General features: G+C 30.2%; 36 protein-coding genes (1 of these 36 running past the window's edge). 23 read left to right on the plus strand and 13 right to left on the minus strand.

Going from position 1 to position 42,090, the window contains the following annotated elements:
* On the plus strand, positions 1-6,055 hold the 3' portion of the coding sequence (locus O6B72_RS02580; protein WP_269492118.1) for a coiled-coil domain-containing protein. 950 nt of this gene lie to the left of the window's left edge; only the last 6,055 of its 7,005 coding nucleotides appear in the window; its start codon lies off the left edge, out of view; the stop codon is at positions 6,053-6,055.
* A 260-nt stretch (positions 6,056-6,315) separates the two neighbouring features.
* Complete coding sequence (locus O6B72_RS02585; RefSeq protein WP_269492119.1) at positions 6,316-7,287, plus strand: agmatine deiminase family protein; 972 nt, start codon at positions 6,316-6,318, stop codon at positions 7,285-7,287.
* A 15-nt stretch (positions 7,288-7,302) separates the two neighbouring features.
* Here the strand turns inward: O6B72_RS02585 and O6B72_RS02590 are convergent, their stop codons facing one another.
* The gene (locus O6B72_RS02590) at positions 7,303-7,746 is read right to left on the minus strand and encodes a hypothetical protein (protein ID WP_269492120.1); all 444 of its coding nucleotides are present in this window, start codon (positions 7,744-7,746) and stop codon (positions 7,303-7,305) included.
* Between the two features lie 49 nt (positions 7,747-7,795).
* Here O6B72_RS02590 and O6B72_RS02595 point away from each other — a divergent pair, with 49 nt between their 5' ends.
* On the plus strand, positions 7,796-8,389 hold the full coding sequence (locus O6B72_RS02595; protein ID WP_050335358.1) for a hypothetical protein: 594 nt from the start codon (positions 7,796-7,798) through the stop codon (positions 8,387-8,389).
* Between the two features lie 33 nt (positions 8,390-8,422).
* On the opposite strand, the gene ychF is transcribed toward O6B72_RS02595, so the two are convergent.
* From ychF to folD, 7 genes are read right to left on the minus strand one after another with little or no spacing between them, the layout of a single operon-like run.
* The gene (gene ychF, locus O6B72_RS02600) at positions 8,423-9,526 is read right to left on the minus strand and encodes a redox-regulated ATPase YchF (protein ID WP_269492121.1); all 1,104 of its coding nucleotides are present in this window, start codon (positions 9,524-9,526) and stop codon (positions 8,423-8,425) included.
* The gene (locus tag O6B72_RS02605) at positions 9,523-10,980 is read right to left on the minus strand and encodes a leucyl aminopeptidase (RefSeq protein WP_269492122.1); all 1,458 of its coding nucleotides are present in this window, start codon (positions 10,978-10,980) and stop codon (positions 9,523-9,525) included. The genes ychF and O6B72_RS02605 overlap by 4 nt, the downstream gene beginning before the upstream one ends.
* A gap of 33 nt (positions 10,981-11,013) precedes the next feature.
* Positions 11,014-11,601, minus strand: coding sequence for a DedA family protein (locus tag O6B72_RS02610; RefSeq protein WP_269488105.1), 588 nt, complete (start codon positions 11,599-11,601; stop codon positions 11,014-11,016).
* Entirely contained in the window at positions 11,602-12,156 is a 555-nt protein-coding gene (locus tag O6B72_RS02615) for an adenine phosphoribosyltransferase (RefSeq protein ID WP_269492123.1), read from the minus strand.
* A gap of 9 nt (positions 12,157-12,165) precedes the next feature.
* Positions 12,166-12,600 (minus strand): ribose 5-phosphate isomerase B, encoded by a 435-nt coding sequence (gene rpiB / locus O6B72_RS02620; protein WP_114675368.1) that lies wholly within the window; start codon positions 12,598-12,600, stop codon positions 12,166-12,168.
* Positions 12,601-12,612: 12 nt separating this feature from the next.
* Positions 12,613-13,449: a signal peptidase I gene (gene lepB, locus O6B72_RS02625; RefSeq protein WP_269492124.1), complete on the minus strand. Its 837-nt coding sequence runs from the start codon at positions 13,447-13,449 to the stop codon at positions 12,613-12,615.
* Between the two features lie 10 nt (positions 13,450-13,459).
* Positions 13,460-14,314 carry a bifunctional methylenetetrahydrofolate dehydrogenase/methenyltetrahydrofolate cyclohydrolase FolD gene (folD, locus tag O6B72_RS02630; RefSeq protein WP_269492125.1) on the minus strand — a complete coding sequence of 285 codons (855 nt, stop codon included), beginning with the start codon at positions 14,312-14,314 and terminating at the stop codon, positions 13,460-13,462.
* A gap of 120 nt (positions 14,315-14,434) precedes the next feature.
* Between folD and O6B72_RS02635 the strand changes: the two genes are divergently transcribed.
* The 8 genes from O6B72_RS02635 to O6B72_RS02670 all read left to right on the plus strand — a co-directional run bounded on the left by O6B72_RS02635 (position 14,435) and on the right by O6B72_RS02670 (position 19,323).
* Positions 14,435-14,785, plus strand: coding sequence for a c-type cytochrome (locus O6B72_RS02635; RefSeq protein ID WP_101636550.1), 351 nt, complete (start codon positions 14,435-14,437; stop codon positions 14,783-14,785).
* A gap of 39 nt (positions 14,786-14,824) precedes the next feature.
* Positions 14,825-16,105, plus strand: coding sequence for a glutamate-1-semialdehyde 2,1-aminomutase (gene hemL / locus O6B72_RS02640; protein WP_269492126.1), 1,281 nt, complete (start codon positions 14,825-14,827; stop codon positions 16,103-16,105).
* 11 nt (positions 16,106-16,116) lie between these two features.
* The gene (locus O6B72_RS02645) at positions 16,117-16,461 is read left to right on the plus strand and encodes an AtpZ/AtpI family protein (protein WP_016646731.1); all 345 of its coding nucleotides are present in this window, start codon (positions 16,117-16,119) and stop codon (positions 16,459-16,461) included.
* 46 nt (positions 16,462-16,507) lie between these two features.
* Positions 16,508-16,921: a hypothetical protein gene (locus O6B72_RS02650; protein WP_269492127.1), complete on the plus strand. Its 414-nt coding sequence runs from the start codon at positions 16,508-16,510 to the stop codon at positions 16,919-16,921.
* A complete protein-coding gene (locus O6B72_RS02655; protein WP_269492128.1) occupies positions 16,908-18,119 on the plus strand; it encodes an MFS transporter in 1,212 nt (403 codons plus the stop codon). The genes O6B72_RS02650 and O6B72_RS02655 overlap by 14 nt, the downstream gene beginning before the upstream one ends.
* Positions 18,120-18,271: 152 nt before the next feature.
* On the plus strand, positions 18,272-18,424 hold the full coding sequence (locus tag O6B72_RS02660; protein ID WP_269492129.1) for a hypothetical protein: 153 nt from the start codon (positions 18,272-18,274) through the stop codon (positions 18,422-18,424).
* 337 nt (positions 18,425-18,761) lie between these two features.
* Entirely contained in the window at positions 18,762-19,043 is a 282-nt protein-coding gene (locus O6B72_RS02665; protein ID WP_269479747.1) for a hypothetical protein, read from the plus strand.
* A 1-nt stretch (position 19,044) separates the two neighbouring features.
* Positions 19,045-19,323 carry a type II toxin-antitoxin system RelE family toxin gene (locus O6B72_RS02670; RefSeq protein ID WP_269492130.1) on the plus strand — a complete coding sequence of 93 codons (279 nt, stop codon included), beginning with the start codon at positions 19,045-19,047 and terminating at the stop codon, positions 19,321-19,323.
* 26 nt (positions 19,324-19,349) lie between these two features.
* Here O6B72_RS02670 and O6B72_RS02675 read toward each other — a convergent pair whose 3' ends face one another.
* Positions 19,350-20,537 carry an MFS transporter gene (locus tag O6B72_RS02675; RefSeq protein ID WP_258298737.1) on the minus strand — a complete coding sequence of 396 codons (1,188 nt, stop codon included), beginning with the start codon at positions 20,535-20,537 and terminating at the stop codon, positions 19,350-19,352.
* 241 nt (positions 20,538-20,778) lie between these two features.
* On the opposite strand from O6B72_RS02675, the gene O6B72_RS02680 reads away from it, so the two are divergent.
* The 8 genes from O6B72_RS02680 to O6B72_RS02715 all read left to right on the plus strand — a co-directional run bounded on the left by O6B72_RS02680 (position 20,779) and on the right by O6B72_RS02715 (position 34,000).
* Positions 20,779-25,164, plus strand: coding sequence for a hypothetical protein (locus tag O6B72_RS02680; RefSeq protein ID WP_269492132.1), 4,386 nt, complete (start codon positions 20,779-20,781; stop codon positions 25,162-25,164).
* Positions 25,165-25,551: 387 nt separating this feature from the next.
* The gene (locus tag O6B72_RS02685) at positions 25,552-26,433 is read left to right on the plus strand and encodes a YadA family autotransporter adhesin (RefSeq protein ID WP_269492133.1); all 882 of its coding nucleotides are present in this window, start codon (positions 25,552-25,554) and stop codon (positions 26,431-26,433) included.
* Positions 26,434-26,575: 142 nt separating this feature from the next.
* Positions 26,576-27,112, plus strand: coding sequence for an LOG family protein (locus O6B72_RS02690; RefSeq protein ID WP_269492134.1), 537 nt, complete (start codon positions 26,576-26,578; stop codon positions 27,110-27,112).
* Between the two features lie 68 nt (positions 27,113-27,180).
* Entirely contained in the window at positions 27,181-28,242 is a 1,062-nt protein-coding gene (locus tag O6B72_RS02695) for a dehypoxanthine futalosine cyclase (RefSeq protein WP_269492136.1), read from the plus strand.
* The gene (locus O6B72_RS02700; RefSeq protein ID WP_269492138.1) at positions 28,239-29,456 is read left to right on the plus strand and encodes a M16 family metallopeptidase; all 1,218 of its coding nucleotides are present in this window, start codon (positions 28,239-28,241) and stop codon (positions 29,454-29,456) included. The genes O6B72_RS02695 and O6B72_RS02700 overlap by 4 nt, the downstream gene beginning before the upstream one ends.
* A gap of 20 nt (positions 29,457-29,476) precedes the next feature.
* Complete coding sequence (gene recG / locus O6B72_RS02705; RefSeq protein WP_269492139.1) at positions 29,477-31,276, plus strand: ATP-dependent DNA helicase RecG; 1,800 nt, start codon at positions 29,477-29,479, stop codon at positions 31,274-31,276.
* Between the two features lie 52 nt (positions 31,277-31,328).
* Positions 31,329-31,772, plus strand: coding sequence for a glycine zipper 2TM domain-containing protein (locus O6B72_RS02710; RefSeq protein WP_269492140.1), 444 nt, complete (start codon positions 31,329-31,331; stop codon positions 31,770-31,772).
* A 143-nt stretch (positions 31,773-31,915) separates the two neighbouring features.
* Entirely contained in the window at positions 31,916-34,000 is a 2,085-nt protein-coding gene (locus tag O6B72_RS02715; RefSeq protein WP_269492141.1) for an RNA degradosome polyphosphate kinase, read from the plus strand.
* Positions 34,001-34,902: 902 nt separating this feature from the next.
* Here O6B72_RS02715 and O6B72_RS02720 read toward each other — a convergent pair.
* The 4 genes from O6B72_RS02720 to O6B72_RS02735 are packed head-to-tail and all read right to left on the minus strand — an operon-like array spanning position 34,903 to position 38,269.
* Complete coding sequence (locus O6B72_RS02720; RefSeq protein WP_269492142.1) at positions 34,903-35,718, minus strand: YihY family inner membrane protein; 816 nt, start codon at positions 35,716-35,718, stop codon at positions 34,903-34,905.
* Positions 35,690-36,142 carry a VanZ family protein gene (locus tag O6B72_RS02725; protein WP_269492143.1) on the minus strand — a complete coding sequence of 151 codons (453 nt, stop codon included), beginning with the start codon at positions 36,140-36,142 and terminating at the stop codon, positions 35,690-35,692. The genes O6B72_RS02720 and O6B72_RS02725 overlap by 29 nt, the downstream gene beginning before the upstream one ends.
* 21 nt (positions 36,143-36,163) lie before the next feature.
* On the minus strand, positions 36,164-37,543 hold the full coding sequence (locus tag O6B72_RS02730) for an FAD-linked oxidase C-terminal domain-containing protein (protein WP_269492144.1): 1,380 nt from the start codon (positions 37,541-37,543) through the stop codon (positions 36,164-36,166).
* Positions 37,544-37,546: 3 nt separating this feature from the next.
* Positions 37,547-38,269 carry a plasminogen-binding N-terminal domain-containing protein gene (locus O6B72_RS02735; protein WP_269492145.1) on the minus strand — a complete coding sequence of 241 codons (723 nt, stop codon included), beginning with the start codon at positions 38,267-38,269 and terminating at the stop codon, positions 37,547-37,549.
* 141 nt (positions 38,270-38,410) lie between these two features.
* Here O6B72_RS02735 and O6B72_RS02740 point away from each other — a divergent pair, with 141 nt between their 5' ends.
* Genes O6B72_RS02740 through O6B72_RS02755 form a run of 4 tightly spaced genes read left to right on the plus strand, consistent with a single transcriptional unit; the run spans position 38,411 to position 41,863 of the window.
* Positions 38,411-39,583 carry a peptidoglycan DD-metalloendopeptidase family protein gene (locus tag O6B72_RS02740; RefSeq protein WP_269492146.1) on the plus strand — a complete coding sequence of 391 codons (1,173 nt, stop codon included), beginning with the start codon at positions 38,411-38,413 and terminating at the stop codon, positions 39,581-39,583.
* 29 nt (positions 39,584-39,612) lie between these two features.
* On the plus strand, positions 39,613-40,992 hold the full coding sequence (gene mgtE / locus O6B72_RS02745; protein ID WP_016646752.1) for a magnesium transporter: 1,380 nt from the start codon (positions 39,613-39,615) through the stop codon (positions 40,990-40,992).
* Positions 40,993-41,010: 18 nt separating this feature from the next.
* Complete coding sequence (locus O6B72_RS02750; RefSeq protein WP_269492147.1) at positions 41,011-41,592, plus strand: NUDIX domain-containing protein; 582 nt, start codon at positions 41,011-41,013, stop codon at positions 41,590-41,592.
* A gap of 4 nt (positions 41,593-41,596) precedes the next feature.
* Positions 41,597-41,863: a hypothetical protein gene (locus O6B72_RS02755; protein WP_269492148.1), complete on the plus strand. Its 267-nt coding sequence runs from the start codon at positions 41,597-41,599 to the stop codon at positions 41,861-41,863.
* The last annotated feature ends 227 nt before the right edge of the window (positions 41,864-42,090 follow it).

Consider the following 42,090-nt stretch of genomic DNA (forward strand, 5'->3'; position numbering starts at 1 on the left):
ATATGATTGCGATAATGTTTTAGGAGCTGATCAAGAGTACTATACGCATGTGTATTATGAACAAAATAGCAATAGCGATATAACTATGGATGCTATAAATAAAGAAACTATAAAGTTAAAACCAGAAGATGTAAAAAGTAGAAAAATAGATCTTGTGGCTGAATGTAAAAAAACATTCCCTAATGATGCAAGATGTGATAAATTTAAAGATATAAATTACTATAAGCCTTACTCAAAAGATGAGCTTGATAGAGTAACCGATCAGGTTTTAAAAATAGATATTAAAGTGAAAAATTCAAATGATGTTGATCCTGATGTACCAACATTTTGGGAGGTTGGTAAAGAGAAATACACGCTTGATCTAGTAAAAGAAGACTGTAGAAAAACTAAAAAAAACCAAAACGAAAATTATAAAGCAAGTGAGTGTGATGATATAACAGAAGAGCACGCAAAAGATCTTATAGGTAAAGTAAGACTTGCAGGAGCTACAAATCAAGACAAATTTGATGCTTTTAATAAGCTTTATGGGTTAGAATGTAAAACTAGTAGAAGAATTAAAGGATGGTGTGAATTTGCAGGTCAAAAAGCTTTTAGATTTGCTGGTATGGAATATTCTAAAAGTACTAAAACTGGTGATTACTGTTCTGTTTATCCAGAAAAATGTGTGGATGTTGAAACTGCCGATATTAGCTTTAGAGGGACAACTAATGTAGACGATTTTTGTAAGGCAAATCCTGGCGAATGTAAATACAATGTAAAAACTTGTAGGGAATTAAAATTTGGAACAGATAATTCATCATATTGTGCAAAAAACCCAGATAAATGTACAAAAGCAAAAATGTGTACGAACTATAGTTGGGTAACTGGAGAAAAGAAAAATCCAGATAGGATTATTGGAAATGAAAATAACATTGCCGAAATGACTAGAAAACACTTAAAGGGTTATGATGAGATGACTCTTAAATTTGGAGATAGTTATCAGAACGTAAAAGCGCTTGATGATGATATTTACTATACTTTTTCTACAAACACCGTTTCAGGTGATGGAGCAGGTGCTGTTTGGTTTATATATTCTGCAAATGCCGATGTTACTGAATTTGTTAAAAATGCTTTAAGTAGGTATAGTGGTGGAAGTAAAACAGGTGATATTTGGGAAATACCAATAACCGGTGGCGATGTAAAAACATCAGATGGTTATGTTGTAAACTATTGGGGTGATGGATGGAGACCATACAAAGCAACTTTTTGGGATCTAGGAGGCACATTTGGTACTGGTGTTGTTAGGACAAGTTTTGGTTCTTGGATACTAACAATTGTATATAGTGATGAAAATAGTTATAAAGCGCTAAGTACAAACAAAGAAAGAATGAAGAGTCCTTTTAAACCTAAGAATGTTACTATATATAATGGTTTTGCAGGATTGGTTGATGATTTGCACAAGCCTAGTCCAGATGGTGTTAGACTAAACTTTGACCTAACTGGCTTCTTTACTCCATTGCAAGATAAATATGATGCTAAAGCTACAGTTTATGCATCTGCAAATGCTAACTATTATAATCCTGGAGATAGTTTTAAAATATCAAATATGGGTGATAACAATAATTTAGTTAGCATAAGAAATGAAATTACTGAAAACGATCGTTTCTCAGGTGGTATATCTATAGTAAAGCCTAATGCTACGAAAGTAAGTGTTATTGACTATGAGAAGAGAAGAGCTATTTCTATTAACACATATATTTTAAACACTAGAGAAAAACAACTTCACATGAAAGCTGGACAAGATAGCATTCACTTACAATATGGTGTTAAAGCTTACGGTAATTCGAGTGAGCAAACTTTTCCAAGTATGTTTGCTTTTTCAACAGACCTTTATGTGCCAGATGTTTGTTACTATAATACAGTTTATAACAATGCTGGAAAAAGCTCAAGAGCTGGTGGTTTTGTCGTAAGAGAGGGTGAGACAGTAAAAAATCAAGTCTATTTTGCCATAGCTAAAAACTCAGAGTCTGATGAGGCACATGGCTTGAAGGTGAAGGCTGCATTATCAGAAAATATACAATACATAGATGATACTATGAGAATAGATAACTCTCTTACTGAAAAAGGTTCTAATGACTTTATCGACTCAAAATTAAAATATATGAAAGACAATGAAAAAGGACTTTATGAGGATGAAAAACATACAAATTTAATCCCAGAATTTAAAGATAGGCAATTTAATAAATACGATGGAAAGTATTTATCATTTTTCATAGGTAAAGATGCTGGATATATAAACGGCAATACAATATCCGGAGGATCTTTATATAAAAATAACGATGATAAGGTATATATAGAGTATAAGACAAGAGTTGGTGGTTACTACGAAGAGCCTACTTTCAGATATGACTTTTCATTAAAAGGTGTCGATATGCGCTATAATCTTCCTATGTTAAAGTGTCCAGCTCCTAATGGTACAACTGAGTGGGAAAATATAGTTGAAGTAGTTCCACTTGATGGGGTAAAGGTAGTAAATGAAGACTTTAATAAAAAAGGTGATTATGATGGACTTTACACACAAGTTGCAAACGAGCCATTTAATGTAAAGATTAACTATGATGTAAATATTACAGGCAAGTCCGATGATTATCTTGCTAAGCTTTTAAGTGATAAAAAGATTTGTATTCTTCTAGGCTATACTGAGCAAGAGTGTGATGATGAGGGTTTTGTGAAAGGAAAAGTTGGTGAATTTAACGAAAAGAGAAAAGAATTAAGTGAAAAAATTCAAAAATTGACTTTAGAAATAGAAAAATTTACTAGAGAAATCACTAAAAAGCAAGGTGAGTTAAAAGTAGTTGAAAATGAGCTTAAAAAAGTAGAAGCAGAAATCACCAATGCAAACAATACTATAAGTAAATTAGAGTCCGAACTAGCAGCCGCTAAAGCAGAAGATCCACAAATTGGCATTAAGATAAAAAAAATAGAAAATGATCTTAAAGCTGCTAAGTCTATCAAGGCAACAGCTGAAAATAAGAAAAAAGATTTAGATGAAAAAAAGAAAAAGTTAGTAAAAGAGATTGGAGACCTAGAGAGCAAGCTTGCAACAGCTCAAGGTGATAAAAGTAAAACTCAAGATGACTTAGGAAAGGTCGAGGGCGGCTTAAATGATGAAATGACCAGAAGGGTAGGGAGACTTGATGGCAAATTTGAAACTACCTTAATTACATTAAAAGATCTTGTAAATATGAAGGGAAATTGTAAGGCAGCAAAAAATAATAAAAATATTCATTTTAATCATTATCAGGATTTTACCATAAAAGAAAAAACTTTCCGTGATGAGATAACCAATATGGATACTATAATGTATATAAATAAAAATAAAGGAAATTGTGCAAATTTAAAAACAGGTTGTTTTTATAAATCATCGGACACAAACGCATTCTCATCATTCGAGTATTTTACAAATGATAGTGATAAAAATAAAATTATTGATATGAAAAATGTTGTAGTTGGTTATGCAAGACCTGATTATACATTTATAGTAAGCTATCTACCATCAGGAGCTGAAATTTTAACATCTTGTAAGCAAGAGTGTATTAGTAGGTATCATGATGAGCCAGATGCTACAAAAGATGGAAAAATAGAAGCATGCCAAAAAGTTTGTGTAGATAAACATAAAAAACGCTTAGATGAGGGTGGTGGCGAAATAGATGAAAAGTATCTAAACGAATACAGACTTGATATTTGCGCAAGTGATGTGTTTGCCGTAAGACCTGCATACTTTAAACAAAAAAATGCTATAAATCAAGATAAAATTTATAGACTTGGTGGAAATGAACTTCATAAAGACTTTGAAAAAAATATTTATCCATCAGATAAAGATGGAAACTATGTTTTAGGGTATGATTCCGTACTTACTTCTGATGATTCAAACAAAACAGCCAATAATGATTTAAACTTTGCTAAATCAGCTATTTTATCTGCCATTGTTCCTGCTAGTTGCAACCTAGATGAAGTAAAAGATATATATAGAGCTAGTGATAGAAAAACTATAAAATATGGCAATAATAGATCTTCTGGAAGTAGCGTTTTATGGGACAATGGAATTAATGTCTCAAATAACTTAAAAGTTGATTTTAGATTTGCTGATAAAGATGGCAAAGATAAAAATGCAACTGAAAGAGCATTTTACAATGAGACAACAAAGGAAAATATTTTAAGTCAATTTAAAACATTAAGCAATGATAAGAAAAAATATGCCGATATTAATTTAGGAAACTTAGGAAAACTTAACTATTATAATATTGGTTATGCTAAGATGAGACTTACTGATTTATCGTGGATGAAATACGATAAACCTTATCTAGACAAACAATCAAAAAGCTATAACTATATAAAAGATAAGGATAACAATAAATTTGGTGAATATATTGGATTTAAAGAACAAGATTTAAATAAAATAAAATCTATTGGTGAATATGTTAAAAATAAATATTTAATTCCTGAGGATTTAGTGCTTAAATTTAGACATGACAATGTAATGGCAGCAATTTTAGGCATCAGAGATAGCATAATAAAACAAGATCCATTTGTGCCGGATGAATTTTATACTTATACATTTTTTAACTCGGAGCCTGAAAAAATGGGAGCAAATCTTGACATAAATGTAACTGCTGCATCTTCAAGAGCAAGCATTTGCGTAGATGAAGATTGTTTAAATAATACAGGCAAATACGAAATCTTAGAGATATACCCAACACTTTATCATAGGGGTTGTTACGCTAGGGATATTGAATTTGGATTAGATTTCACATTTGATTGCCCTGAAAATGAAAATGATGAAAGATGTAAGTCATTGGTAAAAGGTTTAGAAAATAACGCTTCTAAGTGTGATACTCAAAATATTTTAAATTCCGAATGTTATAAGCCTAAAGAGGGTTCTAGAGAGAACGGAAAATTGAAATATGGACTAATATATTCTGTTGGAACCAAAGAAGGTATTAAAGATGGAAATATATCAATTAGCAATGAAGTAAAAGTTGAAGAGGAAGACAGTAATGGTAAGAAAACTGTTACAAAACTTGGTGAAATTGCTTTAAAAGCAGGCAAGGAAGGTTTTGATAATGCTAAATTTGAAATACCTTTAAATTTTAACTTCAAAAGATTTTCTGGTAAAAATAATCAGCTTGATCCAAAACTAATTTATGCTGATGATTTTACAAAAAGTAATAATGTTGCCTTTGAAGAAAAAGAACTTTCTACAGATAAAACAATAGGCATAGGTGAAGTTTTAACTAAAGGCATAATAGGTGATAATAGAATATTTAAAAGATTTAATAATGAGATTTTAGATTTTGATGGCTCTACAACTAAGAGATATAAAAAAGATAAGAATGGAGATCTTGTACCTCTTAAAGATAATGATTTTGTAGATATAAATTCAACATCTAAAGCTACTTTTTATTATGGTTATATAAATGCCGAGCAAAAAGAATATGATCTTGAAGAAAACGAACAGAAAAATGTTGATGTTTATTCTATGATTTATTATAGTGGCTATGTAGATCCTACAAAGGTTACTGATTTTGCTAAAAATAATCTCCCTATTGTGGATGGAGTTACCGCAGCTAAAAAAGTAAATAAAAAAGCTACAGAAAAACAAGGCTTTTATGTAAATAGGTTTGAATACTATAGCAACTCAAGTGATATAACTTCTAATAAATTTGTTACAGGCTATGAAAACGACAAAGTAAGCGGTTTAACCAGCAGAAAAGCTATGCAAGGTATAAATGATATGTATGAAAGGCTTTCTTTAAGTGTTAATTCCGATGGCGTTTATGAAGTAGTTAAAGTTAAGGTTAGTCCATGGTTTTTATTTAACGAAGATGATATAAACTACAATAAAAGTTTTAATATATTTAAAATTAGAAGCCAAAGTAGAGATATAGCAAACTGGGGAGGAACAGGAAGAGTAAAAGATGGTGATATAGTTGGTAGATATCTAGATAATGATGGTAATGCATCAAAAGGAAGACTTAAGAATTTAGATGTTCTTGATAGTGCAATTAGTTGGTAGGTTTATAAGCGAAAGATAGATGGCAAAAAGTCATCTATCTTTTTATTTTTAAGAGTTGTTTAGATTTTTTATTTTTTATTTATAGAATTTATTAAGATACATATCTTCTTTAATTTTTGTTTATTTTTGTAACATTTTTTATTTATTTAAGCTTAAATAAATAAAAATAATCTTACTTTAAGTCTATTTTAAAATTATAAGTGATAAGTTAACATTAATTAAATAGTAATTTAGTTTAATTCTATGAATGGAGAGCTGTCATGAGAGCTATTGCTGAATGGGAAGCCCAAGAGGCTATATTTTTATCACTTCCACATTATAATACTGATTGGAATGAATATTTACTTGATATAATGCAAAGCTATGTTGAGCTTGTAAAAGTTTTAAGTAAATTCCAAAAAGTATGTCTTATATCTCCAAGCAAAGAGGATTTTGAATATTTTTTTAAAGATATTTCAAATTTAAGTTTTTATGAAATAGACACAAATGATACTTGGATAAGGGATTATGGCGCAATAGATGTTGAAAGTGCTGGAAGGATAATAAGTTATAATTTTGAGTTTAATGCTTGGGGTGGAAAATTTCAAAGTAGTAAAGACAATAGTGTTAATTTAGAGCTTTATAAATACTTTAAAGGTGAGCTTAAAAATATAGATCTTATTTTAGAAGGTGGAAGTATTGATTTTAACGGCTATGGAACAATGCTAACAACCACAACCTGTCTTTTAAATGATAATAGAAATAACCTTTCTAAAACTGAACTTGAAGATAAATTTAGATCTCTTTTTGGCATTCATAGAATTATCTGGCTTGAAAATGGCTTTATAAAAGGTGATGATACAGATAGCCATGTTGATACTTTAGCTAGATTTATTACTCGCGATACGATAGCATATTCTATTTGTCAGGATAAAAATGATGAGCAGTATGAGTCATTAAAGCTTATGGAGGATGAGTTAAAAAAAACAGGTTTTAAGCTTTTGCCGTTACCACTTCCAAAACCTATTTTTTATGATGGAATTAGGCTTCCTGCAACTTATGCAAATTTTATCTTTTTAAATGATGCTTTAATAGTGCCAACTTACGCAGATAAAAATGATGAGATAGTTTTAAACTCACTTAAAAAAGCTTTGCCAAATTTAGAGGTTATAGGCGTTGATGCAAGAGTTTTTATAAGACAAAATGGCTCACTTCACTGTGCTAGTCAAAATAGATTTTTAGGAAATAGATAAAAATATAAAACATAGTTATTTAAAAAGTAGTTCTAATTCTGCGATTTGAAACATTAACTCCACGCTATTTTTTAAATATGATAAATTATCTTTATGCGTAAAACCTAAATAATCTTGATTTATAATAAGCCAAATAGGTGAGTTTTCTACATATAATGCATCGCAAATTTCGCTTTTAAAAGTCCTAACTTCAAACATAACAGTAGTTCGTGGTTTAAGCTTAACGCAAATTTTATCTTTTATTTTAAAAATATATTCTTTTTTTTGCTCTTTTGGGTCTGCAGAGTCGCTATTTTCATTCATAGTATTAACTAAAAAATATATAAAATCACTTATAACTCTTTTTTTAGTATAAGAAACTATATAATCATCTCTTTTTTGGATAATGCTTTTTGAAATTGAAATATTTGCTATTAAAAAAGTTATAATTAATATAAAAACTATAAAACCATTTTTCATAAATATCCTTAAAACTTGATATAATTATAACAAATTTAAAGGTTTTTTTATGTATTATATCTTACTACTTTTAGGTGTGGTTTTATTTTTAATTTCAGTTTTTATTTTAACTAAAAGTGGCTCAAATAGAAAGTTTAAAGGATATTGGGAATTTTGGCCTTGTGTTATTTCAAAAGTAAGTCTTTTTATGCTTTTAGCAAGTTGGGGACTTTGTGTGATTTTTGATGATGATAATATTTTTAGGTCAACCAAACATCAAAGTAGAATTTACTGTTTTGATGAGAGTAATCCACTTTGTGTTGGAAATGTAATGCTTGTAAGTGATAATGCAGTTTATTTAATGGTCTTTTTTTCTTTGGTGTTCATTTATTTAGGATTTTTTGTTTTAAGTGATAGTTTGGTAGAGATTAGAAAAGATAAGGTTATAAAAAAGTGGAGTTTGCTTGGATTTTCATATAAAAAAGAGATAAATTTTGAAAATCTTGAGATGAGTTATAGAGGTAATAATATAAAATATGGCTTAAAAATTAAAGATAATAGCAAAAGTTTTAGCTTTTTTTATGTCTGTTTTCCTTATAAGATTAAAGATATTATTATGGTTGAAAGGCTTATTTTAAAAGCTTTAAAGCCAAATCCAAGCTAATAAATTTGGCTTTAAATTTAATTAAAATTTTTTTTAAACATTAAACCTAAAGTGCATTACATCGCCATCTTGAACGATATAATCTTTGCCTTCAAGTCGCATTTTACCGGCTTCTTTAGCTCCATTTTCACCACCACACTCTATAAAATCATCATAACTTATAACTTCAGCTCTTATAAAGCCTTTTTCAAAGTCATTGTGTATTACACTTGCAGCTTTTGGAGCTTTCCAACCATTTGTGATTGTCCAAGCCCTAACTTCTACAACTCCTGCTGTGAAATAGCTTATTAAGTTAAGTTTTGCAAAAGAACGTCTTATTATTGCATCAAGTCCGCTTTCTTCTGCTCCAAGACTTTCTAGCATCTCTTTTGCTTCTAAATCATCAAGTCCAATTAATTCTTCTTCGATTTTTGAGCATAGTTTCATAACTTCTGAGTTATTTTTTTGTGCATGTTCTTTTAATGTTTGAACATACTCATTATCATTTTGAATTGCATCTTCATCTACATTTGCTGCATATATTACATCTTTTGCTGATAAAAGCCTAAGCTCTTTATTAAGCTCCATAAAGGTCTCGCTTTCAAACTCATCAAAACTTCTTGCAGTTTTTCCCTCATTCAGATGTTCAAGTAGCAAATTTGTCATATCAAAAAGCTCTTTTGCTCCTTTTTTTCCAGCTTTTACCTCTTTACCTAATCTTTCGATTTTTTTATTTAATTGTTCTATATCGGCCAAGATAAGCTCCATTTCTATAATTTGTATATCACGAACTGGATCAATGCTACCTTCAACATGTGTAATATTTTCATCATCAAAGCATCTTACAATATGCAAAATAAGCTCAGTTTCTCTAATGTTGGCTAGAAATTTATTTCCAAGTCCTTCGCCTTTGCTAGCTCCTTTTACAAGTCCTGCGATATCTACAAACTCTATTGTTGAGTGTTGAATTTTATTAGGTTTTACTATCTTAGCAAGTGCATCAAGCCTTACATCTGGCACTGGAACAATTGCTTTATTTGGCTCTATTGTGCAAAATGGATAGTTTTGAGCTGCTGCATTTTGTGCTTTTGTTAGGGCGTTAAAAGTTGTTGATTTGCCAACATTTGGAAGTCCTACGATACCAACTGATAAACTCATTTAGCTTCCTTTGCAAGTTCTAATAAATAGTATAAATTTGCTCTTACACCTGCTCCTGTTGCACCAAAAGAGTTATATCCCCAAGCTTTTTCCAAATAAGCTGGTCCTGCAATATCAAGATGAATCCATTTATCTTTATATTCTTCTTTTATAAATGTATCAAGGAAAAGTCCTGCTGTTGTAGTTCCACCGTATCTACTGCTTGAGGTATTACTAACATCAGCAATATTGCTTTTAATGAGCTCTCTTAAATAATCATTAAATTCTAAAATTGTCATTAGCTCACCGCTATCTTTTGTAATTTCCTTATACTCTTTTTTAAACTCTTCATTATTTCCTAAAAGTCCTGTTGTAAACTCCCCAAGTCCTACAACGCAAGCCCCTGTTAAAGTTGCCATATCAATTAAAATATCTGGTTTAAAATCTTGTGCGTAGCTAAGACAATCAGCCAAAACTAGTCTTCCCTCAGCATCAGTATTTCTTACTTCAATAGTTTTTTTACTTCTTGAGATAAGTACATCATCGGGTTTATATGAGTTTCCTCCTATCATATTCTCAGTTGCACCAATTATTGCGTGAATTTCAAAAGGAAGTTCAAGTTCAGCAGCTCCTTTTATAATACCCATAGCAGCTAACGCTCCACTTTTATCGCTTTTCATTGTAAGCATATAATCACTTGGTTTTAAACTAAGTCCACCACTATCATAAGTTAAGCCTTTTCCTACAAAAATAACTCTTTTTAGAGATTTAACTTTTGGAGTATACGTTAGATGAATTAGCCTAGGTTCGTTTGCGCTTGATCTATTAACCGCTAAAAATGCGTTCATATTTTGCTCTTTTAAAAATGATTTATCATAAACCTTGCAATCAACTCTATCATATCTTGCTGAAAGAATTTGTGCTTCATCAGCCATTTTTACAGGTGTGTAAATTTCAGGTATTTCATTTACACCATTTTTTGCGTAATTTGTAGCTCTTGCTATGATATCACCATTTTTAAGTCCTAAATTTGCTTTTGTTTCATCTACTTCTTTATCTGCAAATTCCTCTGATGAGATATAAATTTGATTTAATTTATACTCTGTTTTTTCACTTTTATATTTTGTAAACTCATAACTTCCTAAGATAAAGCCCTCAGCCATAGCTTGAAAAGTTTTTTTAGTGCATTTACAAAGATATGAGTTAAGTTTTACACTTTTTATATTATAAGTTTTTAAAGAGTTATAAATTTGACTCATGCAAACGCGAATTTTGTCATAATCAAGCTCTTTAATGCCAACATAAATTCTTTTTTTCTCAGGCAAAACTAAAACTTTATCCCCTTTATAGTTAAAAAATTCAAATTCATCTTTGTCTTTTACAAATTTGTGATTTAAATCTTTATTAACAATTAAAATTGCCTCAAAATCAGCTGAAATTTCAGCTAAAGGTTTGTTTAAAAACTCTATCTTCATTTTCATCCTTTCATTTGTTTTTTTTATTTTTATTTATTTTTTCTTTTTTAAAAAGCCTTTTTCCATTTGCTTAAATCCATAAAATAGTAAGCCAAAAAACAACACTATCACAGGTAGTGCTATATACCAATGCTTTTCTATGAAATTTACAAAATGCCAAATTTCATCACCAAAATACCATGCTAAAATTATAGTTAAAAAAGCCCATGAAAAACTGCTTATTAAATTTATAAATGCAAATTTTTTTTGGTCATATCTAGTTATGCCAATACTCATTGGTATGATTGCACGAAATCCATAAATATAACGCTGAAAAAATATAATCCACCAATCATACTTTTGTAAAAGTAAATGTGCAATTGCAAATTTACGCTTTTGAGAGCTTAGTTTGTTGGTTATAAATTTTTTATTATATCTACCTATAAAAAAGTAGAATTGATCTCCACAAAACGCCCCAATTCCTGCAACTACTATGGAAATAGGAAGGTTTATATACCCTGAGTGAGCCATAACTCCTGCTAGAATAAGACCAATCTCACCTTCTATCAAGCACCACACAAATAAAACAATATATGCGTATTCTTGATATTCAAGCATTAAACCTTTTAAAAATTCTTCCATTTAAATCTCTAAAATAGAATAAACTTTCGTCATATTTTTTAAAATTTCACTTCCTTTAAATTCGCTTTTTAAATTTATTAAAAAACAGGCTTCAACGCACTTTGCTTTTGTTTGATTAATTAGCTCAACCGAAGCTTTTGCAGTTCCTCCAGTTGCTATTAAATCATCTATTAAAAGAACTTTTGCATCATTTTTATTTAAAAAAGCATCAATGTGAATTTCTACTTCATCAACACCATATTCAAGACTGTATTTTTGCGAAAGTGTAATATATGGAAGTTTATGTGGCTTTCTAATTGGAACAAAAGGAACTCTTAATCTTGCTGAAAGTGCTGCTCCAAAGATAAATCCACGACTTTCAATACCAGATATAAAATCTAAATCATAAATTTTATACCTGTTTTCTAAATGATCCATTAAAAAATTAAACGCTTCTTTGTTGTTTAAAAGAGTTGTAATATCTCTAAAAATAACACCTGGTTTTGGAAAGTCTTTTATAGCTCTAATTGAGTTTAAAAGATATTTTTTTTCATCATTAGTTAAAACATTTTGCATTTTAGTCCTTTAAGAAAGTTTCTTAACTCTTCGCTCATGTCTACCACCTGCAAATTCTGTGCTAAAAAATATTTCGCATAATTTTTTAGCCATTTTACAGTCTAAAATCCTTGCTCCAAAAGCAAGCACATTTGCATCGTTGTGTTCTCTTGCCATTTTAGCGGTAAATTCATCATGGCACAATGCACAGCGAATAAATTTATCTCTATTTGCAGCTATACTTATGCCTATTCCAGTTCCGCAAATAAGCACTCCATAACTATTTTTAACGCTTTTTAATTTCTGTGTTAGAATATATGCAAAGTCTGGATAATCCACACTTTCATCTGAATTTGTCCCAAGATCTGTAACTTTGTATCCTAAGCTTTCTAAAAACTCCTTGCAGCTACTTTTTAGCTCCAAGCTTGAGTGATCTCCTGCTATAAAAATTTCACTTATATTCATAAAATTTTCCTCTTATGGTTGATCGTAGATAAACTCTTCTTTGTTTTCAAGAGTATTTACTGATCTTCCTATCCTTTCCCAACGAATTTTTTTATCTTTATCCCAGCTAAAATATACAAACCAAGGCTTTCCAACTATAAATTTATATGGCACTGTTCCCCAAAAACGACTATCATCTGAATGATCCCTGTTATCTCCTATCATAAAAAATTCATTTTCAGGCACCTTTATATAATATGCATTAAAGTTAAGCCCATTATCAAGTTTTCCAAGCTCATTAACTATTGCTGGCTGCATAGCAAAACTACCATTTGCAAGGTGTTTTAAAGTAAGGCTTAGCAAATTTACTTTTTTATCGTAGTGAATACCTTTGTTTTTATAAGGCTCTTTTACAAATTTTTTACCATTTAAAATGACAATATCATTTTTATCGTAATTTTTATCTATAAAATTATCGCCCTCATGTGGTCTTAGATATAAATTTTTTATAGTAAAAATAACTTCATCCCCACCAACTGCAAAATTCCTTTTTACAAAATGTATTTTTTTATTTAACGGATAGCGAAATACAACAATATCACCTCTTTGTGGTTTTTTACCTTTTATAAAGTGCCCATCTTTGTTTAAGTCTGGTAAAACAGGTACTTCAATCCATGGAATGTGAGGAGTTGGTATACCGTAGCTAAATTTTTTAACAAATAAAAAATCACCAATTAAAAGTGAATTTTTCATAGAGCCACTAGGGATTACGAAAGCTTGAGCAAAGAAAAATATCACAAATAAAACTATTACAATAGTTCCAGTCCAGCTTCCTGAAAAATTATAAATTCTACTTAAAGTTTTTTTCATTTTAATCTTTCTAGTTTTTTTTACTTTTTCTTTTTTTAGCTGAAATTAAAGTGTTATTTAAAAGCATTGCTATTGTCATAGGTCCTACTCCACCTGGTACTGGTGTTATAAACGAGCATTTTTCTTTTACTTCTTCAAAATCAACATCTCCTACCAAAGAGCCATCATCAAGTCTATTTATACCTACATCAATTATTATAGCACCATCTTTTATCATATCAGCTTTTAAAAATCTTGGCTTTCCAATCGCTGCAACGATAATATCAGCATTTTTTGTAAAATGCTCTAAATTTTTAGTTTTGCTATGAGTTATAGTAACAGTAGCATTGGCGTTTAAAAGTAAATTTGCCATAGGTTTTCCAACGATATTACTTCTTCCAATAACTACTGCATTTTTACCATTTAGATCAATATCATATTCTTTAAAAAGTCTCATAACTCCAAGTGGAGTACAAGGTACAAAACCATCCAACCCACTTACTAATTTGCCAACATTTATCGCGTGAAATCCATCGACATCTTTATCTGGATCAATTTCTTTTAATATATCATTTGTATTTATGTGTTTTGGAAGTGGAAGTTGAACTAAGATACCATCAACTTCTTTATCTAGGTTTAGTTTTTTTATAAGCTTTAAAAGCTCATCTTGAGTTGTGTTTTGGCTAAGTTTAAAAGCAAGAGATTTTATACCACAAAGTTCACATGCTTTTTCTTTTGATCTTACATATGTTTGACTAGCTTTATCCTCACCTACTAAAACAACAGCAAGAGTTGGGATAATGCCTTTTTCCTTTAAATTTGAAGTTTCGTTTTTAACCTCTTCTTTAACTTTTTTACTTATATTTTTTCCATCTATTAAAGTCATTTTAAACCTTTTATAATTAAATTTAAAATAACATAATACCCAAATTTAGTTATAAAAAAGCTAAATTTAAAGCTATAAATTGTATCATATTAGAAATTTTAAATTTGCCAAAGGCGGATATTGAAAAAACTTATTATTTTGCTTTTTATTATAAATTTTATACATGCAGAAAGCTTTATAACTGATATGGAATATGGAAAGATGCTTTATAAAAATCCACGTGGAATTGGATGCCACAAATGTCATGGATTACAAGGCGAAGGGATGGTTATAGCAAGCTATAAAGAATTTAATAAAACAAGTGAAGAAAAGATTGATAAAAAGCTAATCGCACCAAGGATTAACAATTTAAACCCTCAACAATTAGCAGATGGGATAACAAGTAAAAAAAGAAGTGTGATGCCATCTTATTTTTTAACAAAAGATGAGATAATTGTGATTTATAAGTATTTAAAACAATCTAAAAAATAATAAAATAAAGATATAATAAACCAAAAATAAGGAGAGATGATGACAAATTTACAAGCTTTTAAAGAGGCAAAAAAAGTAATTCCAGGGGGTGTTGATTCGCCTGTTAGAGCGTTTGGCAATGTTGGAAGCAACCCATTTTTTGTAAAAAGTGGAAAAGGTGCTTATATTGAAGATATTGAGGGGAAAAAATACCTTGATTTTGTGCAAAGTTGGGGACCTTTGATTTTTGGACATTGTGATGAGATAATAGAAAAAGCAGTTATACAAACTGCTAAAAATGGACTTAGCTTTGGAGCATCAAGTCCTTTGGAGACAAAACTTGCAAATTTAATTCTTAAAGATTTTCCTCATCTTGATATGATAAGATTTGTAAGTAGTGGAACAGAAGCAACTATGAGTGCGATTCGTCTTGCAAGAGGATATAGTAAAAAAGATGGAATTATCAAATTTGAAGGAAATTATCACGGACATAGCGATAGCTTATTAGTAAAAGCTGGAAGTGGTGCAGCTACTTTTGGGGCAACAAGTAGTGTAGGAGTTCCTAAAAGCGTGGCAGAAAATACCTTCGTAGCAATTTATAACAACATAGAAAGCGTAAAAGAGATACTAAATAAAAATGATAATATCGGAACAATTATAATTGAACCAATTGCTGGAAATATGGGACTTGTTCCAAGTAAGCCTGATTTTTTAAAAGCTCTTCGTAAAATTTGTGATGAAAAAAATATAGTTTTAATCTTAGATGAGGTAATGAGTGGATACCGCGCAAGTAAAACTGGTAGTTTTGGAATTTATGGAGTAAAGGCTGATATTGTTACTTTTGGTAAAGTAATTGGCGGTGGTATGAACGCAGCTGCATTTGCTGCAAAAAAAGAAATTATGAGTTTAATAAGTCCTTTGGGTGATGTTTATCAAGCAGGAACTTTAAGTGGAAATCCTGTTGCTATGGCAGCTGGAATTGCAAGCTTAACTAAAATTTCAAATACTTCAAATTTATATGAAAAGCTTGAAAAATTAGCCATTAAATTTACAGATGGACTTAAAAAAATAGCTAAAGAAAACGGCATTAGTATCCAAACATGTGTTAGAGGAAGTATGTTTGGTTACTTTTTTACAGATAAAAAGGTTGAAAATTATGCTGATGCCCTAACATCTGATTTAAATCTATTTGCTAAATTTCATACTGGCATGATAAACGAGGGTGTGTTTTTAGCGCCATCTCAGTTTGAAACTGGATTTATATGTGATGCAATGGGTGAGGAAGATATTGACTTTGCTTTAAATGCAGCTAAAAAAGTAATGTCAAATTTAAAAAAATAAATGGTGATTTTATGAAAATAACTGAAAATTTAAATGATGCAGTAAAAGATGCAAATGGTTTAAGTCTGGCTATTTCTATAGTCGTAGCTGTACTTATAGGGTTTTTTATAGGAAAAGGACTTTATCATTTAACTGGCATAAAAGCTCTGTTTTGGATATTTTTAGTTGTTGGGATATTGGCTGCTTTTTTAAATATTTATAAAGCCGTAAAAGCTCAACAAAAAGATATTAATGATCTTGTAAATGATCCAAAATATAAGCAGTATAAAGAAGCTCTTGATAAGGAAAATCCTCATAAAGACTATGATGAGTTTGACGCAATTGATAAAGAAGATAAAAAGTGGAATGAGGCATAAATTTTGCTTAAATAATATATTTTAAAAGCAAATTTAAAGGTGTATTTTGACAAAAGAATTTATTAATTTATTAAAAATTTATCTTATTTTAGACTTTATTTTAGCTATTTTAAGCTTTGTTTTTGGCTTAAAATGGCTTATTAGTTCTCAAATTTCATTTATAATAACTATGTTTATAGCAAATTTTTCATTTAAAAGCTACAAAAATATGATAGACAAAGAGCTAAGAAGTGGAAAATTTGATTATTTAGAAGAAAATGATGAGGATATAAAAATAAGTAAAAAATCTTCTGCCTTGACTTTTTTATCGCCTTTTAAAATTATTGGCTATTTTGCTTTAGGTCTTAGTTTTTATGTTTTAGTAAAAACCGAACTTTTAAATGTTTATGGATTTATGGCAGGTGTTTTTCCATATCCAATTGGCGCTATAATTTATGGAATTTTATATGCAAATAAGTAAGAAAATGCCAAGTCCAAAAAGAACTATTAAGGTCTTATCTGCTCTTTTTATAGGAGTTTGGCTTATATTTATAGGAAATGGCTTAGTTTTAACATCAGCTGGTGTTATGCTAAAAGAAATGGGCATAAGTGATGTTTTTATCGGCATTATCACATCGTGCTTTTTTCTTGGTGGCATTATGAGTGCGATATTTGCTTATAGTTTTATAAGTAGTTATGGATATGTTAGAAGTTATGCTATATTTACAGCTTTATTTGCCATTTCAGCCACGCTTCATGGACTTGGAAATAGCATAATTTATTGGGCATTTTTACGATTTTTACTTGGATTTTCTTATTATAGTATCGTTATGGTTGTAGAAAGCTGGATAAATACAAAGTCTAAAAATGAGATAAGATCACGCGTTTTAGCATTTTATGAGATGCTTTATTATGGTGGATTTGGTGTTGGGGTTATAATACTTGCTCTAAATTTAAACAACGCTAAAATTTTTGCAATTTCTATATTTTTCATATTACTTGGTGCAATTCCAATGAATACTGTAAAAATCAAAGAGCCACCACTTCCTGAAAAAAGAAAACTATCAATTCCAAATGTTTTTGAACTCGTTCCATTAGCACTTAGTGGAAGCTTTACAGCTGGAATTTGTCTAAGTTCTTTTTTTGCAATGTCAAGCGTGTTTGTTTTAAAAATAGGAGGAAGTGTTTTAGATATTTCTACTTTTATTTTTATAGCGATGATAGGGGGATTGTTATCAGAGCTATTTTTTGGAAATTTTAGTGATAAATTTGGTAGAAAATACTCAATTATGCTTGGTGTTTTTATTGCTTTAGTTGCTTCTTTTTTTATGTGGATTAATTTAGAAAATTTAACTATTTTAAAAATTTGCGTATTTTTTCTAACTTTTGGAACATTTTCACTTTATGCATTATCGCTTGCAAGAGCAAATGATATGTTAAATAATAAAAACGAAAGTGCAAAAGTTGGAGCCGAGCTTTTGCTAAGCTATTCTATTGGCTCACTTCTAGGGCCATTAATCACAGGAGTTTTTATAGAAATTTTTGGCTCTTTAGGTTTTGTTTTAGTATATGTTTTAATACTAGCGTTTTTATTTGTATTTGCTGCATTTCAAGAAGTTGTACCTAAGGAAAAAAGAGGGGAATTTGTAGCAAAAAGACCAAGTAAAATTTTAAGATAAATTTAACACTTTTTAGCTAAACTTTTAGAAATTTAATAAGGAGTTTTACAATACAAACTATAACTTTACAGGCTGAAAAAAGCGTCATTGATGAAATTTTAGAATTTATTAAAGATAAAAATGCAAAATTTATTATTGAAAAAGATGATGATTTGTCAAATTTAACATTTGATGAGATAAAAGCCGAAGTTAAGTACACCATAGAACAAATTGAAAATGGCACGATGGAACTTTACAATCAAAACGAGTATAAACTTTTAATGGATAATTTATTTAAGAGGCTAGAGCGTGATTATAAGAACTAAGCGCTACATAAAATAACTAAAAAATATCTTAACTTTTATAGCAAAAGATAGTTTAAATAGTTCTCGTAAATTTAAAAACGAACTTGATGATAAAATAAATAAAATCCCAAACTATCCACAAATTTATAGAAAGTAATTAACCACGGATGAGTAAAAGACTTGATATTTAAAGGCTTTGTTGTTGTTTTTAGGATAAAAAATGATGATATTTATATGTTATGGATTTACAAACACAATCTTTGGAAAAACTGACAATTTTAAAAAATATAAATTTTTATAAAAATTTGGTAAAATACAAAGTAAAAATATAAATTAAAATTATCAAAAAGGATGAGTAATGCAATATGAAATTTATAAAAATTATGACTATAATAAATTAGTCAATGCTTTAAATAATGCAGAAGAAAAAAGGGATAAATTTTTAAAAGAGGCAAGGGAGCAATCAAATTTAATCTCTTTTTTGATAAAAGAGTTAAAAGCTAGGTTGCAAGAGCCGGAATTCTACAGTGTTGATAATGCTCCAAGTTTAAAATCAATAAGAGCTCAAATTCTAAAAATGCCACAAGATGAAATAGCAAAAATCAAAGCTGAGGTGGATAAAGAGATGTTTGGTAGCTAAAATGTATGAAATTATAATCCCAAACAAAGTCGATAAGATGATAAAATCTATTCAAAAAGGCGATAGACAAAATGCAATTAGAATTTTATTTGCTATTGAAAATTTGAGAAATTCAAACGACCCTTTTTCATTAAAAAATTGCAAAAAATTAGAAAATTTTGAAAACATATATCGCTGGAAAGTAGGGCAAGATTACCGAATAATTGGTAAAAAAATCAAAGAAGCTCTAGTGCTTGAATTAATAAAAGTATCAAAAAGAGAAGATGCCTATAAAAAATAAGTGTTATGGCTTAAACCGATAAACTCCTAAATTCTTTTATAAACTCTTTTATAATAAAACGCTGCCATTATAAAGTTAAGTCCAAAAAGTATAGTTATACAAAACGCACTTAGACCAAGCTTGTATAAATATCCAGTAAGTATAGAGGTAGTTGCGGCAACTCCTAAAAACACCATATCAACATAAGCTATAACTCTACCATAATACCTTTTATCGCAATGTGTTTGTATAAGAGTGTATGTATAAGACCAAAGAGTTGAGGTGCTAAGTCCAGTTAAAAAAAGTCCGATAAAGCTTAGATAAAAGTTAAATTGCAAAATTGCCCATGAAAACAGTCCCAAACCTTGGGCGATAAAAATTAAAAAAATGGTCCTATTATTTGCAAATTTACTTAAAACTATAGGTCCTATTATAAGTCCTAAAGCTCTAACTGTATTTATAAAGCCTAAAATAAGAGCAAAACTTAAAATTTCTTTATATTGATATTTTGCTAAAATATTTATAAGAGTATCGTATGAAGTAACTGCCACAAAACCGTGAATTAAAATTAGATTTATTAAAAGCGGATTGGATTTAAGATAGATAAATCCCTCTTTTATCATAAAAAATGCTTTTGTTGTTAGGGTTTTTTTCTCTTCTTTTAAATTTAGTCTAGTAAGCAAAAAAATACCAACTAAGTAGATGAGAAAGTCAAATTTAAACGAGTTATAAACTCCAAAATGATTTATAAAAATCCCTGCAAATGCCATACCAAAAGTGTATGAAACAGCCCAGATTATGGAGTGAATTTCATTTGCAAGTTTTAACTCATCATTTTTTAAAATTTTTGGTAGTAAACTCATCTCAACTTGGAAGTAAACCCCAGCTAATCCCATTCTTATAAAAACTAAAGCTTGTAAAAACCAAAACCAACTTAAACTATCTATTAGCAAAAGCAAAGCAACAGTTGTAGCCTCTATTATCATAAATGTCATAAAAAGGGGAAATGCTCTAAATTTGTCTATTATAACTCCAGCAAATGGTGCTATTATCACACTTGGGATAAATGCCATAGCTGCTGTTAGTGCGACCATTTGATCACTTGCTCCAAGTTTATTTAAAAGTGTAAAAACTCCGATATGGCTAAACCACGCACCAAAATAGCAGATTAGCTGTATGGTTGAAAGAATTCTAACGGTTTTATTGGCCTTAAAAAGATTTATATATCTATTCATAAATTTACTCAAAAATTAAAAAATTCCAAGCATTATAGCTAAAATTTGTAATGCTAAATTTATAAAAATATTAAAATTTAAAAAAACAGTATATATTTTTACTAAACAAATTTATTCTAAACTATAGCTATTTAGCGATTTAAGGCTTGCGTTTTTTTTTTTTTTTTGAAATTAAGAATAATATAGTTGATTTTATGCTATTATAATACCCTTATAAAGAAAAAAACAAGGAGTTGTTTTAATGAGAAAAAAAATTTTATCTATGATGATAAGCATTTGCGCTGCAAGTGCTTTGTTTGCAGCGGATAATTACTATTTTGCATTTGATGAGAATAAGAGTGTTTTAAAACCAGTTATTAAAGTAAATGGAGTTTATAAATATGCGGATGGCAGTGGGTATCCAGATCGTAATATTTTTATTTTAAGTAAACTTTTTGATACTCAAAATAATACCGGCAGTATGTTCATGGGTGAAGGTGCCAATGCGAGCGGAATAAATAGTATTGCCATTGGTAAAAACGCACAAGTAAAATTACACTTAGCCAATCAAGGAGACTCTTTAGCTATAGGACATTTTGCAACAGTCACAGAGACAAATACTACCGCTATAGGTTCGTACTCGCTTGCCGCTAAGGTAAATGATATAGCTATAGGTCCTGGAGCAGAAGCTTCGGGCAGTAACTCAATAGCCATAGGTCATAAATCACAAGCTACAGATACTGATGCTATAGCCATAGGTCAAAATGCACAAGCAACAATAAATGATGCTATTGCTATAGGTCAAAACTCCAAAGCTATAGAAGGTCATCACGCGGTGGCTTTTGGTGTTGACTCCATTGCATCTGGTATGTGGTCACAAGCCATAGGAACTAGTGCAGAGTCAAGAGGAAAATCTTCTAATGCTATAGGCTTTGGGGCAAAATCTTTAGGTGAAAACGCTTTAGCTTTTGGGCATGAAGCCGAAGCGCAAAAAGACGACTCTATTGCTTTTGGAAGTAATGCTAAGGCACAAGAAAAAGAAGCCATAGCTATTGGAAGTCAAGCTATTGCAAAAAAAGATGAAACTGTTGCTGTTGGTAAAAGAGCCCAAGCATTGGCAGATAAAACAACTGCTATTGGTTCAAATTCTCAAGCCTCAAATATGAATTCAACTGCCGTAGGATACCTTGCAAATGCAGATGGATCAAGTGCTACAGCATTAGGTGCTGGGACGTATGCAGAAAATAATTCAGTTGCAATTGGTGTTAATGCAAAGGCAAGAGGTGATGGTAAAAATTCTATCGCAATAGGACAAAATACACTTACTCAAAGTGAAAATACTATTGTAATTGGTTCTAATTCACAAATTGGAAAAGGTATAAATACCGATAAATCTTATAACTCTATAGCAATAGGAAATGATATCAAAATAAATGAAAGAATAAACAACGCAATAGCTTTAGGATATAAAGCAGAAGTCAAATCTAGTGAAAATATCGCCATAGGTAGCAATGCAAAAGCATTGGATGATTTTGCAACTGCCATAGGAACATCAGCTAAAGCTGAAAATGAATCTGCCGCATTTGGCCATAGTGCAAATGCAAAAACGGCTTCTACTGCATTTGGTTATCAAGCAAAAGCTGATAAGAACTCTAATGCTATTGGTTTTGGCTCTGTTGCTACAGGTCAGTATTCTAGTGCTATCGGTCATCAAGCCAGTGCAACTGGAAATGACTCTACTGCAATAGGTGATAGAGCAAATGCCAAGGGAAATGATGCTATAGCTATAGGTGCTCTCTCTAATGCAACAAAAAGTGCCATAGCCTTAGGTCGTTTGGCAACTGCCGATGAAAATGCTACCGCATTTGGATACTCTGCAAAAGCAGGCACAAATTCCAACGCCATCGGTCATGAAGCAAAAGCATACAAAAACTCCATCTCTATGGGCTTTAAAGCAAGTGCCGATAACAACTCTACTGCTATAGGTTACAACTCTGTAGCAAAAGATAGCTCTACCGCTATAGGTTACAATGCTAAGGCAGAAAAAAAAGAGAGCGTAGCTATTGGTAACTTAGCCAATGCAGCAAAAGAAAATTCTATCGCCATTGGTTCAAACGCAAACGCTAACGAAAGAGAAGCCGTTGCCATAGGAGATAAGGCTCAGGCGATTACTGATGGTTCTACGGCTATTGGAGCTGGAGCATATGTAAATAGAGGTGGCGGTACTGCGATAGGATATAAGGCTTACTCAAAAGAAAGTGGTAACGCTATAGGTCACGGTGTTATGGCTACAGGCATAGGAAGCAATGCTATAGGTATGGGTTATGTTAACAATAAAGGTGTTATTGAATTAGGAACAAAAGCTAGTGGAGCTTATTCAAATGCACTTGGTTATTTTGCAAAAGCAACAGCTAAAAACTCAAATGCCATAGGTGCTTTTGCTACAGCAACTGGAGAAAATTCAAACGCCTTTGGTGCTGGTTCAGAGGCAAATGGCTCAAATTCAAACGCCTTTGGATATCAAGCAAAAGCAACTGACTCAGATGCTAATGCTATTGGAAAATTTTCAAAAGCATCTGGAAATGCGTCAAACGCTATTGGTCTTAGTGCAGAATCAACCGGTAGTGATTCTATTGCATTTGGCCATTTATCAGTTGCTGATGGAGATGATTCTATAGCAATCGGTCATCAGTCGATGTCTTACAAAGAAAATTCTGTAGCTATAGGAAAAGATTCTTATACCGAAGAAGTTTCAAGTGTAGCAGTTGGTGATTCATCGGAGACATTTAGCCAAAACTCAATATCTATAGGAAAAAAAGCTCATGCTGGATCTCCAGATGATATAGATGAGGATACTTTTAAGCATGAATTAGACCTTGAAGAACAAAAGCTTTATAAAAAAGTTGGTGATGTATACAAGCTTGAAGATGCGTATAAAAATATGAGTAACAACATTGCCATGGGATATGGTTCACTATCTATAAAAGATAGCTCTATGGCTTTAGGTGCCAATGCAAAGGCTGTTGCAGAAAATAGTGTCGCCCTTGGAAGTAACTCTACAGCAAAGACCGATAAAGGAATTTCAGGCTTTGACTTCGCAACCAACGAGCTAAGCAAAGATGAAAGCCATGTTTGGAAAAGCACACTAGGAGCTGTATCTGTGGGAGATGCGGACAAAAAGCTAACTCGCCAAATCACAAATGTCGCAGCAGGAAGAGAAGACACCGATGCAGTCAATGTGGCTCAACTAAAATCCTTGAGAGAATATACAAATAAAGGCTTTCATACACAAGCTGATTATAATGCTACGGATATAACAAAGGGAAATGATGTTTCTCACAAACTTGGCGGAATTATAAAAGTAGGTGGAAATTTTAAACCACTAGATGGTAAAAAATTAACAAATGATAATATAAATAACTATCTAAGTGGCGAAAATTTAGCTACTTCTATAGAGAAAGATGGAAGTATAAATTTACTTATGGCTAAAACTCCAAAATTTGACGATATTAATATCTCAAAAGATGGTAAAGGTGGAGACCCTAAAAACTATATAAGCTTAACCCAATGGCTTAATGATATGCAAACATCAAATGAGGCAAATAAGATAAAATATTTCTCTGTAAAATCTGAAAAAGAAGAAAATAAAAACAATGACGGTGCAACAGGCAAAGATGCTATAGCTATAGGACCAAAGGCAACAGCAAAAGGAGATAATGCCGTAGCTATAGGACTAGGTACGAGATCGCATGGTCTAACATCAGTTGCTATAGGACTTTTCTCAAATGCAAAAGGAAATCACTCAATTGCCATTGGAAACAATCCAGAAGCAAGTGGTGACGGATCAGTGGCCTTAGGTGTTCTCTCTGAGGCAAAAGGTAATAATTCAGTTGCTATCGGCAATAGAGCACGAGCTGAAAAACATGGATCAATGGCCTTAGGGGATTCTTCAAATGCATCAAATATAGGCTCTATAGCGGTAGGACCTAGAGCGAAAAGTCATGGTTATGGATCAATAGCCACTGGACTAGGATCAAGTACATTTTCACATAACTCAGTTGCTATAGGTACTGCTAGCCAAACAGGCGATAAAAATTCATTAAATTTGACCGAAAAATACTATATGCTAAGTGTTGGAGAGTATAACAAACTTCAACAAAATGAAAAAGATTTGTTCGTAAAACAAGCTATATGGAAAGCACGTCCTAAACCAGATGGCAGTTTTGAGTATTATGAAGAAGATGTATATTTTCTAAAAAACAAATGGCAAACAGCTGTTGGACAACACAGTTGGGCAAAAGGATATGAATCAACAGCCTTAGGTGCAAATTCTAATGCTATTGGTCATTATAGTTTATCCGTAGGAGCTTCGAGCCACTCAGATGGTGAGTATAGCAGCGCTATAGGCTATAGATCAGTAGCCAATGAAAAAGATTCTCTTGCATTGGGTTCATACTCTGTAGCAAACAGAAATAGTGGATTTGCAGGCTTTGACTTCGCAACCAACGAGCTAAGCAAAGATGAAAGCCATGTTTGGAAAAGCACACTAGGAGCTGTATCTGTGGGAGATGCGGACAAAAAGCTAACTCGCCAAATCGCAAATGTCGCAGCAGGAACAGAGGACACCGACGCAGTAAATGTCGCTTAACTAAAATCTTTAAAAAAATATAGTGATAGCACCTTTTCAAGCAAAACTGAACTAAACAGTAAGGTTTCCGATGTAATAGGCAAAAATAATATAAAAGTTGAATCTGATCCAAGTGACAGTACTAAAAAAATAGTAAGTCTAGAACAAAAGATAGATTTAACAGATAAGGGTTCTATTAAATTTGGAGATGGTCAAACAAATATTACAAAAGACAATGTAACTTCAAAAGATTTAGTTGCTAAAGGAAATAAACAAGTTACTATAAGTGGAGATGATGGAACTATCACAGGTCTTACAAATACAAGTTGGAATGCTAATGAGATAGTCGAAAACAGGGCTGCTACAGAGGGTCAACTCAAAGATTTTCAAAACAAATTCCAAGAAAATTTGGGTGGCAATATTGATAAAACATTAGAAAATTATACACTTGCAGGAAATATTGGAAGTAAAAAAGTTTATAACAAGAAAACTTTAACCATAAAAGGTGATGGAAACATTGAAACAAAAGCCACAGAAGATGGAAATTTAGATATAAAACTTTCAAAAGATTTAGATCTAAAAGGTGGCTCTATAACATTTGATAAAACAAAACTTGATGAAAATGGCTTAACAGTTGGTGATAATGTTAAAATCACAAAAGATGTTGTCCAAAACGGTGATGTTAAACTTACCAAAGATGGTCTTAACAATGGTGGCAATAAGATAACAAATGTAGCTGATGGTGAAGCTGCTAGTGATGCTGCTACTGTAGGACAATTAAATAAAGTAGCTGCTAGTGCTGGTAGTGTAAAAGAAAGTGACAAAAAAGATAAATGGGCTGAAAAAAGACCAGAAGCAAAAGGTAAAAACTCAGTTTCTATAGGTGGTGGATCAACTGATGGTGGTAGAAGCAACACCGTATCAGTAGGAGCTCCTGGACATGAAAGAACTATAAGTAACGTTGCAAATCCTGTAAAAGGAACTGATGCGGTCAATCTAAATTATTTAAATAACCGCTTAGCTAATGTTTATGGCGATATGAATGATCTTAGAGATGAAACAAGAGCTGGTATCGCGTCTGCAACTGCTCTTGGTATGCTTCCTCAATCAACTGTCCCTGGAAAATCTCTAATCGCAATTGGCGCAGGTCATCACAAAGGCGAAAGTGCCGCAGCACTTGGTTTATCAGGAATGAGTGATGATGGAAAATGGGTATTTAAAGGTGGTGTTAGTTACGATACTCAAGAAAATACCACAATTGGTGGATCTATAGGATACTTCTTTAACTAATATTTTTTTAAAAACATAGCACTTCAAATTTGAAGTGCTATGAAATTTATAAATATACTTTAATCTTTTAAATTTTTTATAATCTTTTAAATCTTAAAATATCAAAATTTGGTATAATCTTTTTTATTTCAAGGAAATTATTATGAATGTAACTGTATTTTGTGGCTCAAAAATAGGAAATGAAAACTTTAAAAATATAGCTTTTGAACTTGGTAAATATCTAGCTTTTAATAATCATAATGTGATTTATGGAGGTGGCGGAATTGGTCTTATGGGAGCTTTGGCTGATGGTGTTATAAGTGGTAGTGGAAATATAACTGGCATAATACCTGAACTTTTGCTTAAAAAAGAGCTAGCAACTAAAAATTTAACAAAACTAATAACTGTAAAAACAATGCATGAAAGAAAAGCTTTGATGAATGATATGTGTGAAGCTTTTATAATACTTCCTGGCGGGCTTGGAACACTTGAAGAAGCGTTTGAAGTATGGACTCACGCACAAATTAGCTATCATAAAAAGCCAATTGGTTTTTTAAATTTAAATGGATTTTACGATAAGCTTTTTGAGTTTGTTAAGTTTCAAAGCGATGAGGGATTTATAGATAAAAAGTTTTTAGATATGGTATTAGTTGAGATTGATTATAAAAAACTAATTGAAAATTTGCAAAATTTAGCTTAGAAATATTAATTAAGCCTAAATTTGATATAATAATTTTTACTAAATTTTAAAAGGTTATAGTGTAAATAATGTTAGATATAAATAAAAGATTAAGCGTAGATGAAGCTGTAAATTTGATAGAAAATGCCGAGCTTTGGGAGCTTGGTAAAATGGCTTATGAAAAAAAACTCTCTTTACATCCTGATAAAATCACAACTTTTATAATTGATAGAAACATAAACTATACAAATGCCTGTTGGGTGGATTGTAAATTTTGTGCGTTTTATCGACATGTAAATGAAGATGATGCTTATGTTTTAAGTTTTGAAGAAATTGGTAAAAAGATAGAAGAATTGATTCAAATAGGCGGAACGCAGATATTGTTTCAAGGTGGTGTTCATCCAAAGCTTAAAATTGACTGGTATGAAGACTTAGTAGAATACATTGCTAAAAATTATCCAAGTATTACAATTCATGGATTTTCTGCTATTGAGATTGACTATATTGCAAAAATTAGCAAAATTTCAACAAAAGAAGTTTTGTTAAGACTTCAAAAAAAAGGTCTTTATTCAATCCCTGGAGCTGGAGCAGAAGTGCTAAGCGATAGGGTTAGAGACATAGTAGCACCTAAAAAATGTGATACTGCTACTTGGCTTAGAATCCATAAAGAAGCACACGAAATTGGTATGAAAACAACAGCTACGATGATGTTTGGCACAGTTGAAACAACTCGTGAGATAGTGCAGCATTGGAAATTTTTAAGAGATTTGCAAGATATTACTGGTGGGTTTAGGGCTTTTATTTTGTGGAGTTTTCAAGGAAAAAATACCCGTCTTTTAAAAGAGCATCCTGAAATTATGAAAACTTCATCAAACCACTATTTAAGACTTCTTGCAGTTTCAAGACTTTTTTTAGATAATTTTAAAAATATACAAAGCTCATGGGTAACACAGGGAAGCTATATCGGGCAACTTGCTTTAAAATTTGGAGCAAATGATATGGGCTCAACAATGATGGAAGAAAATGTTGTAAAAGCTGCAGGGGCAAATTTTAGAATGAATGCAGATGAGTTAATAAATTTAATTAAAGACGTGGGTGAAATCCCTGCTAAAAGAAATACAAATTATAATATATTGGAAATTTACAAATGAAAAAAATAGATTTAAAGTATAAAAATTTAAACATTCCTTTGCTTTATGAGTTTGATAATTCTATGCCAGTAGTAAATTTTAAACTCATCTTTAAAGCAAGTGGAAGCGTGGCAAATGACAAATTCCCAGGCTTAGCAAATTTAGTAGCTAAAATGCTAAATGAAGGAACTTCAAAGCTTGGAGTTAGCGAGTTTGCAAATTTACTTGAGTTAAAGGCTGTAAATTTAAGTGTATTTTCAGGTTTTGAAACATTTGGTTTTGAGATAAATACTTTAAAAGAAAATTTTGACTACGGTTTAAATTTGCTTATAAGTCTACTAAAAGATCCAAATTTTACACAAAAAACACTTGATAAGATTAAAACTTTAATAAAAGGTGAAATCGCTTCAAATAATACAGATTTTGACTATTTATCAAGGACTGAGCTAAATAGACTTTTATATGAAAATACAAGTTTAGAATATCCACAAATTGGGACTTTAGAAAGTATTGATAAAATTGGTTTAAATGAAGTAAAAGAGTTCTTTGACGCTTTATTTTTAGAGAATTTATTTATTGTTTTAGCTGGAGATATAAAAGAAAATATAAATTTAAATGAGCTTTTAAATTGTTTTAAAAATGGAAATAAAAATAATCTTCCTTTTATAAAAACAAGTGATGAACAAAAACTCTCTTTTGTAAAAAAGCAAGTAGAACAAGCTTATATTTATTTCGGTGCGCCATATAATGTAAAAAAAGATGAAATTTTTAAAGCTAATGTTGCAATTTTTATCTTTGGAAGCAGTGGTTTTGGAAGTAGGTTAATGGAAGAAATCCGCGTTAAAAGAGGACTTGCTTACTCTATTTATGCAAGAGCTGATTTTGGTTTAAGTAGTTCTAAAATTTGGGGATATATGCAAACAAAAAATGAAAGCAAAGATGATGCCATCGAGGTTATAAAATCTGAGTTTTTAAAATTTGTAAAAGATGGAGTTAGCCAAGATGAACTAAATAGTGCTAAAAATTTCTTACTTGGAAGTGTTGTTTTACAAAAAGAAACTATGTTTGGTCGTATAAATATCAAGCAAAAAGAGTTTTATATGGGCGAGGAATTTGGCGAGCTTGAAAGAACATTAGAAAAAATAAAAGCTTTAAATTTAGATGATTTAAATAAATTTATAAAAGCTCATGATGAAATTTTAAATTTAAGTTTTTCGGTAGTTAGTGGAAGTTAAAAATAAAAAAAGTAAGAAAAATGGAAATTTTAGACAAAAAAGAGCTTGATAAACTTGGAGTAAAAACTCTTATTGATTTAGCTTTAATTTTGCCTAAAAACTTTGAAGATTTAACTTTAAGTGAGTTTCCAAATGAGGGCGATAATACAGTCTTAATTGAGTGTAAATTTATGCTTAATAAAGGAAGTTTTTTAAGCATAACTGCATTTTGTATAACTTGGAATTTAGACATTAGAATAATTATTTTTAACGCAAAACCATGGCATTATGGTGCTTTTAAAAATGGTAAAAAAATCTATATTAATGGAAAAAGCTCTTTTTATAACTCTACTTGGCAATTTACAAATCCAAAAATTATAACAAAAATAGGTGAAATTTTACCAAAATATAAACTTAGCCTAAAAGATGATAAAATCACATATTTAATAGAAAAATACCTAAATAAAGATGGACTTTTGAAAGAAGGACTAAACGATCAAGAAGCTAGTTTCTTACTAAGCCTTCATCAAAAAAGTAAAGAAAGCATAAAACTTGTTAAAAATTTAGAGTTAGATAACAACTCTTTAGAAATGGTTAAATTTATAGAAATTTTTAACTATATGAAAAAACTTAGTAAAAAAAAGTTCAATTTTCCTGCTAAAAAAATAGAAATTTATGATATAAGTTCTTGGATAAGAACTCTGCCTTTTACTCCAACAAGTGATCAAATTAATGCTTTAAATGATGTTAAAAACGATCTTTTAAGTTGCGTGGCCAAAAGAAGAGTTGTAATGGGTGATGTTGGAAGTGGAAAGACCTTAATTATGCTTGGGGCTTCTCTTATGGTTTATCCACAAACTGCTATTTTAATGGCTCCAACTAGTATTTTAGCTGAGCAAATTTATAATGAAGCTTTAAAACTTTTACCAAAATTTATGAAAATTATGCTTGTAAAAAGTGGAGATAAAGAATTAGATTTTAAAGATATAAATTTGATAATCGGCACTCACGCACTACTTTTTCAGCCACTTCCAAAAGCAAATTTGATAATGGTTGATGAACAGCACCGCTTTGGTTCAAATCAAAGACAAAAGATAAATAATCTCACAAAAGATGGCAAATTTAAGGCTCATTTTTTACAATTTTCCGCCACACCAATTCCTAGAACACTTTCATTAATACAATCAAATATCGTAGAGCAAAGCTTTTTAAAACAAATGCCATTTAAAAAAGATATAAAAACAATTATTGTAAATAAAGATGGTTTTTTTGATATGATAAAGCATATGAAAGATGAGATAAATAAAGGAAAGCAGGCAATTATCGTATATCCACTTGTTGAAGAAAGCCAAAGCTCAAACTATCAAAGCTTAAATGAGGGAAGTACTTACTGGTATAAAAATTTTAAAAATGTCTATTTAACTCACGGTGGTGATAAAGAAAAAGAAGAAATTTTAAAAGAGTTTAGAGATAAAGGGGATTTGCTTTTGACAACAACGGTTGTTGAAGTTGGAATTTCACTCCCTAGACTTAGCATTATTGTTGTAGTAGCACCTGAGAGAATGGGACTTGCGACTTTACATCAACTTCGTGGTCGAGTTGGGCGAAACGGAGGAAGTGGTTGGTGCTATCTTTTTACAAAATTAAAAAAGCCACCTTCTAGACTTTTAGAATTTGCTAAAACATTAGATGGATTTAAAGTTGCTGGAATTGACCTTAAAAACCGCCAAAGTGGGGATTTACTTGATGGAAGTATCCAGCATGGTGCGACATTCAAATTTTATAATTATGAAGAAGATATTGCAGATGCTGCTAAAAAAAGATTAGAAATTTTAAGATAAATTTAAAAATCTAAATTATAATAAGTAAAATTTGACTCAAAAAGGAGATTTTATGAAAAAAATTATTTTATTATCATTTGCTTTTATAGGATTTGCATTTGCAAGAAGTATAGTTATCGATGTTGTAGAGCACAAACCTATTTATGAGATGAAAGCTGATACTCAGTATGTAGAAAACTGTAATAACTCCATAAATGACTACAATCTTTTAGGAACAGCAATTGGAGCAGTTGGTGGCGGAGTTGTAGGAAATCAATTTGGCGGTGGAAGTGGTAAAAAACTAGCAACCGTTGCAGGAGCTATAGCTGGAGGATATGCAGGAAATAGGGTTGAGGGAAATATAAAAGGAAACAAAAAAAGTGGTTGTGAGTATAAGGAGCAAAAAGTTGATAGAAAAGTATTAGTAGGGTATAAAAATATAGGATATTACAAAGGAAAGCAATACTCAAAAATCACAGAAGAAAAACAATCTAAAATAAGAATAGAAGTGAAATAAATTTTATAGATAGAATTTAAGGCTTGAAATTTAAAGCCTTAAATTTATTATTGTTTTAAATTGACTTAAATTTTTACAAATATGTTTTACAAAACAGATAAAAAATTAAGCTATAATTACATATAAAAATTTAAAGGTTAAATATGCAAGATTTAAAAAATGGTTCTATTTTTTTAAATAGAGAGCTTTCTTGGCTTAGGTTTAATACTCGTGTTTTGGCTCAGTGTAAAAAAGATATTCCATTGATTGAGAAGCTTAAATTTTTAGCGATTTATTCAACAAATTTAGATGAGTTTTATATGATAAGAGTAGCTGGGTTAAAACAACTTTTCATAGCAGGTATTACAGCTAGTGGAAGCGATGAGATGACACCACTTGATCAACTTAGAAAAATAAGAGAGTATTTGCATAATGAAAAAAATAGCTTAGAAATTTATTATAAACAAACCATTGAGGCTTTAGCAAATGATGGTTTTTATATCAAAAACTATGACGATTTAAATGATGAATTAAAGCAAAAAGCAGATGAGTATTTTTTCTCAAATATTTTGCCTATTATTGTACCAATAGCTGTTGATTCAACTCATCCTTTTCCACATTTAAACAATCTTAGTTTTGCTCTAGCTGTTAAGCTAAAAGACACAAACGACTCTCAAGGCTTTAAATTTGGAATGATAAGAATTCCTAGAGTAATTCCAAGATTTGTTCAAGTTAGTACAGATACTTATACGCCAATTGAAACAATTGTTCATCGCCATGCAGAAGAAATTTTTCCAGGGTATAGTTTGATTAGTTCAGCTCCTTTTAGGGTTACAAGAAATGCCGATATTGTAATAGAAGAAGAAGAAGCTGATGATTTTATGATGATACTTGAACAAGGGTTAAAACTTCGCAGAAAAGGTGCATTTGTCCGACTTCAAATAGCCAAAAATGCAGATCCTGACATAACTAAGTTTTTAAATGAGCATATAAATGTTTTCTATAAAGATATTTTTGAATATGATATACCGCTTTCGCTCGATGGTCTTTGGGGTGTTGTTGGAAATAAAAACTTTTCTAATCTAACGCTTCCGCCATATTCTCCAAAAATTTTACCACCTTTTAATGAAAATGAGTCAATATTTGAGACAATGGATAAAGGCGATATTTTAATCTATCACCCCTATGAAAGTTTTAACCCAGTTGAGCAACTCATTAAAGAAGCTTCAAAAGATCCTAAGGTGGTATCAATTAGAATGACACTTTACAGAGTTGAAAAAAACTCTCCTATAGTGGCTTCTTTAATAGATGCAGCAAATGATGGCAAGCAAGTAACTGTAATGGTTGAATTAAAAGCAAGATTTGATGAAGAAAATAATCTTCACTGGGCAAAATCACTAGAAAGTGCTGGAGCTCATGTGGTTTATGGAATACCAGGTTTTAAAGTTCACGCAAAATCAACTCAAATAATTAGAAAAAATGGTGATAAACTTAAATTTTATATACATCTTGGAACTGGAAATTATAACGGAAGCAGTTCAAAAATTTACACAGATGCAAGTTTTTTTACAACTGATGAAAGATTTGCCAAAGATACTACGACTTTTTTCCATATTTTATCAGGATATAATAAAAATAGAGTATTACAAACGCTTTCTATGTCGCCAATGCAGATAAAAGAGCGCTTAATTGATATGATAAAAGTAGAGGAAAAAAAAGGAAGTGATGGGCATATTATTGCTAAAATGAATGCTTTGGTTGATTCTGATATGATAAAAGCTTTAAGCAGTGCAAGTAAAGCAGGTGTAAAAATAGAACTTATTGTTAGGGGAATTTGTTGTTTAAGACCAGGAATTCCTGAAATTAGTGAAAATATACGAGTAATTTCGATAGTTGGCAAATATTTAGAGCACGCAAGAATTTTTTATTTTAAACACTCAAGTCCTGAAATTTATATCTCAAGTGCTGATTGGATGCCTAGAAATTTAGAAAGAAGACTTGAATTGATGACTCCTATTTTTAATGAAAGCTTAAAAAATAAGATGATTGATATATTAAATGTCCAGTTAAACGATACATCTTTGGCATTTGAGCTTCAAAATGATGGAGAGTATGTAAAGCTAACTTCTGAAAATCCTCTAAATAGCCAAGAGTTTTTAGAAGATTACTATAACAAGCTTGCTAAAAACATAAGAAAACATAAAGATACAAGCAATATCTTAGTAAGCAAGCTTTTAGAGGATAGTTAAATAATAAAAGTTTTAAATTTTATGTTGTAATTAAAATTTAAAAATAATTTTATTAGAATAAGAAAACTAATAATTTATTTAGTTCAAAAAGAGTTTTACTATTTTTTTATAGTTGTTTTTATAATTTTTGGGTTAAATTTAAGTTATTAGTTTTATAAATTTTATCACAAATCAGGATTGAAGTAATAAAATTAAAGAATCTTATTCCGCAATTTATTAGAAAAGTCTAATTCATCAAAATAACTAAGAAGCTATGTTATAAAGTATGGAATTACTCATGTTGTTTTGGTTGGTGGGTTTCATATTGATACAATTTTTACAACTATTTTTTACTTTTAACCCCTACATATTGTTTTTAAAAATAGATTTTTCCATTATAGAAATGGGTTTTTAATAAGTTTGATAGTGTTTTTACTAATGATTTTTATTTTTAGGTAAAAATTTAAATTTTTTTATTTTGGACACTGTTTTTAACGATAATTATAAGCATTTGTTTTATGCCAAATTTGGTTTTTTCGGTTGGATTTTACTTTTCTTGTCTTAGAGTTTTTTATATTTATTTGTATTTACATCACTTTAAAAATTTATTTAAAAGCACTAAAATAGGTATTTTAAAACACATTTTAGTTTTTAATATTTATGTATTTATTGCGATGAATATACCTGTTTATTATTATTTTAACACTTTTACTTTTTCGCAAATTGCAGTTATTCCAATAGGATATATTTTTACTATTTTTTATCAACTGAGTTTATTTCTACACATTTTTGGAACTGGAAATTTAATGGATGAGTTGCTGCTTAATTTTTTAAATTACAACATTAAAACTTATGAAATTTTCATACCGCCAATGCTTTTTTATAGTTTAAATTTACTAAATTTTGTAGCTATTAAAAATAGATTAGTAGCTATTTTGCTCCCCATTTTTGGTCTCATTCCCATTTTTTTCATCTAAGATAGTGTAAATTTTAAATCCATATAAAAATATAATCCAACTTATATAAATCCATAAAAGAAAAAAGAGTAAAATACTAAATGAGCCATAAATACTGGTGTAAGTTTTGTTATAAAAAGTGTATTTTATAAAAGCAAATTTCGATCCATTCCATGCAAGGCTTGTTATAAATGATGAAAATAAAATAAATTTATTAGAAGTTTGCTTGTTGATTGATATTTTATAAACTATGGCAAAAATTGCCCAAATAATGATATATGGTAAAAAAATAGCTAAATTTATCCATTTTGTAAGCTCTGTTTGATTAAGTAAAATTTGAAATTTAGCTGTTAAATAAAATGATAGTCCAAGTCCAAGCGGAGCAAGGGTTATCAAAGTCCAGTATTTACTAAAATCTTGCCAAAACCCACTTGCCGAAGATGTAGTTAGCTTTTTCACTACATATTTATAGTTATCAAAAAAAGCTGTTGTTGAAAATATAATCGCAACAAAACCAATAAGTCCTAAATTTAAACTATTGGATAAAAACTGTTCTAAATATTGTGAAATTATCTCTTGATGAGATGGAAGCAAACTCTCAAAAATAAAACTTTTTATTCTATCTAGATACTCTTCAAAGCTTGGAAGTTGGGTAAAAATCGTAAATGATAAAAGCAAAAGTGGAATGATAGAAAGCATAGTGTAAAAGCTAAGACTTGCAGCAAAATGCACTAAATCTCTATCATAAAATTTATTATAAAAATCTTTTATTTTTTTTATCATTTTTTTCCTTTTTAAAATTTAATATAATGTTTATAAATATAGCTCCAAGCACTGCACCAATTGTATTTAAAATCAAATCATCTATTTCAAAAATACCACATTTAAAAATAAATTGCGAACTTTCAACTAGCAATGAAAACAAAAAGCTAAAAAATAAAATTTTTAAAATGCTTATGTTTTTATATCTTAAATACGCTCCAAAAGGGAAAAACCAACCTAAATTTCCCAAAAATAAAATTAGAAAAATCTTTTTATCATTTTTATAAATTTCAGCCAAATCACTAAAAAAAGACAAATTATATTCGCCAACTTCAAATACATGAAAAATACTAAAACTATCTCTAAAAACAGCTAAACGAAGTAGACAAATAAGATAGACTATAAAAATAAAATTTATAAATTTACTAAATTCTATTTTGTTCATAAATTTAAATTAGGGCTAAATTTAAAGCCCCATTTTATTTGGATTTAAGATATTATTTGGATCAAAAGCTTTTTTAATAGCTCTGAAAAGTTCCATTTCAGCGTCGCTAAAAGCAAGCTTCATATATGGTGCTTTTGAAATTCCTATACCATGTTCTCCACTTAGAGTTCCTCCAAGGTCTATAGTAATCTTAAAAATCTCCTCAATAGCAGCATATCCTTTTTTAACTTCATCTTCATTGCTTTTATCAACCATTACATTTGTATGAACATTTCCATCGCCAGTATGCCCAAAACAAGGGATTAAAACATCATATTTTTTAGAAACCTCATTTATTTTTTCTAAAAGAGCAGGGAGTTTTGAGCGAGGAACTGTAATATCTTCATTTATTTTTAAACTTCCATAGCATGTAATTGCTTGAGAGCAATTTCTTCTAGAAAACCATAAATCATTACTTTCTTTTTCATCTTTTGCAATGATAAAATTAAAGCAACCATTTTCTTTGAAAACTTTTTCTATAATTCCTAAGTCTTTATCTAGTGAAATTTCTAAATCCCCATCAACATCAGTTATTAAAATAGCCCCAGCATCTTTTGGAAGTCCTTTGTTGAAATTTTCCTCAACGGCCTTTATGCTTAAATTATCTAAAAACTCCATTGCTACTGGCTTAACTCCACTTGAAAGAGTTTTATAAACTGCATTCATAGCTTCATTTACACTTTTAAAAACTCCAAAAGCTGTTTTTTTAAGCTTTGGTTTTGCTATTAGCTTAAGAGTAATTTCTGTAATTACAGCTAAGCTTCCCTCGCTTGCTGTTAAAATACCTACTAGGTTATATCCTGCTACATCTTTTATGGTTTTTTTGCCAGCTCTTATAATTTCTCCATTTGGAAGTACGGCTCTTAATGCCATAACATAATCTTTTGTTATACCATACTTGCTAGCTCTCATTCCACCTGCATTTTCAGCCACATTTCCACCTATTGTAGAGTATGTTTGGCTTGCAGGATCAGGCGGATAAAAAAGTCCAAGTTTTTCAACCTTTTTTTGCAAGTCCATATTAATAACACCTGGTTGAACAACTGCGACCATGTTTTCAATATCTATTTCAAGAATTTTATTCATATGTTTTTCAAATGAAATTATAACTCCGCCACTAACTGCCAATGCCCCACCTGTAAAGCCACTTCCAGCACCTCTTGGGATAACTGGTAGCAAATTATCATTGCAGTATGCTAAAATTTTACTTACCTCATCTTCATCTTTTGGAAATAAAATAGCATCTGGTTTAAACACTTTTCTTGTGGCATCATAAGAGTATGCAAATTTATGTGCCTCATCAAAATAAGCATTATCTGCACCTAAAAGTTTTTTAAAAAAATCTATATGAATTTGTTCCAAGACTTAATCCTTAATGTCTAATAAAAATTTATAATGTTTATTATAATTTGCTATATAAGCACTTTCCCATTTCCACCAAGCAGGTGCAATGCCATAAACATTACTAAAAAATGGTACTTGATAGTTTTTAACTTCACCTGTTTTAAAACTTTTTAGTATTTCAAAACTTCCACAATCAGCAAAAACTGCCTTTTTATCCATGGCTATAAAAATAAGTCCTGCAACAGTTTGAGAACAAATTTTTCTAAAATCATCTCTGGAAGGGTTTGGTTTTCTATAGGCATTTAAGTGTGATGCTGCAAGATCTGGATTTATAAAATGAATATTTGGAAATGAGTTTATAATTTGAGTGTAAATTTTTTCATTTGGAACGACAATTATTGCTCTATTGTAAAGATAATTAAGTATAACTTTATCACCAACTTTTGGTAAAATTCCAGGAACTGGAAGAGCTGGTTGGCTAAGAGCTTGAAATACTTCAAATCTTACAGTTGCAAAACCTGCACTTTTATCAGTTACTACTGCTCTTGCAATGATTGAGCTTTCACCGTTATTAAAAGTGTGCATTACAATTCCACTGCTTCCAATTATAATATCAGGACTATCTATAACTTTGCCATAACCATTTTTTACAGATGTTAAATTTGAAGTATAAGTTGGCATGGAAAAATTTGCCGCACTGGCAATTGAAATTAAAAAAACAAAAATAGTTATAAAATATCTCAAAATTACTCCTCGAAAAAAATTAAATTATTATACTAAAAATTTAGTTAATGTTTGGGAAAGTATAAATTTTTGTTCATTTACCAGCTGTCAAAAAAAATATAGTATTATAAAAAATTAGTCAAAATTTCAAAAAGAGGAATTATGTTTAAAAAAGTATTTATTTTTTTTATCTTAAATTTAAGCTTGTTTGCAAATGTTAGCACTGTTCAAAAATTTAACTGGCCAAATGGAAAAACATTTTTACATTTTTTAGAAGATTCAAACATACCATCAAGTCTTTATTATGATTTATCACAAGATGATAAAGAACTGGCTACTGAAATAGGTGCTGATGTAGAATGTGAGATGCTTGTAGATGAAGATGGAAATTTAGAGCAAATTTTAATACCAATAACAGAAGAGCTTCAAATTCATATCTTTAAAGATGAAAAAAATAAATTTAATCTTACTTTTACTCCAACAATTTTTACACAAACAGATAATACTTTAGGTTTAAATGTCGAAACTATGCCATATTTAGACATAAATAATGCAACTGGAGATGGTAAGCTTGCTGCTGCTTTTACAAATGCCTTTAAAGGAAGAGTAAATTTTTCACGTCTTCAAAAAGGTGATCAAATTGCTATAAATTATACTCAAAGATTTAGACTTGGAAAACCTTACGGAAGTCCTCAAATTTTATCAGCTATGATAGAAGAAAATAAAAAAAGTAATTATATTTATTATTTTGAATCTAAATTTTATGATGAAAATGGTAAAATAAGTCAAAATTTTTTGTTTAAACTTCCAATTCCAGGAGCTAGAGTTTCATCAAAATTTACTCCAAAAAGATATCATCCTGTATTAAAAAGATATAGAGCTCATCTTGGCACAGATTATGCTGCTCCAAGAGGAACTGCTATAAAGGCAGTTGGAAATGGGACTGTGGTTTTTGTGGGAAATAAAGGCGGATATGGTAAAACACTTGAAATTCAACATCAAAATGGTTATAAGTCTTTGTATGCGCATTTGAACGGTTTTGCAAAAGGAATGAAAAAAGGAAGAAAAATTTTACAAGGAGATATCGTTGCTTTTGTTGGAAATACAGGTATGAGTACAGGACCACACCTGCATCTTGGACTTTATAAAAATAACAAAGCAATGGATTTTGAAAAAGTTGTAAAAGTTGCTAAAGAAAATATAGAACTTGAAAAAGAAGAGAAGAAAAGATTTAAAAAATATATAAAATCTCAAAATGAAATTTTACAAATGGCTATGGGTGGATATCACAATCCTTCCAAATTTATTGATTTTGAAAATTTTATAGAGTTTTAGTGGTTATAAAATTATAAAAAAGGGCAAATATGGAAAATATAGAAAATAAAGAGCTTTTAGAAGCACAAAATAGACTTGATGAACATTTAAGTAGTTTAAATAAAGAAGAGTTAAGCCCTGATGATATAGCTGAATGTTTAAAAATATTAAAAAAAGAAGATGAAGATTTATATTATAAATATCTACACAAGCTTGATTTAGAAAGTCTTTCGACTTCTGCGATTGAAATGCCTGAGCATATGCTTAAAGACGTTCTTGAAAATATACCAAAAGAAAAACTTGTAAATGCCATAGAAGAACTTGAAAGTGATGATCAATTTGAGCTTTTAGACTATATCAAAGACATAGATGAAATAAAAGCTAAAACAATATTTAATGAACTTGATGATGAAGATAAAAAAGATATTTTAAAACTTTCTGCCTATAAGGATGATGAAGCAGGAAGCTATATGCAACTTGAAGTTTTTAAAGCAAATTTAAATGAAACTGTTATGGAAGCAGTTGACAGATTAAGAGACTTAAGACACAGTGGCGAAATAGAGATGGCTTATCAGCTTTGTGCAGTTGACGAAAAAGGAATTTTAAAATACTGTATCCCACTATCGGATCTTATAATTTATAATTTCAGTCTAACCATAGATGAAGTTGTTAAAAGTGCAAAACCTGATGCTTTTAAGCCAAAATTTGCTTTAGATACAGATAAAATTTCAGATGTAGCTATACTTTTCCAAGATTTTGATTTATCAGTTTTGCCAGTTGTTGATAAAAATGGTATTTTGCTTGGAAGAATTACGCCTGATGATATTCATGACTTTGTAAGAGAAAGTGCAACTGAACAAATTTATAACCTTGTTGGTGTTGATGATGAAGTTGAAGAAGATGATTATGGTGCATTAAAAGCTAGTAAATCAAGAGCTGTTTGGCTAGGGTTTAATCTAATTACTGCATTTTTATCATCTTTTATTATAGGAATTTTTGATTCAACTATTGAATCATTTGTAGCACTTGCTGTTTTAATGCCAATAGTCGCTTCTCTTGGAGGAAATACAGGCTCGCAAGCATTAACTGTTACAGTTAGACGTTTAGCACTGGGGGATATTGAGTTTAAAGATGCTAAAAAAGTTATTAAAAAAGAGTTTACGATATCTTTGATAAATGGAATTACTTTTGCCTTTTTAGTTGGCATTATCGCATATATTTGGTTTAATAAACCTATGCTTGGAGTTGTTATATTTCTTGCTATGTTTATAACTTTGGGCTGCGCTGGGCTTTTAGGAGCTATAATCCCTTTAACATTAAAGAAATTTAACATCGATCCAGCTGTTGGCTCATCAGTTATTTTAACAGCAGGAACTGATATAATTGGCTTTTTTAGTTTCTTAGCGCTTGCGTCTTGGATACTTTTATAAAATTTGGAAAAATTTAAAATGAGTTATAAAATAAAAAATATAAAAAGTTTGGAAAATCCTAAATTTATAAAACCATTTTTAGTTGAGTATGAGTTTGATAAAAAGCTATTAAAATGGGAATGTATAAGTGTTTATGATAGTGTTTCAGTTCTTCTGTTTGATGCAGATAAAAAAGCTTTTGTTCTTGTGAAACAGCTTCGCATTCCACTTTTATTAAAATGTGAAAAAGATAGTATTAATTTAAGCGAAAATGGAATAAGCTATGAGCTTTGTTCTGGCATAATGGATAAAAACTTAAGTGAAGAAGATACAATAAAAGAAGAAATTTTAGAAGAGTGCGGATACAGGGTTGATAGTGTAGAAAAAATAGCTTCATTTTATGGTAGTTTAGGAACTGCGGCATCTAAACAGACATTTTTTTATACCGAGGTTTCAGATGAAGTGAAGGTGTCTGCTGGAGGTGGTATAGATGATGAAAAAATAGAGATTTTTTATCTGCCTATAAAAGAAGCAAAAGAGTTTATTTATGATGAAAATATCCCAAAACCAGCAAGTTTAGCATTTTGTTTTATGTGGTTTTTTGATAAATTTAAGGCTTGATAAGATGCAGATAAACTTTTTTGATGAGAGAATGTATTCCAAGCGATTTATGGGTGGAATATTTCCATTCTCAAATGAGGATTATATTATTCAATTTCAAAATGCTTTTGAGATTTTATTTAAAGAAGAAAAATGGGATAAAATAACGCAAACTACTCTTCCTATGTTTTATTTATTAAGGCATTATTTAGAAATTTCTTTCAAGAGAAATATAGAATATTTTCAAGAAAAATCAGATGAAAATAAATTTTGTAAATCCCCACAAAAATGAGAAAAAAGTTTTTACTTAAATGAGAAAATTAAGAGCTACATTTTTCTCATTTTAATGCGAAAAACTAAATATTTAAGTATTAAAAACGCTCTAAACTTCTTTTAGATTTATCTTAAACTTTCCCCTACCTCTTATAATTCCTACAAACATTCCTACTATCTTACACTCATAGATGCTGTATCTTACTGGCAAGTAGATAGGATTATAAGATATTAGCATAAACTCAT

Source organism: Campylobacter ureolyticus, from assembly GCF_027277485.1.
Lineage (GTDB): Bacteria > Campylobacterota > Campylobacteria > Campylobacterales > Campylobacteraceae > Campylobacter_B > Campylobacter_B ureolyticus_B.

Coding starts and splice junctions, on each gene's coding strand:
- O6B72_RS02585 (WP_269492119.1), top strand. CDS start 6,316: ATGAGAGCTATTGCTGAATGGGAAGCCCAAGAGGCTATATTTTTATCA.
- O6B72_RS02590 (WP_269492120.1), bottom strand. CDS start 7,746: ATGAAAAATGGTTTTATAGTTTTTATATTAATTATAACTTTTTTAATA.
- O6B72_RS02595 (WP_050335358.1), top strand. CDS start 7,796: ATGTATTATATCTTACTACTTTTAGGTGTGGTTTTATTTTTAATTTCA.
- ychF (WP_269492121.1), bottom strand. CDS start 9,526: ATGAGTTTATCAGTTGGTATCGTAGGACTTCCAAATGTTGGCAAATCA.
- O6B72_RS02605 (WP_269492122.1), bottom strand. CDS start 10,980: ATGAAGATAGAGTTTTTAAACAAACCTTTAGCTGAAATTTCAGCTGAT.
- O6B72_RS02610 (WP_269488105.1), bottom strand. CDS start 11,601: ATGGAAGAATTTTTAAAAGGTTTAATGCTTGAATATCAAGAATACGCA.
- O6B72_RS02615 (WP_269492123.1), bottom strand. CDS start 12,156: ATGCAAAATGTTTTAACTAATGATGAAAAAAAATATCTTTTAAACTCA.
- rpiB (WP_114675368.1), bottom strand. CDS start 12,600: ATGAATATAAGTGAAATTTTTATAGCAGGAGATCACTCAAGCTTGGAG.
- lepB (WP_269492124.1), bottom strand. CDS start 13,449: ATGAAAAAAACTTTAAGTAGAATTTATAATTTTTCAGGAAGCTGGACT.
- folD (WP_269492125.1), bottom strand. CDS start 14,314: ATGACTTTAATAGATGGAAAAAATATAAGTAAAAAAGTTAAAGAAGAG.
- hemL (WP_269492126.1), top strand. CDS start 14,825: ATGACAAATTTACAAGCTTTTAAAGAGGCAAAAAAAGTAATTCCAGGG.
- O6B72_RS02645 (WP_016646731.1), top strand. CDS start 16,117: ATGAAAATAACTGAAAATTTAAATGATGCAGTAAAAGATGCAAATGGT.
- O6B72_RS02655 (WP_269492128.1), top strand. CDS start 16,908: ATGCAAATAAGTAAGAAAATGCCAAGTCCAAAAAGAACTATTAAGGTC.
- O6B72_RS02665 (WP_269479747.1), top strand. CDS start 18,762: ATGCAATATGAAATTTATAAAAATTATGACTATAATAAATTAGTCAAT.
- O6B72_RS02670 (WP_269492130.1), top strand. CDS start 19,045: ATGTATGAAATTATAATCCCAAACAAAGTCGATAAGATGATAAAATCT.
- O6B72_RS02675 (WP_258298737.1), bottom strand. CDS start 20,537: ATGAATAGATATATAAATCTTTTTAAGGCCAATAAAACCGTTAGAATT.
- O6B72_RS02680 (WP_269492132.1), top strand. CDS start 20,779: ATGAGAAAAAAAATTTTATCTATGATGATAAGCATTTGCGCTGCAAGT.
- O6B72_RS02690 (WP_269492134.1), top strand. CDS start 26,576: ATGAATGTAACTGTATTTTGTGGCTCAAAAATAGGAAATGAAAACTTT.
- O6B72_RS02695 (WP_269492136.1), top strand. CDS start 27,181: ATGTTAGATATAAATAAAAGATTAAGCGTAGATGAAGCTGTAAATTTG.
- O6B72_RS02700 (WP_269492138.1), top strand. CDS start 28,239: ATGAAAAAAATAGATTTAAAGTATAAAAATTTAAACATTCCTTTGCTT.
- recG (WP_269492139.1), top strand. CDS start 29,477: ATGGAAATTTTAGACAAAAAAGAGCTTGATAAACTTGGAGTAAAAACT.
- O6B72_RS02710 (WP_269492140.1), top strand. CDS start 31,329: ATGAAAAAAATTATTTTATTATCATTTGCTTTTATAGGATTTGCATTT.
- O6B72_RS02715 (WP_269492141.1), top strand. CDS start 31,916: ATGCAAGATTTAAAAAATGGTTCTATTTTTTTAAATAGAGAGCTTTCT.
- O6B72_RS02720 (WP_269492142.1), bottom strand. CDS start 35,718: ATGATAAAAAAAATAAAAGATTTTTATAATAAATTTTATGATAGAGAT.
- O6B72_RS02725 (WP_269492143.1), bottom strand. CDS start 36,142: ATGAACAAAATAGAATTTAGTAAATTTATAAATTTTATTTTTATAGTC.
- O6B72_RS02740 (WP_269492146.1), top strand. CDS start 38,411: ATGTTTAAAAAAGTATTTATTTTTTTTATCTTAAATTTAAGCTTGTTT.
- mgtE (WP_016646752.1), top strand. CDS start 39,613: ATGGAAAATATAGAAAATAAAGAGCTTTTAGAAGCACAAAATAGACTT.
- O6B72_RS02750 (WP_269492147.1), top strand. CDS start 41,011: ATGAGTTATAAAATAAAAAATATAAAAAGTTTGGAAAATCCTAAATTT.
- O6B72_RS02755 (WP_269492148.1), top strand. CDS start 41,597: ATGCAGATAAACTTTTTTGATGAGAGAATGTATTCCAAGCGATTTATG.